Annotated in this window: 26 protein-coding genes and 1 pseudogene; 7 read left to right on the top strand and 20 right to left on the bottom strand. The window is 33.3% G+C overall.

Annotated elements, in window-relative coordinates:
- The first annotated feature begins 185 nt into the window (after positions 1–185).
- Positions 186–900, top strand: a pseudogene (locus ACP6PM_RS29780) (IS1 family transposase).
- A gap of 218 nt (positions 901–1,118) precedes the next feature.
- On the opposite strand, the gene ACP6PM_RS29785 reads toward ACP6PM_RS29780, so the two are convergent.
- Entirely contained in the window at positions 1,119–2,567 is a 1,449-nt protein-coding gene (locus ACP6PM_RS29785; RefSeq protein WP_426590496.1) for a sodium:solute symporter family transporter, read from the bottom strand.
- A gap of 375 nt (positions 2,568–2,942) precedes the next feature.
- Here ACP6PM_RS29785 and ACP6PM_RS29790 point away from each other — a divergent pair, with 375 nt between their 5' ends.
- Both ACP6PM_RS29790 and ACP6PM_RS29795 read left to right on the top strand, forming a co-directional pair.
- Complete coding sequence (locus tag ACP6PM_RS29790) at positions 2,943–3,200, top strand: hypothetical protein (protein WP_426590497.1); 258 nt, start codon at positions 2,943–2,945, stop codon at positions 3,198–3,200.
- A complete protein-coding gene (locus tag ACP6PM_RS29795; protein WP_426590498.1) occupies positions 3,200–3,505 on the top strand; it encodes a type II toxin-antitoxin system RelE/ParE family toxin in 306 nt (101 codons plus the stop codon). The genes ACP6PM_RS29790 and ACP6PM_RS29795 overlap by 1 nt, the downstream gene beginning before the upstream one ends.
- A gap of 295 nt (positions 3,506–3,800) precedes the next feature.
- Here ACP6PM_RS29795 and ACP6PM_RS29800 read toward each other — a convergent pair whose 3' ends face one another.
- From ACP6PM_RS29800 to ACP6PM_RS29855, 12 genes are all read right to left on the bottom strand, one after another.
- Positions 3,801–4,535: a sulfotransferase domain-containing protein gene (locus tag ACP6PM_RS29800; RefSeq protein WP_426590499.1), complete on the bottom strand. Its 735-nt coding sequence runs from the start codon at positions 4,533–4,535 to the stop codon at positions 3,801–3,803.
- Between the two features lie 291 nt (positions 4,536–4,826).
- A complete protein-coding gene (locus ACP6PM_RS29805) occupies positions 4,827–5,876 on the bottom strand; it encodes a glycosyltransferase 61 family protein (RefSeq protein ID WP_426590500.1) in 1,050 nt (349 codons plus the stop codon).
- Between the two features lie 165 nt (positions 5,877–6,041).
- A complete protein-coding gene (locus ACP6PM_RS29810; RefSeq protein WP_426590501.1) occupies positions 6,042–6,701 on the bottom strand; it encodes a sulfotransferase family 2 domain-containing protein in 660 nt (219 codons plus the stop codon).
- Positions 6,702–6,812: 111 nt separating this feature from the next.
- Positions 6,813–7,652: a glycosyltransferase gene (locus ACP6PM_RS29815; protein ID WP_426590502.1), complete on the bottom strand. Its 840-nt coding sequence runs from the start codon at positions 7,650–7,652 to the stop codon at positions 6,813–6,815.
- A gap of 283 nt (positions 7,653–7,935) precedes the next feature.
- Positions 7,936–12,228, bottom strand: coding sequence for a tetratricopeptide repeat protein (locus ACP6PM_RS29820; RefSeq protein ID WP_426590503.1), 4,293 nt, complete (start codon positions 12,226–12,228; stop codon positions 7,936–7,938).
- Positions 12,229–12,924: 696 nt separating this feature from the next.
- Positions 12,925–18,165 (bottom strand): tetratricopeptide repeat protein, encoded by a 5,241-nt coding sequence (locus ACP6PM_RS29825; RefSeq protein ID WP_426590504.1) that lies wholly within the window; start codon positions 18,163–18,165, stop codon positions 12,925–12,927.
- 436 nt (positions 18,166–18,601) lie between these two features.
- Positions 18,602–19,762, bottom strand: a complete 1,161-nt coding sequence (locus ACP6PM_RS29830; RefSeq protein ID WP_426590505.1) for a calcium-binding protein — start codon at positions 19,760–19,762, stop codon at positions 18,602–18,604.
- Between the two features lie 1,603 nt (positions 19,763–21,365).
- Positions 21,366–22,283: a LysM peptidoglycan-binding domain-containing M23 family metallopeptidase gene (locus ACP6PM_RS29835; protein ID WP_426590506.1), complete on the bottom strand. Its 918-nt coding sequence runs from the start codon at positions 22,281–22,283 to the stop codon at positions 21,366–21,368.
- Positions 22,284–22,744: 461 nt separating this feature from the next.
- Complete coding sequence (locus ACP6PM_RS29840) at positions 22,745–23,326, bottom strand: Bpu10I family restriction endonuclease (protein WP_426590507.1); 582 nt, start codon at positions 23,324–23,326, stop codon at positions 22,745–22,747.
- Between the two features lie 3 nt (positions 23,327–23,329).
- A complete protein-coding gene (locus ACP6PM_RS29845) occupies positions 23,330–23,614 on the bottom strand; it encodes a hypothetical protein (RefSeq protein ID WP_426590508.1) in 285 nt (94 codons plus the stop codon).
- A gap of 225 nt (positions 23,615–23,839) precedes the next feature.
- Positions 23,840–25,042, bottom strand: coding sequence for a DNA cytosine methyltransferase (locus ACP6PM_RS29850; RefSeq protein WP_426590509.1), 1,203 nt, complete (start codon positions 25,040–25,042; stop codon positions 23,840–23,842).
- 715 nt (positions 25,043–25,757) lie between these two features.
- A complete protein-coding gene (locus ACP6PM_RS29855) occupies positions 25,758–27,182 on the bottom strand; it encodes a helix-turn-helix domain-containing protein (protein WP_426590510.1) in 1,425 nt (474 codons plus the stop codon).
- Positions 27,183–27,435: 253 nt separating this feature from the next.
- On the opposite strand from ACP6PM_RS29855, the gene ACP6PM_RS29860 reads away from it, so the two are divergent.
- Together ACP6PM_RS29860 and ACP6PM_RS29865 are read left to right on the top strand one after the other, a co-directional pair.
- Entirely contained in the window at positions 27,436–28,020 is a 585-nt protein-coding gene (locus tag ACP6PM_RS29860; RefSeq protein WP_426590511.1) for a hypothetical protein, read from the top strand.
- 105 nt (positions 28,021–28,125) lie between these two features.
- Complete coding sequence (locus tag ACP6PM_RS29865) at positions 28,126–28,797, top strand: hypothetical protein (protein WP_287287489.1); 672 nt, start codon at positions 28,126–28,128, stop codon at positions 28,795–28,797.
- A 90-nt stretch (positions 28,798–28,887) separates the two neighbouring features.
- On the opposite strand, the gene ACP6PM_RS29870 is transcribed toward ACP6PM_RS29865, so the two are convergent.
- The 3 genes from ACP6PM_RS29870 to ACP6PM_RS29880 form a co-directional block, all read right to left on the bottom strand.
- Positions 28,888–29,493 (bottom strand): hypothetical protein, encoded by a 606-nt coding sequence (locus tag ACP6PM_RS29870; RefSeq protein WP_426590512.1) that lies wholly within the window; start codon positions 29,491–29,493, stop codon positions 28,888–28,890.
- Positions 29,494–30,130: 637 nt separating this feature from the next.
- Positions 30,131–31,366 carry an LL-diaminopimelate aminotransferase gene (locus ACP6PM_RS29875; protein WP_426590513.1) on the bottom strand — a complete coding sequence of 412 codons (1,236 nt, stop codon included), beginning with the start codon at positions 31,364–31,366 and terminating at the stop codon, positions 30,131–30,133.
- A gap of 844 nt (positions 31,367–32,210) precedes the next feature.
- On the bottom strand, positions 32,211–33,326 hold the full coding sequence (locus ACP6PM_RS29880; RefSeq protein WP_426590514.1) for a metallophosphoesterase family protein: 1,116 nt from the start codon (positions 33,324–33,326) through the stop codon (positions 32,211–32,213).
- Positions 33,327–34,589: 1,263 nt separating this feature from the next.
- Between ACP6PM_RS29880 and ACP6PM_RS29885 the strand changes: the two genes are divergently transcribed.
- Positions 34,590–36,347 carry a polysaccharide deacetylase family protein gene (locus ACP6PM_RS29885; RefSeq protein ID WP_426590515.1) on the top strand — a complete coding sequence of 586 codons (1,758 nt, stop codon included), beginning with the start codon at positions 34,590–34,592 and terminating at the stop codon, positions 36,345–36,347.
- Positions 36,348–37,111: 764 nt separating this feature from the next.
- Complete coding sequence (locus ACP6PM_RS29890) at positions 37,112–38,620, top strand: diguanylate cyclase domain-containing protein (protein WP_426590516.1); 1,509 nt, start codon at positions 37,112–37,114, stop codon at positions 38,618–38,620.
- 865 nt (positions 38,621–39,485) lie between these two features.
- Here the strand turns inward: ACP6PM_RS29890 and ACP6PM_RS29895 are convergent.
- From ACP6PM_RS29895 to ACP6PM_RS29910, 4 genes are all read right to left on the bottom strand, one after another.
- Entirely contained in the window at positions 39,486–39,845 is a 360-nt protein-coding gene (locus ACP6PM_RS29895; protein ID WP_426590517.1) for a hypothetical protein, read from the bottom strand.
- Between the two features lie 24 nt (positions 39,846–39,869).
- Complete coding sequence (locus ACP6PM_RS29900; RefSeq protein WP_426590518.1) at positions 39,870–41,306, bottom strand: DUF5009 domain-containing protein; 1,437 nt, start codon at positions 41,304–41,306, stop codon at positions 39,870–39,872.
- Between the two features lie 831 nt (positions 41,307–42,137).
- Entirely contained in the window at positions 42,138–42,518 is a 381-nt protein-coding gene (locus ACP6PM_RS29905) for a hypothetical protein (RefSeq protein WP_426590519.1), read from the bottom strand.
- Positions 42,519–42,638: 120 nt separating this feature from the next.
- Positions 42,639–42,797: a hypothetical protein gene (locus ACP6PM_RS29910; protein ID WP_426590520.1), complete on the bottom strand. Its 159-nt coding sequence runs from the start codon at positions 42,795–42,797 to the stop codon at positions 42,639–42,641.
- Positions 42,798–43,467 lie beyond the last annotated feature (670 nt).

Consider the following 43,467-nt stretch of genomic DNA (forward strand, 5'->3'; position numbering starts at 1 on the left):
CAGTTTTATTCAGGTAAGTTCAGTTTTATTCAGGTAAGTTCAGTTTTATTCAGGTTAAAGTTCAGTTTTATTCAGTTGACTTTTGACTTTTGGCGTTGGTAAATGGAAAGATGAACTGAGTAATCTACTCGTAGGATGGGTAGGGCAAAATGGAATATGTAGATAGTGCTGAATAAATTAAGTCTATGCAATGTCCAGAGTGTGCTAGTAAACATATCCGCAAAAATAGTCCGATACGGAGACAAGCAAAATTATATCTGCGTTAAATGTGGTCGCCAGTTTATAGAAGTCTATAACAAACCTGGATATAGCCTGGATACCAAAGCTTTATGTCTAAAAATGTATGTCAATGGTATGGGGTTCCGGGGGATTAGCCGAGTGACTGGGGTAGCCCATAGCACAATTATTAATTGGGTCAGACAGGTAGGAAAACTTTTACCTGATGCTTATGACTCAGAAGTAATCCCAGAAGTTGGAGATATGTATGAGTTACAAACTTTTGTCTCAAAAAAAAAATAAAGTTTGGAAATGGAGCAGTGGTAGACCACTTTCGGCCAGGAATTCTCGGTTGGGTTATCGGAAACCGTAGTGCTGAAACTTTCTATTTGGCTCTGGCAAGCGATTGCTAACGCAAAGCTTCGCTAACGCTTGTTGGCAATGCTATTTCGTTCTTCAGTGATGGAAATCCTGTTTATAAAGTATTTATTCGGTCGCAAGACCAAATTATCAGTAAGACCTACATGACGAGGGTAGAAGGAGAAAATACTCGTTTACGACACTACTTAGCTCGACTGCACCGCAAAACATTGTGCTATTCCTTGCTCTGTAGAGATGCTGAAGCATTCCATCAGACTTTTAATTCATTATCTCAAGTTTGGAGATGTACCCGTTCCTGCCTAATTCATCTTTGAATTTACCAACGCCAAATATTTTGTGTATCTAATTGTGAAATGTTCAGAAAGCTAGCAATTCCGATATTTCTATTAGAAAAGTATAGTTCATCAAAAATCCGATCGAAATATAAAACTTCCATAAACTTCCATAAACTTCCATAATTTCTAGATTGACAATAATTATGTTTAGATATATATTTAGATAAACAACAGGTAAATGAGAAATTATTTAAGTATGACGGAATGAAAAAATTTAAGCGAAAATACGACAATAATTAAACTACAAATTACCACTATCGGCACTACTGGCAGAAATCCTAAAGCCAAACTTTTAGGAATAATCCCTACCTGAAAACCAATAACTGCCATTTCACCAAAAATAATCGAAATTATACAACTCAGAGGTGAAATATTTTTTCCATACAAAGCAGCAATAACTGTAGGAAATAATACTGCTAAACCAGTAAAAGCTTGAGTAGCGATCGCTGCAATTGTTGCCGGAGGATTTGCTGCTAAAATTAGACCAATTATTGCTAAAATAACGATTAAAATTTTGCCTACAAAAGTTTGTTCTTTTAGGGAAGCTTGGGGGCGAATATAAACAATATAAATATCCCTAGTAATCATGGAACTTAATGCTAAAAGTTGAGAATCAAGGGTTGACATGAAGGCTGCCAATGCTCCTACCATTACTAATGAAGCAATGCCAGTTGAAGTATATTCATTTAACATCATAGGAAAAATTCTATCTGCTTCTTTTCCGACTAAATCGGGAAAATTAATATGACCCCACATTCCAATTAAAACGGGACAAATAAACATTGTGCAAGTAATTAATGGATATAAACTAGCAGAAAGTTTGAGGGAATTAGCAGTTTTGGGAGTATAAAACCGCATAAACATTTGCGGAAACATTGGCACACTTAAACCCCAAAGCAACATATAACTAAACCATTTGTGGGGAGTGAAAAAATTATTCGTGCCAGAACGAGAAAAAAGCTCTGGTTTAAGTTGATAAACAGTTTGATTAGCTTCAGTAAAGCCACCGATACTTTGGGAGATAGCTATTAATGCAACTATAATCAAAACAAACATTAATACCCCTTGCAAAACATCGGTTAAGGCTACACTTTTCATTCCGCCGACAAACACATATAAGACAATGATGAAAGTCAAAAAAGCCGCTCCCCAAAAATAGGGAATTTGCCCATTAGTTAAATTTTCTATCATATAACCGCCACCGATTGGTTGTAGGGTTAAATAAGGTATGGTAAAAATTACCATCACGGCTAAAAATAGTAGTTTAAGTGGTTGACTGGGGAGGCGATTTTCGATTAATTCTGAGGGAGTAATTAAACCTTTTTCTTTGCCAAAAAGCCAAACTTTATAACCGATAAAATAAAATGTAATTCCGACGAGGGCAGTACCAAATCCCATCATGGGATAATAACTTATGCCAATGCGATAACCAGCACCAGAAAGTCCTAGAAAAGCAAAGGCGCTAAAGTTTGTGGCAATGAGGGTAAAAAATAGAACTATGGAACCGATTTTTCTATCTGCTAGAAAGTAATCTTCTGGTGTATTTTGTTGGCTACGATAACCAATAATTCCAACGATTAAAGTAGAGAGTAAATATGCACCAATAAATAGGTAGGGAATTAGGTTTTCGACCATGATTAATTTTCCTCTTCAGTTTCAGATTTCCAGAAAGTTTGAGAGAAAATAAAAATAGCACAGGCGAGGATAATTTGCAAACCGATAAAATAGAAAACCCAGGATGGGAGATGGAGAAATGAAAAAGATATTGTTTGTTTCCATGACCAAAAGTCTAGGGATAACAGGAAAATTATGGTAAAGCAGAAACACCAGAAATAGGGAGATTTTAAAATGTTTAAGTTGTTCATATCTGTAAAATTGTTAGAAATTATTTGTTGGATTTAGCCTGACTTTGACTGCCTGACGCTCAACTGATTTTACTTCCTATGATTATGATATAGTATAAAGAGAAATGCCTAAGCCAACAGACATATTAAGGAGTTAATCAAATCAATGAATGCTTACAAAAAATATGTAATAATTGATAATCCTCAGCACTTAGTTTTATCAGATTTGCCATTTCCAGCAGGTCAAAAAGTGGAAATCATTATTTTAGCTGAAGAACATAACGAAGTCGATAGTCAATTAGAGGAATTACGCCAAAAAATTGATAGCGCAACTGAGCAAATTTTAGCAGGAAATGTGACAGATGGCGAATTAGTTTTTGAGCAGTTACAAGCTAGATTAAAAAATGAATATGGATTAGAATAATGGCCAAGTATCAATTTTCTGAGGATGCAATTAAAGACATTAATGAAATTTGTGATTATCTTGCTAAAAATAATCCTCGTTCAGCTAGTAACCTATTTGATGCGATTCGCCAAAAATGTAAGTTACTTTCTAATTTTCCGAATCTGGGGAAATCATATGCAGAAATTAGACCTAATTTACGAGGGTTTTTAGTCAGAGATTATATTATCTTTTATTATACTCATAATGCAGATATTTTTATTGTTCGGATTGTTAGCGGTTATCGTAATTTAGACACATTATTTAGTGAGGATAGTAATGTCTAGGAAATCTAATCAATGATAGCTAAAAACTTAACGGATAGAAACCAGGTTTATATCAAATGCCCTAAACTTGGTGACATTTGTATTCCATAAACCCGGTTTCTTATAAACTGGGATTACTTCTGAGAAAGAATCAGAAATAATAACATCCTTTATCCTTAATATTTTGGCACTACTCTATCATATTGCTATTTTGCCATATATATATATAATAAGAGACCTTGGATGCAAGGTCTCTAAAAATTTTAATTTATCTGAAAATCTTTGTCAAAATTAACCCTATTGCTGGTAATGGATATTACTCATATCCTAAATTCTTAAGCAAATCACCAGCAGTATGATTGAAAAAAGCTATATCATCTTCAGAAAAATTTTGTTTGTAGTCTCCAACTAGTCCTTTACGAGGGGAAACAGCAGATGAGCTTTTACTTTTCAATTCTGGCTTGTATATTTGTTGATTTTTTTGTATTTCTAAATAACGTTCCAATTGTTGTACAACATCATTGAAATCTTGAGCCAAAGATTCATATTTCAACATAAATATATTATTCTCTTGAGCCAACCAACTTTTTACATGAAGCTGCCAATATTCAACTCTATTGATTTTCTTCTTGTTTTCATAACTTTGTTTCAAAAATTCTGTAAATGTAAGTTTTTCTGTTCTCTTACTAAACGAACTTACATAATAAAATAAAGAATTAAGCACATCTCTTCCATCTCTAACAACATATACAATTCTTGATCGATCAAATATCGACTGAATAATTTTTTTCACATCAGGATATGCTATTTTATCTATCTCGAATGGAGTTAAATGTGTTTTAATTATTATTTTCTCACTTTTGTTGTCTAGATAAGACTTAAATTCATCTAAATTCATTGGATTTTGATGATTAGGGAGAATTCTTTCCAACGTTATAAATTGATTATTTACTGAAGGAAAATTATGTCTAATACTATCAATAGTAAAATGAGTTCCTGAACGTCTGTGAGACACAACTAAAATAGTGTTATATCCTGAATAATTGACCATTATTTTGTAGTTCCTGTATTTCAATTAATTTTAGTTTGATGAACAATATGAAAAATTTTTGGTGTTGCTGAATTAAAGGATGAATCTTTATATTTCCTCTTTCTTCCAACCTACAATTCATCCCGGAAATATCCAATGCCTGATTTATTTATATTTTGAGAAATAACCGATCATATTACATATATTGTAAGAGACTTTGTATCCAAGTTCCCTAGAACTGTTTAATTTATCTGAAAATCGCTGGAACAGAGAAATAACAAAAGTCAAAAATAGCGATCACTTGTCATTTATCTAGGTATTAATGGATGAGGAATTAAAATATGATTCCATTAAATTAATATCAACATAAACATTATTTTTCTGATCAGACTCGGATTTTAACCAATGATAATTTTGACAAATTTTATGTTTCATAAAAAAGCTTTTATCGATTCGTTTCTCGGAGCAAAATTCTACAATACTACAATCTTGTGGAAGAAAAACAGTATTTGCAAATAGAGAGCCATGGGCTCCAAATATAAATTTAGCTTGTGAAAAATAAAAGACTATTTCAGCAAGAGATTCTGTTCCGTCAAGAATCTTAAAACCTTTTGATTTTACCCATGACATAACTTCAGAGTAATTAATGATAGATCGGGAACCTGGTCTAACTTTATGTCGATCTAAAAAGAGAAAAAAACGTTGATTTTCGTTAATTTTAAATTTAGCTTGATGAACAAAATAATTAGTATATTTCTCAGCTATCCATTTTGAGGTTTCTGGAGTCAATTTTGCTGGGATGAAAGGAGGAACATAAACGAGTTTTTTAACCAAAATAGTAGGAAAATTATGCCTACACTCGAATAGCATATCGTTAGGGATACCACAAGCATTGAAGTGATCGGTGAAATTGTTTATTCCGTAACTCCTGGAATGAAGAACTAATGGTGAAGAGTATTTTCTATTCTCCATTACAAATAATTTTTGTAAATAGTCAAAAAAATGACCGAAAGGATACCATCCAAAACCGGATAGCAAATGTATTCCAGTAATCTTTTTTCCCAAGTTTAAGATATTGTGCTCCTTCAAATCCAGTCGAATTTTTTCTTGTAAGGGATTGATAAGCATCCGCTTTCGTTTATCAACCTCTTTTTCCAAGTCGTTACTTTTTGCATTAACATTTAAAATCGATGGATTCCAAAATAAAAAATCGTGAAGAGTTTCAATAATTGGCTCTCTTTGCAAATTAAAAGCACAACCAGAACGAGGACATACTAGGACATCTTGATATTCATAAAGACGTCTTTTGATATTTAAAAAATTAAAATGTGAAGAAAAAAAATTAGATGAATAGTAAGGCATATTATAAAATGGTATAGTACCGCTCGCGTTTCTCTGAACAAAAATTTTCTAGTTCTTTTTTTGTAAAAAGTTCAGAAAAATCTACATATAGGACATTATTTTTATCAAACACTTTTCTTATTAGTAATCTATAATCTCCTTTGCATTTATTTGAGTATCTTTGATTTAAGCTTCATAATCTAATAATTCAAAGTCTTTTTCGTAGAGTTTGGAGACAATTTTTCTAAGTTCATCATTATAATACTTTTCATAGTGTTGATGATTAGAATTATTTTTTTTGCTCTTTGTATCTATTTGAGGAACTTCTAGAATTTTACATAATCTAATTAAATCTGTCTCAATAGATTCAACCTTTCCTAAGAAATCGACAAAAATATCATCATTATTAGCTATCCAATCTGTTTGATTTTTAAAATGGAATTTTTTATTAAATTTAAACTTATCAAATCCCAAACAAAACGACTCAAATGATTCATATTCTTGAATAGTCTCAACCACAGCGCGATCGTATTGATAAGCCCAATGATTTGGTTGCATTTGATGGAAATAAAAATACAATGATACAAAGCGATCATATGGATTCCTAACAAAAGCAAATTTATAGTAATCGGTATACCCTTTTTTAACTATTATGTCCCATGCCTTATGTTCATAGTTCATACTATGTACTTTTTTGAAAAGAGATCCTCCTTTAATATGATTAAAGGCAGATCCAGCACATTTAGGGACATGTATAAATAAAACTTGACTTAAATCCATAGCATTAATAAATTGAATGTTCTTGTAGTTTTTTGGTTTGTATCTGACATCAAAAAAAGTTGCCAAAAATACAGGTTGCTGAATTGTCTATTTTTACCCGATTTGATATTATTTTAATTGTTCATTGTCTATGAGTTTGATAGGATTTAACTAGATTTAAAACTAAAAAAATAATCATTAATTGCCAAAAATTTCTGGAAAATTAGGTTTATAAGACTTTCTAAGTTTATGGAAAAAATTTCCATGGAAATAGTTACCTGGATCTACATCAACCACACCAAAACGATTAAAAATATCGGTCAAAACATTAATAAATTTTGTTCTGTATTTTTGTGCTTCCTCGATATGCTTTTGTCTAATGCGCTTTGGATATCGTGGATTCCGGACAAATTCTTCTACTGCTGAAGCAACTGCATCTGGCGTTGGTTCGCAAATAATTGAGTTGTATTCGTCATACCAAACATGACGCCCTCCTTTTGAGGGTGTAGAAACAACAGGTACTCCACATAAAAGATATTCACTGGAGGCAAAACAAGCACCTTCAGTTTCAGATAAAATCAAACCACAGTAAGCTTGATTAATTTTTTCACATACTTCTTCTGATGATAATTGGCGATCGTTCAAATATTTATAAGGAGGAATTTCTGAAGCAGTATTTCCATGATTATTTCCTGCTATAAGTGCTAATTGAGGTACTTGAGAAGCGAGAAAATGTCTTTTAAATGCACTGCGACGACCTACATAAATAGCATTGTAAATTTTATCAAGATTCAAAGGTCGCATAACTAAGTTTTCGTCGATCCAAGCATTCTGATTAATTACATCTCCTTGAAAACCTTTTGCTGCAAAATTTTCCATTTCTAGGGGGCAATTATATAGAAAGAAAAATTGCTTTTTATCTAAGTTCAGCACTGAAAAAATTTTCTCAGCTTCTTTGGCAAAAGAAGGGCTATGATACCAACCACAATAAACGAAAAAAAAGTCTGTTTTCCGAAAATTTTGGTGCCATTCAGACATCCATTTCCAATTGTGTTGAATATTTTCAATAATAAAAATTCTGCATTTTTGACTTTCGTAATACACCCTGAATGGGAAGGCCGGGTTCGGCCAAGTATAGGAGGGTTTAAAGTCATGTTTACCGATATTTTTAGTTTCTGAATTTACGACTTTCATAGAGTTTTTTTGCCTCTAATTATTTTAATTAACTTGTTGTTTGTAGTTGGGCTTTAGCCCATTAAATATTTATCTTAGGGCTAAAGCCCAACTACGAGCCAATTATGCTCCTGACCGCTATTTAATTTCAAACAAAAAGAGATTTGACAAAATTAATGTTTTCGTTTTTCCTCATTTTGTTATAGAAATTCTTTTGAAAATAGCTTGATGCTTCGACATCAACGACTCCAAAGCGATGAAAAACATCAGCTACTACCTGAATAAATTTTGCTCTGTACTCTTCTGCTTGCTCTATATGTTGCTGACGAATGCCTTGTGCATCAGGAGGGTTTTGGACAAATTTTTCTACTGCAGATGCAACCGCTTCTGGCGTTGCCTCGCAAATAATGGAGTTATGTTCGTTATACCAGACGTCGCGACCTCCAAGGGAAAATGTGGATACGACTGGTATGCCACACAATAGGTATTCGCTGGAAGTTTGACAAGCTCCTTCTTCTGCGGATAATACTAAACCACAATGAGATTGATTAATTTTTTCCCACATTTCTGCTTCCGAAAGTTGTTGCTCGTTGAGATATTTGTATGGAGGTGTATCCGCAAAAGCTTTTCCATGATTAGCTTTTGTCACCAGTGCTAATGGGGAAACTTGAGCTGCCAGTTGAGGGCGTTTAGATTTTTTGTTAAAGTCTACATAAATGCCATCGTATATTTTCTCTTTCCCAAGATGCTGGGCGATCGCCTTCTCATCTAGCCAAGCATTTTGGTTGATGACATCCCCTTGAAAACCTTTATCGGCAAAGTTTTTCATTTCCTGGGGGGAATTATACATGAAGAAAAATTGTTTCTTATCTAATTTGAGTACGGAAAAAATTGCCTCCGCTTCATCAGCAAAAGTCGGACTTTGATACCAACCTGTCATCACGAAGAAGAAATCTGTTTTCCGAAAGCGTTCATGACATTCCGCCATCCATTTCCAGTTGTGCTGGATGTTTTCAATGATGAAAATTCTGCACTTGGGGTTGTCATAATATAACCTGAATGGGAATGTGGAGTTAGGCCAAACATAGGATGGTTTGAACTCTTCTTTGGTTAATTTTTTAGTTGCTAACAAATTAGTTACTTTCTTTAAACCTTTAGATGCTTTGGTTTTGGGTTTTGTTGCTCCCATATCGCCCGACGCATATTGGAAAAATAATTTCGTGATGTCATATACAAAGCAGTCTGCTCCATATCTCATCCACAGTTGTTTGAGTGCTTCGCGTTTTCTGTGGAGGAGTGCATCGTCTTTTTGTATTTCTGCCAAGCGAGCGGGTAGCGCTTTGATATCTTCTAAATTTTCGGAACAACTGACTGTTGCTTCATCCCAGAGTGAGCGATCGCCAGGGGGTAAGTAAGTGTCAGCTAAAACAACTGGTATTGCTCCCAAACCAATAGCTTCCCAGAGACGAATCGAATTCGGACCAGAACCAGACGGACAAAGGGCAAATACACTTTCCTGCATCACTTGTTTAAATTCTTCTGATGCGAAGTTGTCTACAAGACCATCATCATTTTTCACCTTTTTGAGAATTTGATGATCGTAGACAATTTTGTTGTAATGCCATTGATTTCTTGCTATTATTAATCCTCGGCAATCGTCTGATAAGGAATCAATAATTTTGGTTCTTGAATCTGTCAAATAAGATTTATTCGGGCGAGTTCCGACAAATGAGTATAAATATTTTTTGTCTGTTTCTTTTGCCTCAATATCAATTGCTTGTACGGGATAAAGAGGGAAAGGATGCAATGAAATCTGTGAATAAGAAGGGAGAACATTTTGGTCTTTTTTTGTATGTGACCAAAAAATATCAGTAATCCCAACTTCGTCAAAAATATATTCAAATTCTAACATTCGGATATGTTGACAAACTGTGATAATTTTTTTGTATTTTTTCAGTTCATCTTGAAAGCTGTTCAAATGTTCTATTAAGGCGTTGACTTCGGTTTTATCTTGACTGTGAAATAGTCGATCTATCAGTGTTGCCCAAGGAAATCCAAAATAAACAACATTTTGCTCAAAGTTATCTTTGGTTAAGAATTTATTTGCCATTTGATAGGCATATTTTTCTGTAATTGCCGGGTACTGCCAATCAGAGTCAAATCCTAAAACGTTATGGATTATTTTCTTTTCCTTAGATTTTTCTTTTTCGCTATTTTCTAATTTTTTAGTTTCTTTATTTTGGCTTTTTTTATTTAAAGAATCCCATGTTTTATTGATTTGTAATCCGCTCATATTAGATGAGTTTAATGTCCACAAATCTATTTGTATTTTAGATGGTTCATTAATAACAATACTTGGGTAAACCCATGCAGTACCCCCTAAAATGCTAGTATCACCATATTTATCATAATATCTTAATTGACTTTCCTGAACGTGGACTGTTTTAATATGATGACAAGGATTATAAACTGGGGCACCATGAATGGCAAATAAGTAAGCAATTTTATTATCGCAACGAGGCACTCCTAAAGAAATCCTCAGAGAATTTTTAAAGGATTTTGTAAATTTAAAATTTCCAGAAACAGCCCAAACATCTTGTGACCAATGAGGACTTTTATGTAATGTTTGATTTCCGACTTCTTTTTCATAACGACTTAATGCTACAAATCCTTGTGGATCGGCAGCAAATATTTCTCGGATGCGGGCAATAGATTCATCAAAATAGATGTCGGTATTGGCAAGTATTGAAATTTTGTTCTGACATTTTTTCTCGGTTAATTCTACCCAGTCAAGATAGGTAGGTCTGGCAGATACTTTGACAATTTCAATCTTAGGACTGTCGATTTCTGGGATATGCTCGTCATCTATTACCAGGATAATTTTGGCAATTTCATCACATTGGGTATTTTTTTTCAGACAATAAATTAATTCCTCTTGTCTTTCAGAATGTTTAGCTTTGTAATAAGGCGTAAATAAGATTATTTTCGGCTCTTGAGTAACTGCTTTCTGGTAACCATAAATTTCTCCTGATAAATCTGCAATTTTCTCTTGTTTAACATCTAATTCTGGAGATAATTTAACATTTTTTGTCTCTTTTTGCCACTTCTCCAATAGTTGTCCTAAACGGAACATAACTGGATTTGAATTCCCAGATAAAACCACTGCCTGACGATAATATTCTGCTGCTTCCAACCATTGCCCCAAATTATCTAAAGCTTCTCCTAAAGCTAAACAACAGTCGCCTCCATCGGGACTTATTTCTAAACTGCGACGGTAAAATTCTATTGCTTCCGACCACTGCTGTTGCTCAGACTTAGCGACCCCCAAATAATAATACGCTTCTGCTGAAAGGGAAGTCTCGAAAGAGTCAGTAGAATTAGCGATCGCCTGCTGGAGATACTCCTGCGCTTCTGACCATTGCTTCAACTTAACTAAGACTGCTCCCAAACCAAGAAAAAATTCAGGCGCGTCTGTTTTAAGTTTTACTGCTTCGCGCAAATAACCAACAGCTTCCTCAAACTCACCCTGTTGATGCAAAAGCGCTCCCAACTTGTAGAGATACCATGGTGCTTGAGAGTTGATCGCTACTGCTTGACGATAGGCAGCGATCGCTTCTGACCATTTTTCTAAATTAACTAAAACATCCCCTAATTTATAATAACCCCAAGCAAAATCAGGATTTAATTTAGTAGCTTGGCGATAAACTTTAGCTGCTTCTGACCATTGCTCTAAGTTAACTAAAACATCACCTAAATTATTATAAGACCAAGAAAAATCTGGTTTGAATTCTATGGATTTATTATAAGCAACAACGGCTGCTTCTAACTCTTCTTTTTCTTGCAATAAATTACCTAATTTGTGATGCACATCCCATAATTCAGGTTTAATTTCAACTGCTTTTTTATAAATCTTAATTGCTTCTTCTTTCTTGTCCGTATTTACTAAAGCATCACCTAAATACTGATAAGCATCGGCAAAATTTGGGTCTACTGCAATTGCTTTACGGTAAGCATTTATTGCTTGGGAAAGTTGCCCTACTTTTACTAATACTTCTGCCAATTTAAAATAAGACAGAGAAGAGTTTGGGTTTAATTCTATGGCATGGCGGTAAGCTGAAATTGCCCCAGAAAATTTTTCTTGTTTAATTAATATCTGGGCAAAATTATGATGAGCTTGCCATAGATTTGGTTGAAGTTCAATTAATTTTTGAGAGAGAGTTACTGCTGCTTCTAGCAGGTTTTGGTTGACTAAAATATTGACTAAAGAGTAGTAAGCTTCTGTAAAGTATGGATCGATTTCAATAGCTGTACGGTAAGAAGTAATAGCTTCTTCTAATTTTCCTTGTTGGGCTGAAATTTGCCCTAATCTATAGTGGGTTTTGGCATACTTAGGGTCTTGCATAGTTTCAGTTTTTGTATCGGTTTTTGTGTCTATTAGCATAGTAAATTAATTTAATTACGATATTTTTTAGTCATCAAAATACATAGCTTGGCGCAGGCAAAAGGAATAGACAAAAAGGAGGGAATTAAAGATGATTAGATAAAGTTAATAACTATAGCACTACGCATTTAGGTTAGGAGATTGGTAAATGCTAAAACTCAGTCACAGATTACTTTTAACTTTTGACTGTCTTGAGTGCGTCTTACATTCTGTTGGCGTAGTCTTTCGCAGGAAATGGAGACGTCAGAATTACGTACTCGCTTTTAACTTTTGACTGGCGCGTAGCGCTATATCATACCTTAATACTTTAGAGTGACAACTACGTTATATTTATACTTTGGTATTTTTCCCAAACCCTAACAACTATCCAAATTTGGTATAAAATACTTATAGTGTTTCTACGTAAGCTAAACCTATCTTTTTTTCTTTCCTATTCCCTCTCTTGGTGCCCGTTCCCTAAAACCTATAATTTTGTATCTAACAAGTATGATAATTGGTATATGGCAATATGAAATGATTCGTACAAAAAAACTTTAGGGGTTTGGTATTTTAATCCCATTTTCCCTTGGGTTTAGATACCAAACCTCTACGATAGATGTTACAACCTATTTAGGATTGCTATATAACTATTTACCCGAACCTAAAATTAGTTCATTCTAGAATTTTCTAGCTTTTTTTATTTAATCCGGAAATTTTCTAATTTTTAGTTAAATTAAGAGCTTTACGGTAAATTTTCACAGCTTCTTCTATTTCACCAATCTCTTGTAGAGCATCTCCTAATTGTTGATGTACTTCCCAAATATCGGGTTTTAATCCTATTGATGTTTGAGTATCTAAGTCTAACTGTAATAAAGATAAAGCTTGCCGATAATAATGAATAGCTTCATGCCAGTTTTTCTGCACTGCTAATATTTTTCCTATATCATAATTAGCACCAGCTAAGTTAGGATTTATTTTCAGCGCTTGATGATAAAAATTAATAGCATTGTCTACTTGATTTTTATCTTGAAAAACTTTTCCCATTATTTGATAAGCTTCTGGGTCTGGTTTGATTTTAATTACTCTTTCACAGGAGGCGATCGCTTCTGCAAATAATCCTTTTAAATAATAAGTTTTGGCTTCTTTTAATATTTCTTGGATTTGTTCTTTTTGAGTAGATTTTTTCTGATTTTGCACTGCCCGATCTAACTGCTGTGGTTTCTGACTTTCCAGTTTTATTTCTGCTGTATTTGGTTGATGACTATTCTGGTGTGGAATTTCTAATTTGGTTGAGATACGAGAATTCATCTCAACCTTTAAATTGTCCCGAGCTTGATTTTTATCTGCCCATATTTCCTTGGCTTTTTGGTGATAAATAACTGCCTCATCTAATCTGCCAAGATGTTTTAAAGCAACACTAAGGTTATAGTAAACTGTAGGAAAATTAGGATTTAATTCTATAGAGTTTTGATAACAAGATACTGCCTGAGTAATTTGCCCTTGCCTATACAATTTATTTCCTAAATTAAAATGGTCGTTAGCTGTTACTTTTTTCGGTTCTAGAGAGTAAGCTTGGTACCAACAATCTATTCCTGCTTTTGCTTGACCTAACTCAGTCCAAATTTTGGCTAATTGGCGATAATTATCAGCTACATTTGGTTGAATTGCTGCTGCTTTTTGATAACAAGCAATTGCTGACTGCCAAGATTTATTTTCAGCATACAAATTTCCTAATTGTTTATAAATTGAGGCATTATTTGGCTCAATTTCAAGAGCTGTTCGGTAATTTCTCTCTGCTTCTTGTATTTGCCCAATTTTTTCCTGAGAATTTCCAATAATTATGTAAGCTGCTACTTCATCTATTTTGATAGAAATAGCTTGCTGACATTGATAAATTGCTTGTTCATACAATCCTTGCTGATAATATTTTTGAGCTTCCTGAATATAAATATCAGAAATATTTACCGTACCATTAGGTGGTAAAGCAGGTGTCGAATTTATAGGTATTGTCTGGTTTATTTGGGGAATTTCGTCTGGTTTTAAAGCAGAGTGAATAATCTGTTTGTTGTTAGTTTGCTTTGGAGTATTTAGAATCATTTTTTCTCCCTTTAGATTCCAATAAATATTAGTTAAATCTGGCTCGACGATTAGAGGTTTGTTGGGATGTACAGTTTGGATAATTCCTGTAGAATTTCCATTGAGCTGAGGCTGACTATTTTCTAACAGAGATAAAGATGATTCTAGATAATTGTCAGATAAGTCATTTTTTAAATTAAATGCTGATGTGACTGTATTTACTAGGTCACTAACAACTCTTTCAAAATTTTTGAGTTTCTGAACGATATGAATTGCATTTTCAGCCCTAACCTGTTGAATTATTCCTTGACTATTTTGATGATTTTCTGCTGTTAGTAAATTGAGAGAATTTGCTGGATTTTGCCAATGATTAGGAAATACTGGTGTATTAGGTTTCTTTGTTCCTTGCAGCTTTAATGCTTCCCCTAGATTTTCGTAAGCTCCTAATAAATTTGGATTTAATTCTATCGCCCGACAATAACAGGATATTGCTTTATCAATTATGTTTTGTCGCAGCAGAGTATTTCCTAATATTAAATGTTCTTCTGCTGTAGCTTTTTCTGGTTCTAAAGTATAAGCTCGATACCAACAATTATAAGCTTCTGTTTGCTTGCCAATTTTTGTCCAAGCTGTAGCTAGTTGCCGGTAAGCATCGGCATAATTTTGGTTTATAGAAAGGGATTTTTTATAGCATTGAATTGCTTCTGTCCATTGTTGCTTTTGAGCATACAAACTGCCGATATTTAGATAAATTTCTGGGTCATTTGGCTGTAGAGAAAGACCTTTTTTATAGGACTGCCAAGCTGCCTCTATTTGCCCTTGAGATTGCAACATTTGGCCTAGGCTTTTGTAGGTAGCTGTGGCATCACTGGGAATTGCTATTTTGGTTGCTTCATTTGATAATTCTGAATTTGATTTTGTGATTTTATTTGGTCTATCTATTTTTTGATTACCAGGTTCTAAAGAGTAAGCTTGTTTACGACATTCTGCCGCTTCAGTGTGGTTGCCTATTTTTTCATAAGCTCTGGCTAAATTTCGATAAGCTGCTCCTAATTCTGGTTTTATTTCTATGGCTTTTCGATAATAGCTTATTGCTTCTTGCCACTGTTCTTTTTGAACAGATAATGTGCCTAAATTCACATAAGCTTCAGCGAAATTTGGCTGATATTCTATTGCTTTTGTATACCAATACCAGGCAGTTTCTAATTGACCTTGAGTATGAAGAATATTGCCTAATGTTTTACAAGCAGGTGCATAATCTGGTTGATGTTTTAAGGCTTGTTCGCAGGTTGTTTTTGCTGATTCTAATTCTTTTTGCTTTAAATATAATTCTGCTCGTTGATGTAACTCAGCAGCAATTTGTCGGGAGTTAACTTTTGATGACATTTTTTTATCTACCGTTTTAATAGGTGGGTTGCTCTGTCGGTCAGATAAATTTTCCCTGATGGCTAATTGTTGATATTTCTGAATAGATGCTTTTACCTCACCACTGAAAACTGTTTCGAGTATTTTTGTATTTTCGACAATACCAGTAATTTTCAGAACTTTTTCTAAGGAATTAAGATTAACGATAATATCTTCCGTGAGAGGATTTTGATACATTAATTGACGGATGGGATAACAAGTAAAATCCTCTCCTTTTAAATAGTAATACTCAAGTCCGAGTTGTTGGCTAATCGCCCAATAATAATGTCTTATATAGTTAGGTGACACTAATTCTATAACCTTAGTTCCCGGACGACAAAACATAATATTTGTCAGTCCACTACCATGAGCAGCAATAATCACTTTGACATGAGCAAATATGGCTATTTGTTCTGTCAAAGTCATTGATTCTGGCTCAATACAAACAAACCCAAGTTGACTTAACTTCGATATAACTTCCTCTTCATTGAAAACTCGTCTGTATCGTGAATTATTTCTACTTATATATATCCGTTCTGGATAAAAATTTCTGGGTTGATTTTCGGTTTTCCTTTCCTGTTTTATTCTCTCTAAAAATACCCGACGGTGAAATTCTAAACCCCAGGATGGAAGCCAACCTAAATATCCGGGAAATGAAGGCACAATTAATTGTTTTGCCTGAATATAAGGATGGCGATCGCTCTCAAGAATTTTCTCTTCAGGAATGCCTAATATTTTCAAACTTTCCCGTTGAAATGGTTGTTGATAACTATTAACTAAAAACCAATCTATCTCTTCTAAATCTATGCCATGAATTTTCAGGATTTCTAACCTCGGCAATATATCAACCATCCAATGAAAATAGACATTGCCAGATAATCCTGATAATACTGCTACTGTACCATCTATTTTTTCTAATTTTGGTAGTTCTTCTAATTCAAAAATTCGATGTTTATTTCCATCATAATTTTTGCATCCTGGTAACTGACCTGGATATTCGCGGGAGAGTTCTTTTTCAAGTTGATTATCTCGATTAATAATTGTTATAGAATTACAAATCATCCAGGAATTTTTCTGGGGTACAATCCATGCCTTACCTTGTGGTAATTTCGCTACAAATGTTTCTGGTTCTAATATTTTTAATGAATTATTTTTGCCTGCAATATTTGCAGTTGTTGGATTTTCTGAACAACTATAAATTCTATTTCCTAAGTGGATAGGATTAAACTGTTTAAAAATTCCTCGTAAGCATGGTTGACAGTTTAATCCTTGACAGGAAGATGATAATAATTTCTGCTTTTTCTGAGATTTTTTTGATTTTGATAAACTTTGCAAATTCTCTGATATTTCCGGATGATTAGGATAAATAGCTAATCCCATATGATAAATAATAATTGCTGAATTTATCCGACTTTGCTCAACTAAACTATTACCTAGCTTAAGATAATACTCTGCCGCTACTGGTTGAATATCTAAAGCTTTTTTATAGTAAAACTCTGCTTGATTATGACTGCCATATTCGGCTGAAACATTCCCTAAATGTAAGTAGGTTTCTACTAAGTATTGAGAAATTTCTGTCAGAGATGATGAAGTTTGGGAATTATATTTTTGTAGGGTAGTTAAAAACTTGGCGCAGGCTACTTTCGCTTTGTCTAATTCATCTGTACTTTCTGCTAATAAACTAGCCCATTTACAATAACCTTCAACAAACGAATTATTCTTAATAGCTGTTTGTAAATGAGTCATTGCTTCCGACAGTTTTCCCTGTTCCATGAGAGAATAACCACTGTCAGTATAAGCCGTAATATTTTCTGGTTCTAGTTCTATGATTTGCTGAAAATATTCAACCGCTTCTTGATGTAATCCCCGAAATTGATATACTTTACCAATATAATGACGAGCTATGGTAAATCGAGGTTCTAATTTTAGGGATTTTTCAAAGTAGACTATTGCCTGTTCTAGTTGACCTTTCAGTAACAGAGCTTGACCAATATTATTATGGATAGTAAAATCATCTGGTTTCAGTAACAAAGCTTTTTTAAACACAGAAATTGCTGTATCAGCTTGACCCTGCTGTAGCAAAATACAACCCCAATTACTGTAGGAATTAACTACAGAATCTAAATGGTTACTATTCTCAATTTTTGATAAATTTATTGCTTGTTTATAACTATCAATTGCTGCTGCTAATAAACCTTGATTTTGCAAGACAATGCCCAGATTATAATAAGCATTAACATCATCTGGTTCGAGGGCAATTGCTTTTTTATAACTCTGATATGCTCCTAATAAATCTCCCTGTTGATACAGTACAATACCTAAATTATAATGAACTGGTTGTAAATTTGGATTATCATTCAGTGCCTGTTGATAATAAAAAACAGCCTCTTCTAATTTGCCTTCTTGCTGACACAATGAACCTTTGATTGCTATATTTTCAGCTTCATCTATTAGTTGAATAACAGGAGTGTTTTGCATATATTATTTGTCTCCCTGATTTGCTAAGTATATATAGTAATTCTGTAAAGATTCTTCCTCTTCAGGCGAATCTAAAGATGATTTTTCTAGATACTTACCAGGCATAATTTTTGACTGATACCATGTCTGGATAATTAGTTATAATAAATTTTTTGTTTGTAGTTGGGCTTTAGCCCTCAAATATTTATGTCTGGGCTAAAGCTCAACTACAAGCCTAATTATAAGTGTTCTACCGGAGATGATATGAAACTTCTATAAAGAAAAGAGGTAAATGCTTAAAACCTGATGATAAAAAAATATATAGGTTAGAACATTTATAAATACTCAAACGAGCATCAGGAATTACTTCTAACTTCTAACTTCTGACTTCTGACTTGCGCGTAGCGCTGTTGCGATGCTTCCCTGTGAAAATTAATTTATTCTTTTTGTTAGTCCATTAGATAATTTCAAAGTCATCTGCTACAGGAGTATCTCCTTGGAGAAATGCGAATTGTGTTACTGTTGTATTGTCATCTTGAACAAAGTAAAGCTCTCCACTTGTGTCATAAACTACATTAGTAGAACCATCAGGAGTGAACTCACTAATGTCTGAAACTGTTGCTAGTTGAATGTTGCCTCCAGCATTACCAAGAATAATATCCGCATCTATCTGAATGATGTCATTATCTGTGGTTCCCCTGAAGTCTGTCAGGGTGTCAATACCTCCAGAAGCATTAGCGTCAAAGATGTAAACATCTGCTCCATCACCACCTTCAATGATGTCATTACCAATACCACCAATCAAGGTGTCTGCTCCAGTGCCACCTATCAGAGTATCATCACCAGTTCCACCTTGGAGGCAGTCATTACCAATACCACCATTTAGGCAGTCAATACCATCACCACCGAAAATGGTATCGTTACCTGTACCACCTATAACTGTATCGTTGCCTTCACCAGCAAATATTAGGTTTTTGCCAGAAATACCCTCAATGATGTCATCACCTAGACCTCCTCGGATAGTATCATTGCCCTTACCACCTCGGATAGAGTCATTGTCCCCACCACCCACAAGACTATCTGCACCAGCACCACCATAAATAGTGTCATTACCACTGCCACCAAGCACTGTATCGTCAAAACCAGGGCGACCTACATTATCTCCTGAAAGATTGTCATCTCCACTACCTCCGTCTATGAAGTCTGCACCAGTATCCCCTATGGCAGTGTCATCCCCTGAACCACCTTCGATGGTGTCATCCCCTGAATCACCATCAAGGATGTCATTACCAGCGTTACCTTTTACTGTGTCATTATCCGCACCACCATCTACATTGTCGTTGCCTAACCCACCTACAACAAAATCATTGCCTCCTTGACCAAATATGTCATCATTCCCTAGACCACCACCTATGCTGTCATCGCCTCCTTTACCTTCTACAGTATCATTGCCATCACCGCTATTAACTAGATCATTGCTCCCCTTGGCATTAATACTATCGTTGCCGGATGTTCCCTGTAGCTCATCAGGTTTTGGAGTACCTGTGATAAATGTCGTACCGTTAAAGAAAAATGAACTACTTGGTGTTGTTGGATTGGTTATTATTACTTCACTCATAACTTTTTGTATTGGTTAATTGACTATATATATTAACAAGGATTTCCGATGAAATCCCGATTTTATTTATTTTTATTTACATCAAAATTTAGGTTTAAAAAAGTTATTCTATTGGTTTTAATTAAATCCGGTTATTTTGTGTAAATTAGGTGTTTTCTCTGATTTTTATGATGATTTAAGTAAATATTTTAGAGATAATATTAATTTTAATTCTGGACAATAGTAGAATTACTGATAAAAAAGCTAAATTATTATTTTGAATTAGATATAAATACTGATTGATTAAATTGATAAATTATGATACTTTTAATAAATTACTCGGTAACAAGTATTCACTCAAGCTTAAATGCCTACAATGCGGATAAATTTTAATTAGATAAATACAAATAAAAGGTAGGAAAATAATGATTTGTGCTAACAACAACAAATCAATTTAAAATGAAATGATTTCTAAGCTATAAGTTTTCGATCCCATAGTTGAGAAATCTCCCCATCTGTCTTTTAAGAGGATGAAACAGCCCTGCGGGTGAGGGGGGTTGACTTTTAACTTCTCTGAAACTGTTAAGTTGCGTTTATTTGTACTCACCTACTTAGTTGTCAATATTGAGAATAGTTAGATCGTTGGGGTGGGTTTATCTCATTTCAGCTTGATATAGCGCTACGCATTAAGGTATTTGACATTTATAAATCCTCAAATCCTTTGATAGTCAACTGGGAACAGGAGACTATCAAAAGGTTTCAGGATTTAGAAATGTCCTAACCTATTTGCGTAGCGCTATATCATCTAAATTCAAGAGTAAAAATTTAAGTATTGACCTGAAACCTTATTTTTAAATTAAGATGGGTATTACCTTTAGGTTCAGGAGTGTTAGGGTTAAAATTAGGGATGGTAGTAAACTCACCACAAAATCTAGTAGTTGATCGAAGAGAGGAAGAGAGTTTGTTGCTCTATCTAACTATTTTGTCTCCTATCTTCTAAGGAATTGAACTCCGTCAGGAGTATTTAACAAAAAAAGTTGAGCGATCGCTTCACGGGCCAACTTATTAAAGGAAAATCACAGCCGTCAGAAGTCAGAAGTCATATCTGACTGAGTTTTTCCTGCGAAAATGCTTAAAGCTATAGATTGAAGACGATCTATAAGGCTCTTCTAATTGTCATTTGTCTCATTTTGTGGATGGCAAGTGGAGGAGCGTATATTACCTGAGTTTTGAATTTAGCTTTGAGAATCTGGCTCAGAACTATATTTTACTTTTTCCCAGATAATAGTAGCTAGGAAACATAATATCATTAAGTAAAATGGTATGCCTATCATATTTATACTCCTAATTTTGATCATAATTGCTGGTACTTTATATTTTTGAGCTTCAGTTATAAGTTCATTGCTTCAAGGAAGTTTACTAACTATTTCCCAAAAATATCAAAGATATTTATATGACTAAATTATAGCACACCTAACTCTTAATTGTCATCCTATCCGGCAAAACTAGGGTGTACTGAAGAGAGAATTTATTGAGACAAAAGAATCACATTGGAGATTTACTTAGTTAAAAATCAAGTTGTATATATTCATTAGCAGTTTGATGTTATCAAAATTTTTTTCAATTACTTAAAAATAACTTCCATATAAGAATTGGGATTTTCAGCAACCCAACCTAAAGGAGAATTATATCTAATTTCAAAATGTAGATGAGCTTCCTCAAAATCAGGTTGCCCTGTCTGACCAACTGTGCCTAAAAGTTGTGCTTGTTCAATTTTTTGACCAGTTTTAACATTGATAGAATCTAAATGAGCATAACGAGTTTGTTTGCCAGAAATATGATTAATTACGACTAAATTTCCATAATTTCCTTGGTTACCAGCAAATGCCACAATACCTTCTCCTATAGAAAAAACTGATGTGCCACTATCAGCAATTAAATCTAAACCACTATGAAAAACTACTTTATTTTTAATCGGATGTAGCAACCAACCATAACCTAAAATTACTCTAGCTTCAAAAGGTAAAGGATAACCTGTTAATAAAGATGTTTTTGGCGGTGTTTTTCCTCCCGGAGACCAATTTACTCCTGGTAAAAAAACTACTTCTGGTGTTTGTCGAGCTGATGTTTCTGGGCAACCATTTACTTCATATAAAGCATCAGCGCGGATATTATAATTTTCTGCAACATTTTTCCAGGTTTTACCAGTGGGTATTTTCACGGCGATACCGTTATAGGGAGGAATGACAATTTCAGTACCTACGGTTACTTGTCCTTTTTGTAGCACTCGATTAAATGCTAATAAGGTTGGGGGTATTAGGTTGTATTGTTGGGCGATGCTTTCAATGGTCTCTCCAGGTGCAACAGTATGGCGTTGGAGACGAGATAATGCAGGTGGGGGACAAATTTCTTGTGCTTCTTCTGAGATGGAAGGAGTGGGAACTTTTATGCGTTGGGGTTGGGCGTTAACCTGTATTACTAAGAGTGGGTTAATTAAGGATAATAATGTAGTTATTAGGTAAAAGTAAGGTTGAGAATTCATTGGCAATTAAATTGTATAAATCTACTAGAAAAAAATATGGTGGACAAATAAAACTTGATTTATCATAATATTAACAACTAAATTTTTGCCGACGTTATTATTTAATTTTAATAACTTACACAGAAACCCAGTTTATTGCCATGATTATTGGTAAGCATTCAGATCCTAGCAGTCAGCTCTTCATCAAATAATGAATATTATTTTTCAGGTTAAAAGAGCTTAAATTTAGCAGTAATTTTTAATTCTCTCTGTGTTTTAAAGGTTGCTTTTACTTCCTTCTCTTATGAATAGCTGATAAGGCAGTTCCTCTGTAAGAGGCTAGCTAATAGCTGATGGCTGAATACTGAAAATTATTGTTTTTTAGAGCGCGAAATTTCGTTATTAAGTCCGATTTTTTGTTTTAGTCTGTAAGTCCTAAAAAAATAGAAATTACGCCACTAATCTTGACCTAGATTAGTTAGCTAAATTAAATAACCACGCTTCAAACCAAAATTAATACCGCCTTCCCAATCAGAAGTTAAATAATCTCTAACATAAACAAATAAATGCTCTACCACATTTCCATATATAGGATTTTTCACATACCCTTCTTGAAACCGAAATTCTCTATCCGTATTCTTTTGTTTTCTTAATACATATATTTGGTCGATTTTGAATTTTCGTAAATTTACCGCATCTGTTAACTTTAGCCATTCTGCCACTAAAATATAAATGGCATTAGGATTTCTATATTTAAGCTGTTCTGCTGCCGTTGCTGCATCTTGAAGCATAGTTTTATCCAAATAAGTTTTGCATTCTATAACTACAGCAGGTACATCCCAAATATGACTTTCTAATTCTTGGGAACCCTCACAATTCATTTGGGTGTGAATTCTTACTCCTATGGCAAAATCATTATCTTTTAGTTCAATTAAAGCATGAGGATAACTAAGCATATCCTGATAATTTTCAGACCGAAAAAATATATCTTTAAAAGTACGAGACTTACCAATTAAAGCTTGTGATGAAAATTCACTAACTAAATCTTTGAAAAGGTAATACATAAATTATTCCAAGACAGATGAATGGAGATTTGAACGAGAATCAAATTTTTCAGCATAGTGTTGTTGTTCTAGAAAATTTTTGTATTCATTCAACAATTCTACTCGCTTTATTAATAGCTCACTATCTTGCTTTGTTGTTTCAGTTAATGGACCGACTAGGTGTTCATTAGCTAACTTCCACTCATTATATTTTGCTCTGATTTCTGTTAAATATCTCCGAGACTCTGTATCTCTATATTTGGTTTTATGATTTTCTTTTTGCTCTAAATTTTGACCGTGAACATACATTTTATTTGACTCTATTTTAGTAAGTATTCAGCTATTAGCATTCAGCTTTCAACTTTTGATCGTACAGGACTTGACTTCAGTTAGGTAATAACCTTTTTCTTTCCTGGATTATGCTACACAAACATAAGTTTTAATTCTCCTTGGAGACTAATTACTTCTTCCAAAATAATGAATTAATAAATTATAGCTGATAGCTAATAGCTGACGGCTGAGTGCTTACCTATTTTACAACTGTTTTAATATATTATCAGCAATAGCTTTAGCTAACAAAGGAGGAACAGCATTTCCAATTTGATGATATTGACATAAATGTTTTTCTGCTAAACGACCTTCTCTAGATAGTAGCTTATGACTAACAACTGTTGGTTTACCCATGAATTTAAAACTATCTGGAAATGATTGTATTCTTGCACCTTCTCTAGCTGTGAAATTTCTATGTTGATAAGGGTGGACAAAATTAGCATAAAATGACGCTGGAATTGTATGGCATGGTTTATCTGGATGGAGTCTTCTATTATTTTGGTCGTAGATTTTTTGAGATATTTTTGTAGAGTTTCTTTGCCGTGGTTGTAAATGTTTTGGTACATCTTTTCCAGAACTTCCCCAAGTCATTGTAGCAAATCTTTCTACCATTCTTTGAGTGTGATTCATGGCTTTATGATTAAACAGAATATTATTTCCATTTCTCAACAATTTTTGATATTCATTCAATGGCTTTTTGAGATAATTTGACTCTTCTTTTCCTTCGCCTGCTTCTAAGGTCGGTAAGTCAGAAATAGCATCCCATAATGTCGGACAGAACTTTAAATTTTCTCCAAATAAAGACATTTGTTGATTGGTTAATACCCCATGAGTTTGTGAGGGAAAAGGATTTTCTAGTTCTCGTTTTGAGCCAACAATAAATAAACGTTTTCTGATTTGAGGCACGCCGTATGCTGTAGCTTCTAATATATTTATGTAGGCGTGATATCCAATATTTTTAAATTCTTGTTCAATAATTTCAATGACTTTGATTTGAGAATGAGTCCTAAATTTAATTAGGTTAGGTACGTTTTCCATAATTAATATTTCTGGCTCAAAAACTTTAGCTACTCTGATTAATTCTCTAAAGAGATTATTTCTAGGGTCTTTAGGATCTCCAGAATTTTTATTGCAAATAGAATATCCTTGACAAGGCGGACCTCCTATCAAAATTTGTGGTTTTTTATTAGCCCAAATTGCTGCTATATCGTTATTAGTGATAGTTGTAATATCTTGATTGATAATAACTGCATCTGGATGATTATAAGCAAAAGTTTCTGATGCCCATTTATCTATTTCGATAGCACCAATAATTTGACAACCTGCCCACTTAAAACCAAGGCTAAATCCACCTGCACCGGAAAAAATATCTAATATTAATGGTTTCATAAATAATAATTTTGGCAAAATTTGTATCCAGGCATCTTGCCCGCTACAGCTATAGTTTATATTAAGCTCCCTATTTTAGTTGAATAAAAAGTCATGTTTGTAGGCAAAAAACTCCATTTAATCTTTACGATATCACAAAAATTGTGAGGATGCAACCAAATATCCTTTGACGCGCCGATTTTTTTCAGGAGCTTCAGAAAATGAAAATGTTGGTGATTTTCTGCTGAGTCGCGATGGATGAAAAGATTTGATGAAACAAAAACCAGCACATTAGTTTATCGGAGCTTCGCAAAATGAAAGTCTTTCTAGTATTTCTCCCAGGGAAATTTCCTCAATATTCAATGATCTTGGAGCTAGGAAAAATTATTGAATAAAAAGTCATGTTTATAGGCGAAAGACCCTATTTAATCTTTACGATATCACAAAAATTGTGAGGATGCAACCAAATATCCTTTGACGCGCCGATTTTTTTAGGAGCTTCAGAGAATGAAAATGTTGGTGATTTTCCGCTGACTGGGGATGGATAAAAAGATTTAATGATGGGAAAAATCTGATTCTAATCTTAAAAGTAAGGGAGTAGGCGAGTCAGGGGTATTTTTCAATCTTTTTTCTATATTTCCTCTATTCTACTCCTGACTCATAACTCACAAATTTAATCGCGGGCAAAGATATCAAATGGCTTCTATAGAAGACAGATGTGAGTATAGTAGAGTATCTCATACAAACCCAGTTTCTATGCTCTATTTATACCGACACTACCGGATTTAATATAATGGCTAAATATAGGTTTAAGGATAAATAAAGTCTGATTTTCTTCTGTAATTTTATCTATCAAACCTCGCCTTTCTAAAGATAGTAATGTTTGAAATAATTCTGGTGGTGATAATTGGGATTTTTCCAATAGTTGGGGAACTGAAACAGATTTTGCAGGTTTGCTGAGTTGACATAGTATTTGTTTTTCCAACTCAGACAACCTTTGAAAATGCTGTTGTAAAATATTAGTTAATTCATCAGATAAAAATAGCGGTTGATAACTTAAGTATTGAGTGACACTCCCGCCAAATAAATTTTTAATTGTCTCTCCTATAAGTTTTAACCATTGGGGATTACTTTGATAGAAATTTATCAACTCTTGCCATTTTTCTTCATCTAATAATCCTCGATTTTTCAGAATCTCACGTGCTTCTTTTTCTATTAAACCAGTTAACTGAAATAAACGTACTGGTGAATCATTATCTGTAAAGTTGAAAATTTCTAAAGGTGGTTCCCAACTGTTGAGAATAAAACAACTATTGTGAGGAAGTTCGCCGATAATTTTAAATAGGTTGCCATAGTTTTCATATCCTGATTTATAGTTACCGACAAGTTGTCTATTACTGAGTATTTGTTGTACGTCATCCAGAATTATTAAACATCGAATATCGCGCAATTTTTCGATGAGTATTGATAGTTGAGCGTCGGTGTTATTGGGGAAGTCTGTTTCTGTTACGTTGGAGATAATTTCAATTAAATTTTTGAGAGTTATGTTTAGAGGTGGAGATGTGCGGAGGGTGCGCCAGATGATGTGGTCGAAATTAGATTCTATTTCTGGGATGAGGTGACGAATAATGGTGCTTTTTCCGATACCGCTTATTCCTGAGACGGTGATGAGACGACAGCGATGTTTGAGTATCCAGGTTTTGAGGGTGGCGAGTTGGGTGGAGCGATCATAGAATGTTTTTTTGATGTCTGGTGCGTCTCGGAGGTCGAGTTTTGGCAGTGGGGTGTTATTTTCGTTTGCTGTTTGTGTGGTGGGTAATTTTTGTTTGGTTTCTGGGGAAGGAGTGTTTTCTGTACAGAGATTAATATTACCTTTTAGACAATTATTTCCTCCTAAATTAAATACATTTGAAAAGTTAGAAATTTGATATCTTTCCATCGCAGCGCGGAAATTTGACTTATGAATTTTTTCATTTAATTCCTTAGAAATAAGTTGCCATAAATTTGAAGCGACATTACCAACGTGAAATTTAGTACAGTGGTATTCTTGAGCAACCTTTGAGTATTTTTCCCCTTGCCAAGTAGCGCGTAATATGGCTTTTTGGAGACTATCAAGGTGTTTGCCAGATTTGTCGAAAACTATCTCATCAACAAACCTTAAAACTTCATTAAAAGTCATTAGTCAAATTTAGTTAGGAATTTATTCCTATTATATCTGATGTTTTCTGATATTTCGGGAAAAAAATCTGATATTTTCTGATAATTATGTTTAGTCATACATTATTTTTTGTGAGTTTTATAAGTAGTAGGTCTGATTATTACTTGTAGTAAATTATTAAGTATTAGATTACTTGGAGAAACTGTAACAATTTTTTTTACTTTTAAGCAAGTAATTAATATAGTCAAGCTGTTCAGATTTAAGGATAAATATTATGCCTAAAAACTTCAAAAAAATAGGCTATTGTTTTGTAGCAACAACACTATTGATACTTGGTATTAGCTCTAAAACAAATAGTCAAAATACTGCTCCCGGTTTATGTCTAAGACATACAAGAATAAGTGGTTCATCTGGAAATGTAGTAGATACTGATTGGATATGTTCAAGAGTAGGTAATTTTAGTCAATGGATTGGACTAGGAGATGATACTGGTTGGAAGGATCAAGAATTAGCTTTTAGAGCAATTGGTGGTGCAGAAATTTGTTTAGAGCATACTAGAGTTAGTCCCTCTAGTGGATTGCGAAGAGAGAACAAATGTAGCAGTTCTGTTAATGATATTAAGTCAGTAAATTTAGGAGATGATACTGGTTGGAAAGATCAAAAATTGACTTTTACTATTTATACTCCTAGAGAAAATTACGAAATGTGTTTACAGCATAGAAGAAGAAGTGGTAGTTCGGGAAAAGTAATTAATACTGGTTGGAAATGCGCTTCTGAGTATAATACGGAAACTATTTATTTAGGAGACGATACAGGTTGGAAAGACCAAAACTTAAGATTTACAGTAAGAAATAGATAATGACTTTAGAAAAGGAAGGATAGCTGTTTCTTTAAATTTGAATTATTTGGGAATATTCCATCTATTAATTTGGCATAAAGTAGATTTTTAATAGGAATAAAAATTATGAAACCACGAAAATTATTGAATCTAGCCACAACATTTCCAATAGTCAGTAAAAGAAAGTTGTTCAAAAACTTATTGTTGTATCCTACTGCACTTTTAACAGCTCTAAGTTTAACTTTTTTGATACAGGAAAAAACCAATTCACAACTAAATATTAATACTGAAATATTTTACAATGTTAAAGTCTGCAACGAGTATAAAAAGAAAATATTTGTAGCTAGGGCAAAACAGCGAGCTTATCTAGTAGCTGGAGATAGAAATTATGGTAATCCATACGGTGTAAGATTAGAAGTATCAAAAGTTAGAGGATGGGGTCCAGTTCTTCCTAATGAATGTCAAGGTTTTCCCATTTTAAAATTAGATGTCGAGCCTCCAAAAAATTCACGGTATTTGGGTACACAAGACTGGATATATATAATGAGTTCTGATAAGAAAAAATTTCCTCGACAAGACATAACAAGTTATAGAAATTCTCAGGGAGGTAACTCTGTCAGACCAGAATTTTGTGTAATTAATAAGGTTTTTAATTTATCTTCTAGAAATTATCAAAAAACAGGAACCAGAATTTGTCCTGGTTATAATGTGAATAAAAAATCTACCTTACCTGAAGGTACAGACTTTGTTAGATTTGAGCCAGTTTCTCCTCAGAAGGATAAAATAGTTTTTCGCTAGATTTAGTTATGGTGGGCAAATTTTTACGAATCTATATCAACAGTAAAATTTGTGATATTTGCCTACCCTACTTATTACTTTAATACCTAATTACAAAGACTCAATCGATCTAACCATTTCCACCAAAATTCCCATAATCTTCCTCGAATCTTTAATATAGTAATTTTCTACATCAATAAACACTACATTCTTTTCCAATTTTAAAAATTTCCAGACATGACCTGTCGTAACCGCACCATAAATAAACGGAACATTTTTACCATCTTGTTTATTATATATTTCCGCCGCCACCATTTCTGCAATACATTGTCCTAAACCACTAACTATCTTTTCATTTTTAGCTTCTACAAGAATAATTACAGGACTATCTAAATATAGTTGTTCGGGAGATTGACTAATAATAAAATCACAAAATCCATTCAACCCCTTATCCCTATCAACCGAGAAATCTATACCCGAAAAAAAACTAATTTGCAGTTGTCTCTTAATCTCCAGCAAAATATTAATAATTATTAGCTCAGAACTGGCTTTTTCTGTAGCGATCGCTAAGGCAATAGGTACATTTTGCTTTAACGTTTCAGCTAATAAATTACTAATCTCTACAGCTTCAATTTGAGAAAATAAATCTTCTGTTTCTATAATTTTTAAGTTAAACTCAGCTTTTACCTTTTTTAAATCAAAATCACTATATGACATTTTACCTATTCCCGATTTCCTCAATCAAAATTTTCCAATTAATTAGCAATAAAAATTCTGCATAGAGATAGTTATTTTTATTCTTCCATGAACCCGGTTTCTGTCTAATTTAAGAACGAGCGATCAAAATACAAATCTGGGTTTATTGCCATGATTACTCTTTTTCTGGAAATTTCTTAGATTAACCCGGTTTCTGTCTAATTTATAACGAGCGCTCGAAATAAATAGATTTATTACCAGGATTAGTCTTTTTCCAGAAATTTCTTACATATAGCAATTCTCACAGTTATGAAGCACATTTATAATCCCCCTAAATCCCCCTTTCTAAGGGGGACTTTGAAGTTCCCGCCTTAGAAAGGGAGAATTTTTGTTAGCTCCCCTCTTACAAAGCAGAGAAGTTATGTATAAGTCTGGGAGAGGCTTTTTCTGGAGAAAAGTGTATTGAAAAATACATTTTTTTGATAAACCCAGACAAGATTCTTACTTCCCAGACTCCCCACACATCTCACCCTCCCCACCCTCCTATAAGGTTTTCAGAAGTTCCTGGTAAGGGATAGGGGGATAAAACTGTACCTCATAGATTAAAGAATTGCTATAAACCCAGTTTATAGGTAAGTTAAGAGCGATCGCCTCTCACCTAAATTTTAAATTTCTCAGTTATGCGCTTCATTGCTTCGTTGACATTTTCCCGACTATTAAAAGCGGAAATTCGGAAGTAACCTTCACCTGCTGCACCAAAACCCGAACCGGGTGTACCGACAACATTACAATTTTGCAACAGCTTATCAAAGAAATCCCAACTTGACAAACCTGTGGGAGTCTGCACCCAAACATAAGGCGCGTTTACTCCTCCATAAACAGTTAACCCTGCTGCTTGTAACTGGGAGCAAATAATTTTCGCATTCTCTAAATAAAATTCTATCAACCCTTTCACTTGCGCTTTCCCTTCCTTGGAGTAAACTGCTTCTGCACCCCGCTGCACAATATAAGAAACTCCATTAAATTTAGTGCAATGACGGCGGTTCCACAATTTCCATATTTCTACATCGCTACCATCAGCAGCTTTCCCTTTGAGAGTTTTGGGTATGACAGTCAACGCACAACGAGTACCAGTAAAACCAGCATTCTTAGAAAAGGAGCGAAATTCGATTGCGCATTCTCTTGCTCCTTCTATTTCATAAATAGAATGGGGAAGACTCGCATCAGTAATAAAAGCTTCGTAAGCAGCATCGAATAAAATAATGGCGTCATTCGCTTTGGCATAATTTACCCATGCTTGCAAATATTCCTTAGTCGCTGTCGCACCAGTGGGGTTATTGGGAAAACACAAATAAATCAAATCTACCTTTTGAGTAGGAATTTCAGCAGTAAAATTATTTTCTGCGGTTATTGGTAAATAAACTAAACCCTCATATTCCCCTTTATCATTTACATCACCAGTATTACCTGCCATTACATTAGTATCTACATACACTGGGTATACTGGATCAGTCACAGCAATAGTATTATTGTTGCCAAAAATATCAAGAATATTACCAGTATCACACTTCGACCCATCAGAAATGAAAATTTCCGAGGCATCAATATCACATCCCCTAGCTTGGAAATCTTGAGTCGCAATTTTCTCCCGCAACCAACCATAACCCTGCTCTGGACCATAACCCTTAAAAGTTGAGCGATCGCCCATTTCTGCCACAGCTTTAGTCATGGCCTGACGACAAGCTTCTGGCAATGGTTCGGTGACATCCCCAATACCCAATTTAATAATCTGGGCTTCCGGGTGTGCTTCGGCGAAGGTATTAACACGTCTAGCTATTTCTGGGAATAGGTATCCTGCTTTGAGTTTGAGGTAATTATCGTTAATTGTTGCCATGGTAGATTAAAAAAAAGTCACTTACAACATTAGACCTTTTGGAAAACTGAAAGTCAAATATTGGGTACATCTCAATTTTGAATAGGGAATAGGGAACAGGGAATAGGGAACAGGGAATAGGAAAAAAGTATTTTTGCATATATTGAGATGCACTCCAGATATCAGTTATCAGTTATTAGTTATTAGTTATTAGTTGTCACTAGAAAATAGTTCTCAAGTCTTGACTAAAATACTACTTTTCAAAGAGCAATAACTTTTGCCGCCATTAATTTACATTAATGATGATGTTCAACTTTTGATATTTCCTTGACAAACACTCTCTTAACGGGACTTAGACAAATTTTACTTTTGAATTTTAACTTTCACAGAAAATATCTAAGTACAATTAATAGAAATAGTTAATTTGTTTTACTTTTAACTTTTGAATTTTAACTTTCACAGAAAATATCTAACTAGGGTTTGCTGAAAAAGTCTTATGAGTGGGGATAGGAGTCAGGTAGGGGAGCCGTCGGATTGGCGACGTACAGGGGTCAGGAGGAATGGGAATGATAGAGAAGGTTGAATAAAGAATTATCCCTTGATTTTCCATCTTTGTCTGCTTAAAATGTTAACTTTTTAAGCTTTTTGGACTGAAAAGCTGACACTTTTTTCGCTCCAAAAAGGCTAAATATTTTATCTGTAAATGCTTTGGGGATTAACCAGCAAGCCCTAACTACCATTAATAGAAATAGTTAATTTGTCTTACTTTTAACTTTTGACTTTCAGAGAAAATGTCTAAGTACCATTAATAGAAACAGTTAATTTATCTTACTTTTGACTTCTGAATTCTGACTTCTAACTTCGGCTATAACTCCCGCCACACGGAGCTATTAAAACCAATAATTTTTTCTGGTAGTTTTTCTGGGTTAATAAGTGCCAAAGTTTTCATGTCGTAAGTAGTGTAAAAACTCTTGCTTTGTTCCAGATTAATATCTACAACAGTCAAAGTATTTCTAGGTGGTAAATTACTATTAAGTAAAACGCGAGGTCCGCTACCTAAAGCACCACTATGCAGCAATTTTAAATTACCTTTATAACCAGGAAAATAAGCATGATGATGACCGCTAATATATAGATGCACATTATATTTTTCTAGCAGAGTTTGTAACTTTTCAGCTTCTGTCAAAACATCACCAAATTTATTTCTGCCAACTGCCACAGCATAAAGAGGTAAATGCCCCATTACAATTCGCATTTTTGCTGTTTGTGCTTGACTACTTGCTAAACTTTTTTCTACCCATTCTAATTGTTGAGTAGGAATCTGAAATGTAGAGGCATCCCAAATTAAATAAAAAATTTCTTTGTGCAAAAAACTATAGTAAAAAGGAAACTCATCCGCCTCAAAAAATTCTAGGTTTAAATCTTTTTGATGTTGACTCCAATAATTTTTTGCTAGTCTACGTTCTTTGGCAAATATAAATTTTCCAGACTTAATATAACTAGAAGCATCGTGATTGCCAATAGTAATAGCAAATGGTTGTTTAGTTTGACGTAATGGTGTGACAATGTAGCGGTCAAAACTATTCCACATAGCTTGAATATTTGCTTCAGTAAGTGACAGTTTTTGTCCAGCAACCATGTCACCTCCACAAAGAACTAAATCTGGTTGCCATTCATAAATTAAAGGAATAGTTTTTTCTACTTGAGATTCATAAGTTGTGGAACCATATCGACTATTTAAGTCACTAATAACTACCAGTCGAATATCTCCTTTTTTGGGAGCAAACATTCCTGGAGGAGCGGGTGTTAATGGAGTGGGAATTTCTGAAGGATAAATAATTGGATTTTCTGGAAGTTGGGAATTAGTCTTTTCGAGATTTATAGTTTTGCTTGGCTGAAATATTCTGCGGAAAATTACAGTTAATCCCAATCCAAATGCACTGCCCAGAAAAATTAGTAAATCACGACGGCTAAATCTCATATTTTTCCAAAAATAAATCAAATAAATTATATAAGTAGATGGGTTTAAAAAAATATCAAACCAATAGGCAGATGACAGGTAATACCAATTCACTTTAAAGATGTCACAAATAGTTTCAAACACCCTATGTAAAATAATTTATTGAAATTACTGTGGTGTCAAAGTTTTGAACTTATAAAATCTAAATGCATGATTTTTGACTGTCTTAAGTGCGTCTTACATTCTATTAGCGTAGCATTCCAAAGGAAAGGAAACGAAAGAAAAAGAACGGAAATGGAGACCTCACCAATTAGCACTCAATGCATGACTTTTAACTTCGGTGAAACGGTATGAGCTGAGATGAATTATTTAATCACTATCCACAGTTCTTATGTTCTGGTTTTCCCTCTCAAGAATCATTTTCTATTTAATTTGACCTACCTACTTAGTAATTCTAAAATTAGTGAGATATAGAAGTTTGATATTTTAGGGAACTGGGAACAGGAAACAGAAAAAATACTGTACCTCATCAATATGATAAATGAAGTTAATAGTTGACCGCTGAATGCTTATTTTTTATCAAATATTCTACAAAAAATATCATTGGTGATAAATTATTTTAGGGATTTAATCTCCAAATTATCCTGCCAACTTTCTATTCAAGGATATTTAGCAAAGTTACTATTATATTTAAGATTTAGTATTACTGGTTTGCTGAAAATTATATAGCAATTCCCATACTGCTAAAGTAAAAAAATCGTTGGTTTTAGGGAATAGGGAATAGAATAGAATAGAAATAAAGATAGGTGTACCTCCGGAGCCTGAGAAACGCTATATTTTATGATTTTTACAAAAAATTATTTAATTTTTTCATACTATCAAGTTAATATTTGCGACCTTAATAGCTTGATTTATCTGAAATATTATCTATCAAAAAAATCACAGTTAATCATAATTTTAATAAATATGATTACTTAACTTATAAATCAATTTTATTTCCCTAGGTATTTTGTCTCTAAATCATGCTCCTGCAAATTTATAAATTATAGATAAAAATACCATTGACCTGCCATAACTAAAGGATAATTTTATTAAACTATTATTAACCTAAAATTAAACAATTAATGACTATTTTTATTTTATGATTTTTATCGGTATTTTCTCAAGTTATGAAATAAATAATAGGTAAACATTCAGTCGTTAGCTATTAGGTTTCGCAGCATGACCTAAGAAATTATGAAATCTAATAGCTGAATGCTGATATGGAGTTTTAATTTTAGTCTTATGTTTAACTTTTTCCTAATTCGCTCTTCCTTATTAGTTATCAGCAATCTGACTTTAACCTTACTAATAGGACTGTTATCACAACCAACCTTTGCTCAATCAAATCCTAATTCAAAAGCTCCTAAATCTTGCAATAATCAGAATACTCAACTATTAGAAATATCCCTGGATACTACACTCAATCAATTCCTAACTATTTCTAACTTAATGACCAACCAAGAAATGGGATTAGCCAACTTAATAAAAACCATAGGAGAACAAACAATTGTTGCTGTAAATAACAGCCCTAATCCTTGGCCGACAATTCACGAACGAGCCAGATTAGCTAAAGTTCCGATAATTATGTATCACGACATTTTACCAAAGAAAAAAGTCTCTTTTGATGTGACAGTAAAACAATTTGAAAAGCATCTGGAATTAATCAAAAAAAATGGAGTAACCCCCATTAGTTTAGACAAACTAATTCAGCACTTACGCACAGGAAAACCATTACCAGCCAAACCAATAGTTCTAACTTTCGATGACGGATATATTGGTCATTATCAAATAGTTTATCCCCTCCTAAAAAAATACAATTATCCAGCAGTTTTTTCAGTATATACAGACAAAATCGAAGGCAAAATAGTAGGTCGTTCCACCCTCACCTGGGAACAATTACAAGAAATGGCAGCAAATCCATTAGTAACAATTGCATCTCATAGTGTCACTCATCCCAAAGATTTAACCAAATTATCCGACCGAGAACTTCAACAAGAATTATTAAAATCAAAGCAAATTTTACAGAACAAATTAGGCAGAAAAATTCGCTATTTTACCTATCCCGAAGGTAAATACGACGAACGTGTTAGTGCTTGGATAAAAGTAGCAGGATATGAAGCAGCACTAACAATGAAAAAAAACAAAAATATCTTCAGTAATCAATCCAAAAGTTTATTAGCAATAGACCGCTTCGGTCAATCAGGACTCAAAAAAGCAATTGCTCAAACTTATGAGGGATTACAACTACCCCCCTGGAAATTAGGCTTTGATTTTAATAGTCAAATTATTAAAAATCAAGTCTCTCCAGAAGGCATTCCCCTAGTTTTAATCTCTGGAGGAAAACCAATCACTATTCATGCAGATAGTCGCTATCAAGTCAAAGATATTGTGACAAAAAATCAGGCGATCGCTGGAGTAGATGGAGTATTTTTTTCTCTGGAAAAACTAGATTCTAACAAAGTTATAGGTCCTATTTTTAGTCAGAATACAAAAAAATTTGTGCCTGGGGATAGCTATGACAATAATAAATTAAAGAATCGTCCCTTAGTATTAATTAGTGAGAATAAAGTAGATTTTATTCCTTTTAATTCCGAACGCCATAACACTATAAAAGGTCTCCAAAAAGAGATGCCAAATCTTACAGATGCTTTTGTCGGAGCTGCATTTTTAGTGAGAAATTCTCAACCACAACCACCAGAAACTTTTGGTGAACTATTCAAATTTAATGAACCCCGTCATCGAGCATTTTGGGGTATTCATCGTAGCGGTCAACCTATGATTGGAGTATCTTATAAAAGAGTTGGTTCAGTCAAACTTGGTCAACTTTTGGCACAAGTAGGATTTCGAGAGGCAGTAATGTTAGATTCTGGAGCTAGTACATCTCTAGTTTATCAAGGTAAATCTTTAGTCAGATATACTCCACGTCCTGTTCCTCATATAGTTGCCTTAGTTCCTCCAAAGTCAACTTCAAAATCAACTTGTGTTGTAGCTAAGTATTGATCAAAATCAAGCAATACCAATTTGATAAATGTTTGTTATCAATAGTATATATAAGTATAGGCTCCGAAGAAGGAAGAAGGAATCAAGAAAGAAGAAAAAAATCGCAGAAATGATATAAATTAGCTGGCTTATACGATTGAAAAATATCGTGCATAAAAATAAATTTCCAGCTTTCCGTTTTGTCGCATTCTTTTTTGAAATTGATAGAAATTATTGTTCCTATATTTGAGTGTAGGGACGATAAATTATAGAAAAGCTAATATAAATTATTTATATATCAGTCCTATTTTTCTTGTTGATAAATTATTTATAAATTAGGGAAAAAGTAACATTAGCAAGAGTTTTATACTTGATTATCTATCACGGCTTGCTATATAAAATTCCTCACAACGAACAACTGTGTTTTTCTTCCATTATAAAAAAAAATATATACTTGATTCCCTATTGTTTTTTCTTAAAAGTATTTTCAACACTCCAATAGAAATGCTATATTAGTTAAAGTCAAATATTTGATCTGAAAAGTTATGTTATACATAATATTTAAGGTAGTTTAGGGTGTCTATAATAATTAAACATTGGTTGTAGGTTTCTTAAAATAGTAGGTTAAATTCAATCAAACAGCTATTAATTATTAGTTTACAGAGTTAGTCTTACAAGTCTATATCCCCTTAACCTAACACAATTTTAAGAAGCGATTAATTTGGCCAATAGCTCCCTATAGCCAGCTAAAATAGTAGTCATGTTCACTCTAGTCCTACTAAATCATGCATCAACAAGAAAATTCTAGATTCAGAGAAACTATTTTAATTATCAATGATAATCCTAAAAGTTTAAAACTGTTGACTGAGTTGTTATCTACCCAGGGGTATAAGGTGGAAATTGCCACCAATAGTAAGCAAGTTCTAGAAACTATTCATTTCATACTTCCAGACTTGATTTTATTAGAAGTTAAAATGCCAGACATTGATGGATATCAAATCTGTGAAATTCTGAAAAGAAATGAACGAACTTGCAATATCCCTGTGATTTTTATCTCTGCTTTGGATGGAGTGATGGATAAGATTAAAGCTTTTACTGTAGGAGGGGTAGATTATATAACTCAACCATTTGAATTAATTGAGATTTTAGCCAGGATTGAAAATCAATTGCGCTTACGATCGCTACAGCAGGAATTACAACAACAAAATGCTAGATTACAACTATTATTAAAAACGACTCATGCTATTAGTGAAGCATCTGATTTTGAGTCAGCTTTAGAAGTGATTCTCGCAGAAATCTGTCAAACTATGAATTGGGATTTTGGGGAAGCATGGATTCCTAACCAAGATAATACAATGCTTAGATTTAGTAGAGGTTGGTATGCTAGTAACAGTAGCAATGGCGCTTTGCCACTTACTCTCAAGTTTCGACAACAACATCAAATTATTACTTTTAGCTCTCATCCAGGTTTCCTAGAAAGGGTGTTCTCTTCTCAACAAGCAGAATGGCTAGAAGATATTTCTCAGGAACAATATTCTGTTTCTATTTGTTCTGAAATTGCTGAAAAAATAGGTATTAAATCTGCTTTAGGAATTCCTATTATCCTAGAGCGAAAAGTTTTAACTATTTTAGTCTTTTTTCATAAAATTTGTCGTTCCCTCGATCAAAATTCTATGGAGTTAGTTAATGGTGTTGCAACTCAGTTAGGGGGGTTAATTCAACGCAAAAAAGCAGAACTAGCTCTCAAAAAAGCCAACCAAGATTTACAAGTAATTGCTAGTTTAGATAGTCTAACTTCTCTGGCTAATCGTCGTAAATTTGATGAATATTTTCACCAAAAATGGGAACAACTTAGACAAGAGAAACAGCCTTTATCTCTAATAATTTGTGATGTAGATTATTTCAAATATTACAATGATTATTATGGGCATCCAGAGGGAGATCAGTGTCTCAAAAAAGTTGCTCAGGCGATTAGTAAAGTTGTTATATTTCCTACTGATTTAGTATGTCGTTATGGTGGAGAAGAATTTGGAATTATATTACCCAATACAAATCTTGATGAAGCTTTACGAAGAGCAGAATTAATTAGACGGGAAATCAAAAACCTTCATATATCTCATGCCTATTCAAAAACAAGTACTTATGTTACTGTAAGTTTAGGAGTAAGTAGTATAATTCCTAATTTTCAATTATCGCCTCGTACATTATTAATAGATGCTGACCAGTCACTTTATAAAGCCAAAGAACAGGGACGGAATTGTGTTGTTGCTCATATAAATCGCTGTGTTTGTTAATTAAGTATTCAACGAAAATTAATCTTACATTTGATAGTCATTTCAGTTATCAGTTATCAGTTATCAGTTACCAGTTAACAGTATCTTCTACTGAAGTAGCAGGCTTAAAATACTGAATTTTCTTTTTTTATCCCCTTTAAAAGCTAGCTTTGACTTTGAGACCTGATTTTCTGGTCACCTTAAGGAGGTAAGCCAAATTATTTTTATATCTACTGCTGTTGTATACAAGTATATTTTTTGTTCCCAGTTAGTAATCATTCAGCTATTAGCAGTTAGCTCTGCTGCTTTTAAATGAATGAATGAATGAATGAAGCAAATGATAAAGTAAACTGAGTAGCTTTTATACTTACTTTTAATTCTAATTATCTATCAATCTTTCAATACTATAGCAACTGCTAGAGCGGTTAGGACAGAGAAAAGTATAAAATTATTAGACCATTTCTATAGAGGCGAGAACTATGTTTCTCCTTTATTTCCTAAGCGCCTTGGCAACTACTATAATTCTTCTTTTTAAGACAATTAGTTAATAAATAATGACTGAATGCTTACCCCAGTTAAACTGTTCCCTGCTTACAAATATTCAATTAATTTTGCATAGGTGCTTATATTGATAGTAATACCAAGTCTATTTAAGTTTAAGTTTAATTAGCGATCAAAAAACCTATCCTCTTCATCCACACTAATCTCACTATACTTACTACTGCTTTATTCATAAGTATTCAACCGTAAATAATATAATTTTCTCCTTTCTCTCTTCTATCCTGACTACTCCTTCATTATTTATCAGTATTGAACTGGATATGATATTAATTGCATTTATCCTTAATCAAAACCCGCCCTACAAAACTTTAATAAACTATTGAATTTAATGACTTGATTTTCTATATATTTCGACTAAAACTCCAATAAATGAGCCAAATATACCCCCGATAATTCCTCCCCAAAATGGAATTAGTAGTGGACTAAAACAAACATAAAATCCGTCCCAACCATCAGCACAATTTAAAGGTTGAATTTTGTCATGAGCAATAATAATAAAAAAAACTGTACTCAAAAGTGAAGTAAAAGTTGCTGCATTAAATATTCTCATCGTACATCTGAAATGAGTAATTAAGTTAGTAATTCCACCAATTATTCCTCCAATAGTACCTCCGATAATAATGCCTACGCAAGCACCAAATAATGAAACAAACCATACAAATACTATGGGAAGTATACTACTCATAAAATCCTCCTAATTTGATTGTTTTTAAGTCCTCCAAAAAAGTTTTAACCTGCTAAAAATACTTACAACAAATGCCACTATTAATGTATAAACAAATCCCCTAAACAATCCTAAAGTTGGTGTTTGAGTCATTTGTGTAATTTCTTCATACCATCCAGTTAATTTGAAGAGAGGTAAAAGCAAGTTACCGAAAACCACATAAGCTATCATGGGATTTTCCCCATTATAAATCAATAATTTGAGAAGACCTTTCTGTTGAAAATAATCGCTAATCACAGTGAATAGAATCAACAGAAAAATAGACATTCCTGTGGTGATGAAAAAGTAACTAATAGTAGCACTATCTTTTTTGATGCCACCTTGAAAAGGTTCAAAAGCTAACCCTAATACGAGCCAATAAATACCCCAACCATAAAGTCTATTTAGCAAATTTTCTATCTGATTACCTGGTTGCTGGAATAATAACCAACCGGAACCACATAAAACTACACTTATTAAAGTTGTTTGTAAAACCAGTCTAGATTGTAACCCAAGCAATAACACCAAGTCAATAGTCAGCATTAATAGTGCAATAATTAAGAAACGACTAACTGGCCATTTTTCTGTTATAGAATCATCATTATTAGTGTCATAGTTTTTCATCCATTTTAAAATTAAATCTCCGGCAATAGTACCGGGAATGAGGATAAATAAATACTTCAAATAATCAAATCTAAAAATCCAAGGCAAAGGAGAGTTAAACCAAAACTCTTTCACCCATCCATCATCAGTAGCAGAAAATATTAGCCCTAATAATATCCCCAATAATCCTAAACGTAACCACCAATTAGATTTAGTAAATAACCAAATTATCGAACCAAAAATAGCCATATTTGTTAATACTATGAGAATAATATCACTCCGTTCTAAGGAAAATTTACTACCATCAGGATATGTTAATTTACTCAGAACTAAAATACATATACTCCAGCCAGCTATACTAATAAATTGATTCAGAAACTTGGGGAAAAATTTGGGTAAACGAGTGAACATTAAAAATAGGATAAAAAATCCTTGTAAAGCTAATTGCCACTTTTCAGGAGTTTCTTCTGTACTATTAATAATGTGTGATCGAAAATGTTGCAAAACTATAGCAAAAATGCCTAACAAAAATCCTCTTTTCAGTATAAAGAAAAATATTTGACTGTATCGCCACCCTTTATTTATTAATCTAGATAAAGCTAGGGGTATAGATGCTCCCATTGCAAATAAGAAAATTGGAAAAACAATATCTACCCAAGTTAATCCAGGAAGATGAGGATTAAATACATAATTTGGTGGTGGTGTTTGAGCATGATACATCCAAGCAGGTAATGTTCCATCACGAGGAATTATGCCAGATAATACCATCATTAAAATAGCAAATCCACGCAAAGCATCTAAAGCATCAGCACGTTTTATAGAGGTTGGTTGTTTTACCATTGCGATATTTTAGTGGTAGTTAGGAGTCAGAATTACTGGAGTTATCAAGCCAGAATATAAAGGATTTTAGCATTGCTGAATTAAGGTATGAAAGTAGGTTTATAGGGAATAGGGAAAACTTAATTGGGAACAGGGAACAGTTAATATTAACAAGTAGTTAAAACAATCCAAAATACAAAATACAAAATACAAAATACAAAATTATCAAATCATACACACAATCAGCAACGCCAGGATTTTTATTTTTAATAGATATCTCCAGAAAATAAACTTGCTCTTTATTTAACATAGGCTAGACTTGTAAAAGTCACTTACAAAATCATTTTTCGTATCTTAATTGCGAAAATATACTCCCTATTCCCTATTCCCTGTTCCCTGTTCCCTGTTCTCTACTATGTGCAAAAAGTCTATATCTTTATCTTTTTTTAGAGATGTCTAATGGCTATTAACTCTAATGAAATTTTTCACAACCTATTGAGGGTTGTTATATAGGAAATAGTTAGATTAAAATGTCAAAACATTGAATTAGAATACACTCGTTACTTGACATTATATTAATTATAAAACTTTAGGATCTAGTTAAGGAATGAGAATTAAATAAGATCCAAAGTTTTTATCTAAGAGTATTGCACTGAAATACTTCTGTGCAGGAAATCTAGAAGTTAATAAATCCTCATTCCTAATTTTTGCTAATTCTCTATTTCTAATCTTTTAAAGCTATACCCATAATGCTACCTCCACCTTTAGCTTTAGCTAGACGCATTGCTAAAGCAACTTCAGGTAATTTTTTACCAAATGAACATATCCTATAGTGCCAGTTAATCCAGTTTTTTATTTGTAAATTCTCTGTAAATCGTTTAGTAAACTTGCCTGATAAGGTGCTTTAAATAGAATATTATCTCCTTGGCGTAAAACTACTGTATAATTTAATTTTCCGAAAGTATTAAATTCTCTTATCGGCGGAAACTTGCGATATTTTATACTTACTCCTGCTTTTTCTAACTCATGGTAAAAAATACTAGCTTGCTTTTTTCTAGTACCTGGATCTTTAGAGAAATCTATTTCCAACGAATAAATATTTTCTATATCAAGCACATAAACAAAAATAGTAAGTATAGACTTAAGAGATGAAATACCACCTGTCAAGTCAATATAGTTTTGTGAATTATCAAGAGGGTTAACAATTTTTCGTAGTTGCTCTACAAGAGCCATAAATCTATCAACATTAGAATCTTCTATTTTTGTGACATGATGTACTAAACTTGTTGAAGAAATTTTCTAGTTGCTTAGAGCTTCTTGCCAAGCTACTGAAATTGTCAAAGCTTGTAATGATTACTCAGAATGAAAAATGTGTACTTGACGAAAAGTTAAATCGCTATTTTTGGTATCACTTCGTGCTTGAAGGGTAGCTCTAATAATAGCGTTAATCATTGCAGGAATGTTTGTATTTACTGCCAAAATTAGCTTGAATGATTTTTGATAAATGTTCACTTTTACTTTGTTTAATTTCCTACAATATAATTTATATAGTGGAGTTTAAATTTTATACTAAGTCCGGTTATGAAAAGATACTTTTCCAACTCTTTTCTAACTCTTCTGCCTTCCCCTCTTTATAAAGATACTAATTAAACAGAATTTGATATTATATAAAATCCGGTTATACAGTAATCGCAAAATTACTTCCTCTTAATACAGATATTCTATAGAATAAGAATTTAAAAATTCAATAGTTTAAATCCTTTCTTTACTTCTAAGTCCTGACTCCTGACTACTCAGCGATACGATAACTAATTACCCTGATTCTATTATTATTGCTCAATCAAACCTCCATTTTTTTATAAAAAAATTAGTTGCCAATAGAAAAATTTTCTACTAACAACTAACTATTAACTATTAGACTTATCTCAAAATTAAAAATCGAATCAATTATTATTCATAAATTATCAATTACCAAAAAGTAAGGTCTAAAGCTTCCCCTTTTAAGGGGATAAAAAAGCGGTCGAGAGATGGATGGATTACCGAATAATTAATAATTAATAGTTAATAATTAATAATTAAGAGTTGATAGTCAATTAATTATTCATTCAACAATTCACGCCTTGAAGCCTCCCCTTGGATAGGGGATAAATCAAAAATTTTCCTTTTAGTCAATCCTATCCGT

This window comes from Dapis brunnea BLCC-M229 (assembly GCF_050015995.1).
Taxonomy (GTDB): domain Bacteria; phylum Cyanobacteriota; class Cyanobacteriia; order Cyanobacteriales; family Microcoleaceae; genus Trichodesmium.

Coding starts and splice junctions, on each gene's coding strand:
- ACP6PM_RS29785 (WP_426590496.1), bottom strand. CDS start 2,567: ATGGTCGAAAACCTAATTCCCTACCTATTTATTGGTGCATATTTACTC.
- ACP6PM_RS29790 (WP_426590497.1), top strand. CDS start 2,943: ATGAATGCTTACAAAAAATATGTAATAATTGATAATCCTCAGCACTTA.
- ACP6PM_RS29795 (WP_426590498.1), top strand. CDS start 3,200: ATGGCCAAGTATCAATTTTCTGAGGATGCAATTAAAGACATTAATGAA.
- ACP6PM_RS29800 (WP_426590499.1), bottom strand. CDS start 4,535: ATGGTCAATTATTCAGGATATAACACTATTTTAGTTGTGTCTCACAGA.
- ACP6PM_RS29805 (WP_426590500.1), bottom strand. CDS start 5,876: ATGCCTTACTATTCATCTAATTTTTTTTCTTCACATTTTAATTTTTTA.
- ACP6PM_RS29815 (WP_426590502.1), bottom strand. CDS start 7,652: ATGTCTGAATGGCACCAAAATTTTCGGAAAACAGACTTTTTTTTCGTT.
- ACP6PM_RS29820 (WP_426590503.1), bottom strand. CDS start 12,228: ATGCTAATAGACACAAAAACCGATACAAAAACTGAAACTATGCAAGAC.
- ACP6PM_RS29825 (WP_426590504.1), bottom strand. CDS start 18,165: ATGCAAAACACTCCTGTTATTCAACTAATAGATGAAGCTGAAAATATA.
- ACP6PM_RS29830 (WP_426590505.1), bottom strand. CDS start 19,762: ATGAGTGAAGTAATAATAACCAATCCAACAACACCAAGTAGTTCATTT.
- ACP6PM_RS29835 (WP_426590506.1), bottom strand. CDS start 22,283: ATGAATTCTCAACCTTACTTTTACCTAATAACTACATTATTATCCTTA.
- ACP6PM_RS29840 (WP_426590507.1), bottom strand. CDS start 23,326: ATGTATTACCTTTTCAAAGATTTAGTTAGTGAATTTTCATCACAAGCT.
- ACP6PM_RS29845 (WP_426590508.1), bottom strand. CDS start 23,614: ATGTATGTTCACGGTCAAAATTTAGAGCAAAAAGAAAATCATAAAACC.
- ACP6PM_RS29855 (WP_426590510.1), bottom strand. CDS start 27,182: ATGACTTTTAATGAAGTTTTAAGGTTTGTTGATGAGATAGTTTTCGAC.
- ACP6PM_RS29860 (WP_426590511.1), top strand. CDS start 27,436: ATGCCTAAAAACTTCAAAAAAATAGGCTATTGTTTTGTAGCAACAACA.
- ACP6PM_RS29865 (WP_287287489.1), top strand. CDS start 28,126: ATGAAACCACGAAAATTATTGAATCTAGCCACAACATTTCCAATAGTC.
- ACP6PM_RS29870 (WP_426590512.1), bottom strand. CDS start 29,493: ATGTCATATAGTGATTTTGATTTAAAAAAGGTAAAAGCTGAGTTTAAC.
- ACP6PM_RS29875 (WP_426590513.1), bottom strand. CDS start 31,366: ATGGCAACAATTAACGATAATTACCTCAAACTCAAAGCAGGATACCTA.
- ACP6PM_RS29880 (WP_426590514.1), bottom strand. CDS start 33,326: ATGAGATTTAGCCGTCGTGATTTACTAATTTTTCTGGGCAGTGCATTT.
- ACP6PM_RS29885 (WP_426590515.1), top strand. CDS start 34,590: ATGTTTAACTTTTTCCTAATTCGCTCTTCCTTATTAGTTATCAGCAAT.
- ACP6PM_RS29890 (WP_426590516.1), top strand. CDS start 37,112: ATGCATCAACAAGAAAATTCTAGATTCAGAGAAACTATTTTAATTATC.
- ACP6PM_RS29895 (WP_426590517.1), bottom strand. CDS start 39,845: ATGAGTAGTATACTTCCCATAGTATTTGTATGGTTTGTTTCATTATTT.
- ACP6PM_RS29900 (WP_426590518.1), bottom strand. CDS start 41,306: ATGGTAAAACAACCAACCTCTATAAAACGTGCTGATGCTTTAGATGCT.
- ACP6PM_RS29905 (WP_426590519.1), bottom strand. CDS start 42,518: ATGGCTCTTGTAGAGCAACTACGAAAAATTGTTAACCCTCTTGATAAT.